Source organism: Thermostichus sp. MS-CIW-41 (assembly GCF_054058915.1).
The window spans coordinates 1-57,671 of sequence record NZ_JBSSBO010000012.1; the positions used below are offsets into that span (position 1 = coordinate 1).

Consider the following 57,671-nt stretch of genomic DNA (forward strand, 5'->3'; position numbering starts at 1 on the left):
GTCAGGACTTGGGTCATGGTTCTATTGTAACCTCGCATTCCTCCCGGCACTGACCCTACGGGTACAGTGCGGGGCTCCTGCGATTTCTAGCTGAACGTCTCGGGGATGCTCAAGAACCACAAGTTAGCTAGTAGTCTAGCCGAGTGTAGTTTCTATGAGTTCAGGCGACAGCTAGAGTATAAAGCTAGGCTCTACAGCTGTCAGGTGGTAGTGGCGGATAGGTTTTATCCGTCCAGCCAGCTGTGTTCTTGTTGCCAGCATAAACAGCAGATGCCGCTGCACCAGCGGGTGTTTCGTTGTGAGAGTTGCGGTTTAGAGAAAGACCGGGATCTCAACGCAGCGATTAACTTGGTGGGGTGGTATTTTGAGGTGTATCTACCCTCAACTACCCCCAGCTTGGGGGGAAGTCACGCCTGTGGAGATCCCGCTGCCGGGGTTGGGTTGCAAGCCCAGCTAGGCAAGGGTCGTAGAAGCAGGAAGAAAGCATCAACGCTGGTCGAAAGTCCACTTTTGTCCAATGTTGTTTAAGTCTTTCGGAGCGGTTAATGGCGTTGAGGATGTAGGCGTGGCGGCTCGTCCACCGGGGATTGATCAACTCGCTATTGGGATCCCCGGGCCTGACATAGGCCATCGTGGCCTCATAACTGTCCAGCAACTGGGTGCGCTGCCGTCCTGCCGGCTGATGGCAACCCACACAACTGGCTTCTAGCAGCGGTTTGACATCCCGTTCGTAGGTAAATTGCGGTTCGGTGCGAAAACTCAGCTGAATGGCCTGCTCGAGGGGCAGCCCCTCTTGGGGAGAAAGCGTGAGGGTGTAACGGGTGCTAAAGCGCAAGGGATCCCGAGGCTTAAGCAACAACTCGTCTCCCTGCACATCAAAAATAACCGCTGCCGGCGGATCCAACTGAACCGCCAGACGTTGTAGATTGGGATCCAGTGGCCGATTGAATTGCAGCCGAATGACTCCATCCACAAAAACATCCTGCTGTTCGGGGGTAGGCTGGGAAGACACCCACTCCAAAAATGCCTGACTTTGAGAAGCATTCGACTGAGGCCAAACTTGCCGATGAGACTCGATGACAAAGAACGCTGCTGCCAACAACAACAGCCCCGCCCAAGTTCGCCACCGCCGCCAATGGCGAAAGACATTTGGCACGGTCGGAGTGTTCATTGCCGCAGACCCAATTTAACTGTTGTCAGAATAGCGAACTTACCCACACTTCAGCCATTGATGAGGTACAAACTGCCAGGGATCCCCAGCGGATCATGAGGATCCCTTGTTCTGAAAAGTAGAAAGACAATGAGCACCGGAGCGAAGGGAAGAGGTCGCTGCTCCCAAGCCCCTAGAGGCCGAAAGGAATACCAAAGGCTTTACCCAAGCTGAGATGAACTCACCAGCAGGGAAAAGCATCCAGGGAGGCAGCAAATCAGTTGACCCGCTCCAGCTTGATGTTGTGGTGGCCCAGCTTGATCTCAAACTCATCTCCGGGCTTGAGGCCCATCTTCTTGGTGTAGGCAGCTCCAATCAGGAGGTTGCCATTCTTATGAACCGAAACCCGGAAGGTAGGAGCGCGGCCACGGGATCCATTTTCGTCACTAGCGCCGAGATCCACGCCAACGGCCTTCAACAGGGCGTTGTTAAACTGCATCAGATTCACTCGCTCCTGACCATTCTTGGTGTAGGTGACATAACCACAGGCGCGAGCTTTTTCCTTGCGATCCGCATTTCCCATTGAAGTTACCTTGTCGAGGAGCTCTTGGCCAGTGAGTGGTTTTGGTTTACTGGTTGTAGCCATATCGAGATGGTTTTAGGGACAACTGTTAGTGTAGCCAGAAACAAACAGGGATTGCAACAGAGTTTGATCCAATTCCTTCTTATTACAGGGAATAAGTCAGCGACCGCAATGGGATCTGAGGGGTGGTTGCGCAAAACAGCAGTGGGGAATTCCCTCTAAAGGCCAGAACCTATGGGGGAGACTTTGGCTGAAATTGGGTAATGACAGATCCTCAGGCCCTATTCTCGACAGGGTCAAAAGTATCTTTGGGCGAGGGATCCCCGCTTCGCCGCCGGAATTGAGCAAAACCAGCGAAACTGGAAACAAGGCTGTTTGCGTGTCACTCGATATGGATCCCTTTTGGTCAGGGCGGCGTCTCCTCATTGGGGTGAGCGGGGGGATTGCTGCTTACAAAACGGCAGCTTTGGTGTCTGCTCTGGTGCAGCAGGGAGCAGAGCTCAAGGTGGTTTTGACAAAAGCTGCGGAACATTTTATTTCTCCTTTGGCTTTTGCCACCTTGTCTCGCCAACCGGCTTTTACGGATGCCGCCTTTTGGCAAGCAACACGAGGACGACCGCTGCACATCGAGTTGGGGGAATCGGCGGAGGCTCTCCTCATTGCACCCTTGTCGGCCAACACCTTGGGCAAGTTGGCTCATGGGCTGGCGGATAACTTGCTCACCAATGTGGTTTTGGCTTCCCGGTGTCCGGTGGCGGTGGCACCGGCTATGAATACGCAGATGTGGAAGGCGGAGAAGGTGGCCGAGAATTGGCAGCGGCTGCAGCAGGATCCCCGTTTTTGGGCCTTGCCGACGGCCAGTGGCCGCTTGGCCTGTGATGCGGTGGGGGAAGGGCGCATGTTGGAGCCGGAGGCGCTGCAGGAGTATGTGCGGGCTTTGCTCTGGACAGGGGGGAAAAAAGATTGGCAGGGCAAGCGGGTGTTGGTGACGGCGGGGGGTACACGGGAGCCCATCGACGCGGTGCGTTTTATCGGCAACCCGGCCAGTGGTCGGATGGGAGTGGCATTGGCGGTGGCGGCGGCCTGCCGAGGAGCGACGGTGACTCTGGTTCATGGGCCGTTGGGGATCCCTTTTGAGCCGGAACCCTTTGGCATTCGGGCCATTCGAGTGGAGACGGCAGCCCAACTGGAGGCGGCTTTGCAGGCGGAATTTCCCCAGGCGGATCTCTTGTGGATGGCTGCTGCTGTGGGGGATGTGCGCCCCTCTCAGGTTTACGCGGGGAAGCTGCCCAAAGCCGATCTACCCCAGATGTTGCCGTTGGAGCCGATCCCTGACCTGCTGGCAGCTCTGGCCCGCCACAAACGCCCTGGCCAACGCCTCATCGGCTTTGCCGCCCAAAGTGGGGATCCCTTGCCACCGGCCAGAGAGAAGCTCCGCCAGAAGGGCCTGGATGCTATTGTGGCCAACCCCATCGACCAACCGGATAGCGGCTTTGGCAGCAGCCACAACCAAGGCTATTGGATCCCCCAGCAGGGAAGTCCAGAGCGGATCCCATTGGCAACCAAGCCAACCCTGGCCCACCGGCTGCTGGATCTGGCCCGGCAATTGGAGTTGGGCTACTTTAGTTAAACTCCCTCTCCCTCTGGAAGAGGGGCCGGGGGTGGGGGCTGTGCGGTACAGAACGCTAAACTTCCCGGAATAGCTGTTCGCGAACTGCCTCAAGAACCTGTGTAAAGCCACAGGGGCAAGCCCGAGGTGCTCGCTTCAAACTGCAGACGGGCCAAGGCTTCTGCTGCCGGCAGAAATCGAGACCAACCTCTGCGCCGCGGGAGCAGGTCGTAGAACTTCGCATCCGTCGGCAAACCCGCCAGCTCTGCCGCCCAAAGGCGGGCATCTTCTTCTGTGCCCAAGCGATCCACCACACCCAAGTGGAGGGCCTGCTCTCCGCTGAAAATGCGGCCATCGGCAAAAGTTTTGACCACATTCAAACTCAACTTGCGGGCAGCAGCAACCGTCTGCACAAACTGGCCGTAGGTGATGTCGATCAACTCTTGCAGGATGTTTCGCTCTTCCGGGGTTAGCTCGCGATCAAACGAGAGAATATCTTTGTAGGGGCCAGACTTAATCACCTTAAATGAAATCCCCACCTTATCCAGGAGGCGTTCGATATTATTGCCTCGAATGATCACGCCAATGCTACCGGTGATCGTTCCTGGGTTGGCGACAATTTTTTCGGCTCCCATGGCAATATAAACCCCCCCAGAGGCGGCAATGTTGCCAAAGCTGGCGACAATACGGGTGCCCTTTTTCTCTCGCAAACGCAAGAGGGCATTGTAGATTTCTTGGGAGTCGGCCACCGTCCCACCTGGACTGTCGATGCGCAGCACCACGGCAGGGATATGGTTTTCTTCCGCCTCTTTCAGGGCCTTGAGAACCCGCTCGCGAGTTTTGCCATCAATAGCCCCTGCCACCTCAATGCGGCCGATTTGCCGGCGCAAGCCACCCAAGAATAACCGCTTCAGCATGGAAAAGAACTGGATAGAGATAAGTGCATATTCTGTATCATGAATGGCGGCTTGTGGCCCGGTCAACCAGTTGCCTAGATGTTGCCATACACCGGGAGCACCACCCCCCGCAGATCCCGCGCTGCTTCTGAGACCAAAAAGGCAATCACCTGCCCGATGGACTCTGGCTTTACCCACAGCTTGGCTCGCTCGGATCCCATGGCAGCTCGGTTGGCCGGCGTGTCGATGATGCTGGGCAGGATGACGTTGGCCGTGATGTCGGTGCCTTGGGTTTCGGCGGCAATGGTACGGGTCAGGGCCACCACCCCCGCTTTGGAAGCGCAGTAGGCGGCCAATTGCGGGCCCGGCTCCACCGCTCCGCGGGATCCCACCGTTACAATCCTCCCATAGCCCTGTTGCCACATTCTGCGCAGGCTGTGCTTGCAGGTCAGGAATGTGGTGGTGAGGTTGAGGTCGAAGTCGCGATACCAGTCCGCCAAGCTGTACTCGTGGGTGGGGCCCATGGCAAAGCCCCCCACCAGGTGGATCAGCCCATCCACGCGGGGTAGGTCGGCAATGACGCGGGCAACCGCTGCCTCATCTGTTAAATCCACTTGCACAAAGCGAACCCGATCCAGAGCATTGGCCGGCAGTCGCTCCCGCAAAATGGTGAGATCTTTCTCTTGTCGATAGGTCAAGGTCAGCTCTGCTCCGCTGGCCAGCACCACGGGAACCACCCCCAAACCCAGCCCGCCTGTGCCACCGGTCAAGAGGATTTGCTTGCCTTGGTTGCTTTGCATGGATGCACCTGCATTGGCGAAGGGGATCCAGAACAAGATCGGGAAGGGACTTCAAAAACCCCAGAGGATGTTTGGGTTCGTCCAACTGAGCTTCCCTCTCTCACCCTACCCCGGTTCCTGCCCCTCTTGAGGAACAACAGCCCTTTTGGGCGCTTTCTCCAGCAACAGATCGCTCAAGGCCAGCCAGTGGGGCAGATCCAGCTCTTCGGCGCGGGCATCGGGGTTGAGGCGGAGCTGAGCCAAAGCTGCTGCGACCACCTCTCGCTCCACCAAGCTTCCCAGGGCATTGACGAGCTTCTTGCGGCGGGTGGAGAACCCCTGTCGAAGGAGGTGGTTAAACCAGCAGGGATCCCGGACGGGGGTGGGGGCGGGGCGGGGGGTGAGGCGAATCACAGCAGATTCCACCTTGGGGGCGGGCTTGAAAGCGGTGGGGGGCACCCTGCAGATCAGCTCGCAATCGGCCAAATACTGCGTCCGCAGGCTCAGAGCACCATAGGCTTTGCTGCCGGGGCCGGCCTGCAAGCGCTCGGCCAGCTCTTTTTGCACCAGAAGGACAATGCGCTCGAACTGCCGAACCGGCTGGGCCGGGGATCCGAGCACCTTTTCCAAAATGGGGCCGGTCAAGTTGTAGGGGATATTGGCCACCAGCAGGCGGGGTTGAGGAGGCAGCGGCAGGCGGAGAAAATCTCCCTCCAGCAGGTGAAAACGGGGTTGGCCGGCGAACCGTTTTTGCAACAGCCGGCACAGATCCCGGTCGATCTCCACCGCCACCACCTGGACACCCTGGGCCAGCAATCGCCGCGTCAGTTGGCCGGTGCCGGGGCCGATCTCCAGCACCCAAGTGGGATCCGCGTCTCCCTCCAGATCATTCAACTGGGCAGCCCGCAAAATCGCCTCGTGAACAGCGGGATCCTTGAGCCAATGCTGACCAAACCGCTTACGAGGATAGGGCAACCGAGAGGTACCCAGAGCGGTTGAAGGAGAAATGGCCGGGTGGGTCATCGCTGGACTGAGTTGGGAACAGAAATCAAGGTGGGATCCGCATCCTCAGGTCTATCTCGGGCGGGTTGAGCAGGGAGCGCCTCTGGGTTCGGATCCCCGCTCAGGAGCGGCTTGCGGTAGAGGGGCACCGTAAAGGTGACGGTGGATCCCAGCCCTTCGCCCAGGCTGTAGAAATTGATTTCCCCTCCCATCGCCTCCACCAGGCGTTGGCTGATGGCCAGGCCCAAGCCCGTCCCCCCATATTGGCGGGTGGTGGAACCATCCACCTGTGTGAAGGCCTGAAACAGTTTTTGCTGCTTTTCCAGCGATACCCCGATCCCGGTGTCGATGACGCGGATGCGGGCCAACCCCGGATTGCCGGGCAGGATATCCGCCCGCACGGTTACCGAGCCTTTGGGGGTAAACTTGATGGCATTCCCCACCAAATTGAGCATCACCTGCAACAGGCGTTGGTAATCGCCCAAGAGCAAAATCTGATCCGAGGTGTTGGGCAGGTGGAAGCTCAGTTGTAGGTCCTTCTGGCTGGCCTGCAAGCTGGTCTTGGCCTCCACATCCTTAAACAAAGCTCGCAGGTCGCAGGGCTGGAACTCCAACTGCATTTTGCCCGCCTCGATCTTGGCAATATCCAGCACATCGTTGATTAGGGCCAACAGGTGCAGGGCAGAGCGATAGGCCTCCTGCAAGAAGTCCAGCTCCTCTTCGCGGTTTTCGGCCATCCCGTCCAGCACCAGCTTGATAAAGCCGATGATCCCGTTTAGGGGGGTGCGCAGCTCGTGGGAGGTGTTGGCCAGGAATTGGCTTTTCAGTTGGTTGGCCGATTCCGCTTGGGCACGGGCCTGCTCCAGCTCCTTATTTTTCTGACGCAGAGTTTGGTTGGCTAACTGCAAGCGGGTTGCCAGTTGGCGACTTTGATCCAGCAAAATGGCGTGGGCAATGGCCGCGCCCAGGTAGGTGGCAATGCTCTGGAGTACCTGAATGTGGCTTGGCTGCCAAACAGGAACCCTATTCGGATCCAGCATTTCCAGCCAGAGCAGGCTGTTGGCGTAGCCCTGGTAAGACATGGCAATGGCCAGATGTCGCCCCGCCTCCACCGGTTCTTCCTGTCTGAGGGCCTGCAACAAATGGGGGTAATCTGCCAGCTTCAGGGTCTGGTGGAGCAGGGAGGGATCCCCAGGATGGCGGCGGTACTCGGCATTGACCGTGAGGGAGTCTTGCCCCACCTCGTAGAGGGCCATCAGGCAGCGATCTACCTCAAACAGTTGCCCCAACTGCTCCACGGTCTGCTGGCACAGTTGCCGGATATCCAGGGAATGCCGGATGTTGCGCACCAACTGCGTCGTGATCCCCTGTACCGGATCGGCCGGGAGAGCATGGGGCTGGCTGTTGGGGCTGCTGGTTCCTCCGGCCAACGCAAAAGGCGTAGCCCCCAGCAACTTGCCCACTGCCGCAACCGCCACCACCTCCCCTTCCATGTCCCGTACAGGGTTGAGAGAAAGATGCAGATGCAACTTGTAGCGGGGCGAGAGCACCTGACATTCGTAGGAGAGGGGATCCCCGCTTGCAAAGACCTGGTTGAGCTTGGCTTCGTACTCTCCAGCGTTGGCCACCTCCCAGATTTGCTGTCCGCTCACGATGTGCTGAGGGTGGATGCCATATTTCTCGGCATCTTCCCAGTAAAAACTCCAGAAGCGCCTCTGGCGATCCTGCGTGTAGAACATCGGAGTGGGTCGGAGGGCGCCCATTTGGGATGAAGCCATCATTGCGCTAGGGGAACGTAGGCCAAAACTTAGGTTTTTCCAGAGGAAGCCGGGCTGGCCGGATCAGAGGCCGGGCGGGTTAGTGGGGCAGAGTCCTTGTTGAGGCGGGCGAAGATCATGCGGCCTGCTGAGGTTTGAATGGCGCTGGTCACAACCACAGAGCGGGTTTTGCCCACAGAGCGCTGCCCTTCTTCCACCACCACCATGGTGCCGTCTTCCAAGTAGCCCACCCCTTGACCTGGCTCTTTTCCTTCGCGGGTGATCTTGATATCAAAGCTGTCGCCGGCAACATAGATGGGCCGCAGCGCCTCGGCCAACTCATTCACATTCAGCACCTTGACCCCCTGCAGAGCCGCCACCTTCTTCAGGTTGTAATCGGTGGTAAGCAGCGTTCCCCCCACGGTTTGGGTGAGGCGCACCAGCTTTTCATCGACAGTGGTCAGATCTGGATAGTTGGCTTCGTGAATAACGAAACGATCGGGGTAGGCCTCTCGCAAAGACTGCAGGGTATCCAAGCCTTTGCGGCCCCGCTCTCGTTTTTGGGCATCGGCTTTGTCGGCAATGGTCTGCAATTCCGTCAGCACAAAGCGAGGAACCACCAGGGTTCCTTCCAAAAAACCTGTCTCGATTAACTGAGCCACTCGGCCATCGATGATGGAGCTGGTGTCCAAAACCTTGGCGCTGGCAGCCACCACATTGCCCTCCGCCCAGAGGGCTGCTTGTAAAGCATAGTTGGGGTTAAACAGCCGCAGCAGCGAGGGGCCGTGGGTATCGGCCAGGCTGACCCCCAGGTAAGCAAAGGCCAAGCTGAAAAAGACCGAAGCCAGCGGCTCGAGGAACCTGTTGAGTTGGGGGGGCAGGGGCAGCAAGTACACAGGAGCCATGGCCAGATTGGCGATCACCAAGCCGATCACCAACCCCACCGAGCGGCTGATCAACACGTCCGGCGGCAAGGAGCGCACATTGGCCTCGAAGCGACGGTAGCTCCAGCGCACCAGGGATCCCAAAGCCAGTCCTGCCAGCACGCCAAAGCCGCTGGTGACGACACGGGCTCCTTCCACATTGGCCCCCTGAATGGCGGCAGGAGGGAGCAAATCCAGGCCGTAAAACCCGAGACCAGCCCCGGCCAACATGAAGATCGCGATCAGTAAAGCGTCTAGCATAAGAAATAAAGACGGCCCTGCTGAGTGGGTGATGCTGCTGGGAATAGGCAAATCTGCTTCCTACTCATTCTAGTCGTCTGGTGTTGGAGGGATCCGGACAACCAAGCCAGCCCTCCCCCAGAAGGATTCAGACTATGCTGAAATCATAGCGATCCCTTGCCAGCTTGAGGGATCTGTGGAGCATGCCTCTAACCCCCAAAACCCTGAACTTTGCTGAATTTACTGAGCTTTAGGCGGTTTGGCAAAAGTCATTGAGAGGGATATAGTAGACCAAGTTTCCCCCTGATCCTTGAGTCCACCGCAACGGTTGCCGGGAAGTGAAGGGGGAAAGCGCTCGGGGGGTATTCCTCAGGGCTTTGCGGGATACCGCCTTCCTGTTTGGACTCCGTCCCGCTGACGCGAACAGAGATAGGCAGGATGCGATCGCTTCTTTCCTGAACCATGTTCAGGAGAGTTCAGCGTGAATGTATCAGAAACCGCTACAATCCAAATCTCAACGAGGCTAAAAGCAACCATGGCACAAGCACTGGAACTCAATACCGAGAACGTCGAGAAAGTCCTGAACGAGCTGCGTCCTTACTTGATGGCCGATGGGGGCAATGTGGAATTGGTGGAAATCGATGGCCCGGTGGTCAAGCTGCGCTTGCAGGGGGCCTGTGGAGCCTGCCCCAGCTCGACCATGACTCTAAAGATGGGCATTGAGCGCAAGTTGCGGGAGAGCATTCCCGATATTTTGGAGGTGGAGCAGGTATTCTGAGGGGCCCTGTAGGTTTTTGTGAGATTCCTTTAGGGTTCTTTATCATGTGTTGGACTATGTGCCTTGATAAATAGCCTCGGGTGGCTCTCTGCTCCCCACTTCTGTGCCTTTTCAGAGCTAGCGCATGTCTGTTCTCCTCTCCATCGCCATTCTCGCCCTGCTGATCCTGGTGCATGAGGCAGGCCATTTTGCGGCAGCCAAACTCCAAGGGATCCACGTCAACCGCTTCTCGCTGGGGTTTGGGCCGGTGTTGTGGCGATACCAGGGCAAGGAGACAGAGTACGCCATTCGCGCCCTGCCGCTGGGGGGCTACGTGGGCTTTCCTGACGAGGATGAACATTCCCCCTACCCGCCCGACGACCCGGATCTGCTGAAAAACCGCCCCGTGTTGGATCGCCTGGTGGTGATGAGTGCGGGGGTGATGGCCAACCTGCTCTTCGCCTATCTGGTGCTGGTGTTGATGTTCGCCTCGGTGGGGATCCCCTCGGTAACGCGCATCCATCCCGGCATTCTCATCCCTCAGGTGATGCCCGATAGCCCGGCGGAGCGGGCCGGCCTGGAGGCAGGGGATGTGGTGTTGCAGGCAGCCGATCGCGATTACAGGGGGATTGCCGACGAGACGGCGGCCTTGGCAGCTCTGAACGATTTTCAGGTGCTGATCCGCAGCAGCGAGAACCGGCCCATTCCCCTGGAGGTGCAGCGTGGGGAAGGGGATCCCCTGCAATTGACGGTGATCCCAGAGATGCGGGGAGAGACGGTGGCCATTGGAGTGACCTTGGCCCCCAATCAAGAGGTGACCTTGCGCCCCGCCCAGAGCGTGGCCGAGATCCTCACGGAGGCGGGAAATGCCTACCAGCGGGTGGTGATGCTCAATCTGAACGGACTGCAGCAGTTGGTTCAGAATTTCCAAAGCACGGCTGCTCAGGTCTCCGGCCCGGTGGGGATCGTCAAGATTGGGGCGGATCTGGCCCGCGATGACGCCGCCAGCCTGTTTAATTTCACCGCTTTGATTAGCATTAACCTGGCCTTTCTCAACCTGTTGCCCCTGCCCGCCTTGGACGGGGGACACATTGCCTTTTTGATCCTGGAGGCGATTCGCGGCAAACGGCTGCCCAAGCATCTGGAGGAGCGGGTGATGCAGACGGGCTTGGTGTTGTTACTGGGATTGGGGGTGGTGCTGATCTTCAAAGACACCCTCGCCATTGTCACCGGGTCGGGCTAGGGGAAGATGGCCAGCAAACGGGCCCTGCGCCAGCGAGCTTTGGAGATCCTGCTCCGGCTGAAGCGCCACTACCCCAACTCCACCTGTGCCCTCCACTACCAGACGCCGCTGCAGCTCTTGGTGGCAACCATCCTCTCGGCTCAGTGTACGGATGAGCGGGTGAATCAGGTGACGCCGGAGCTGTTTCGTCGCTTCCCGGATGCCCAGGCCCTGGCGACAGCGCCGCGAGAGGAGATCGAGGCTCTCATCCATTCCACCGGCTTCTATCGCAACAAGGCCAAGCACATTCAGGAAGCCTGCCGCAAGATCTTGAGCCATTTCGGTGGCCAAGTGCCCCGCACCATGCCGGAGCTGCTCACCCTACCCGGCGTAGCCCGCAAGACGGCCAATGTGGTGTTGGCTCATGCTTTTGGCATCCATGCCGGGGTTACCGTCGATACCCATGTCAAGCGCCTCAGCCGCCGCCTCGGCCTCACTGAGCACGAGGATCCCGTGCGCGTCGAAAAGGATCTGATGCAGTTGTTGCCGCAGGCGGATTGGGAGAACTGGTCTATCCGTCTGATCGACCACGGGCGGGCCGTCTGCACTGCCCGCAAGCCTCTGTGCCAGCAATGTTTTTTGGTGGATCTCTGCCCCAGCGCTCCCCTCCTGAGACCGGCGGCACCGGATGAGAAAATGGATAAAAAAGCTACCAAAGCCTCGCCAACCTGAGAGGATGGTTTCTGGGCGCCCTGTATGGCTGAGCCGGCAGGGATCCCTCCCTTGCAGCACTTGTTTTGGCCGCCCCTCGCCCTAGAATAAGCTCCATGCAGGATAAACCCATGTCAGTCGCGCCCCCCGTTCTGGTCATTGCCGGCCTGACGGGATCCGGGAAAACTTTGGCCATCCAGCAGTTGGAACAACTGGGGTACACCAGCCTAGAAGGGATCCCGCCTGCCCAGGTGATCCCCTTGGTTGAGGCGATGCGGACCCATCACGCTGCTTTGGCCATCAGCTTGAATCTCCACGCCCAGGAGTACCGGGATCAAGTTCCCACCCTGGCTGCTTGGGTGCAATCGCAAGGGATCCCTTTCCTATTCTTGGAGGCCCGCTCCCCAGTGTTGCTCAACCGTCTCAGCGCCCACCGCCGTCCCCATCCCTACGGGGAAGCTGCCGGTTTGTTGGAGGCCATTGAGCAAGAGCGGCTGGCTCTGGCCCCGGTGCGGGAACGCTGCACCCACTGGTTGGATACCTCCGACCTCAATGCCCAGCAACTGCGGCAGCAATTGCAAGCTTTGGTGCAAGGGATCCCCCAGCCCCTCAACCTAAGGTTGGTCAGCTTCGGTTTCAAGTACGGCGTTCCCCCCGATGCCAACTTGCTATTTGATGTGCGCTTTTTGCCCAACCCCTTCTTTCAGCCCCATCTGCGTCGCCTCACTGGGCAGGATCCCCTGCTGCAGGAGTTCTTGTTTGCGGATCCCATCACACAATCCACCTACCAGCACATCTTGTCCCTGATCAAAGCGTTTTGGCCCCACTACCGCGCAGAGCGTCGCCCCCACCTGACTTTGGCTATCGGCTGTACCGGCGGTCAGCACCGCTCGGTGGCCCTGGTGGAGCGCCTGGCCCAGGATTTGCAGCCTTGGACTGTCCCTGCCGGCAACCACGTTCTTCCCGACCTGAATGTTCAGGTTCAGCATCGCCATCTGCTCGACTCTCAGCGGGAGCTGGAAGCCCGCTTTGGCCCGGCGCCCGGCGAAGCCGGCGTTGCCCAGCAACAGGTTAGGATCCCTTTGGCCGGCGTTCCTGCACCTTCCCATGCCTAAGCCTGTGCCCAGCAACAAGTCCGCCGCTTGGGGCATTCGCCGCCGCAAGGCTGCTTGGCCGGGAAGTGGCTGGAAATGGCTCTTTCCCGGTTTAGCCGTTAAACGCTGGCTGAGCCTGGCGGTTGGGGGCGTGCTGCTGATGGTGCTGGGCATTGCCATCTGGACGGAGTTGACCCCCATCTTTCGCCTGAAGCGGCTGATCGACATCACCCTGCGCCTGATCACCACTTGGATCCCGAACAACATCAGTGGCCCCCTGGTGACTGGGATCGGGCTGGTGATGGTGGTGCTGGGGTTTCGCAGCGCCATGCGCTCCATCGAGGATGTGCTGATCCCCGAGGGAGATGAAGCGCTGGTGGATAAGCTGTTGTCGCGGCGGCGTCTCAGCCGTGGTCCCCGCATTGTGGTACTGGGGGGCGGCACCGGCCTCTCCAACCTGCTGCGGGGTCTGAAGCGCTACAGCTCCAACATCACGGCCATTGTCACGGTGGCCGATGACGGGGGATCCTCAGGGCGTCTGCGGCGGGAGATCGGCGTTTTGCCCCCCGGCGATATCCGCAACTGTCTGACTGCTCTGGCCAACGAGGAAAAGCTGCTCACCGAGCTGTTTCAATATCGCTTCCAGTCGGGGGAAGGGTTGAGCGGCCACAGCTTCGGCAACCTGTTCATCACTGCCCTCACCGCGGTAACCGGCGGCGACTTGATTCGGGCCATCACTGCCACCTCACAAGTCTTGGCCATTCAGGGGCGGGTGCTGCCGGCCACCCTGGCGGATGTTACCCTCTGGGCGGAGCTGAGCGATGGCCGCCGCGTGGTGGGAGAGTCCAACATTGCCAAAGCCGGAGGACGCATTTGCCGAATCGGCTGTGACCCCCCCAACCCTCCCGCCCTACCGGAAGTCATCGAGGCTATTGAGGCGGCAGAGTTTGTGGTGCTGGGGCCGGGTAGCCTCTACACCAGCATCATCCCTAACCTGTTGGTACCGGAAATTGTGGAAGCTCTGGCCAAAAATATGGCCCCCCACATCTACGTCTGCAACATCATGACCGAGCCGGGGGAAACCGACGGCTATACCGTTGGGGATCACGTCATGGCTCTGGATCGGGTGGCAGGAGTGCGCCTATTTGACGGCGTGCTGGTGCAGCGGGAGCCACCCTCCCCGCGCGCTTTGGAGCATTACCGCCGCAGCGGTTCTGAGTTTGTGGTGCTGGATCCCGACAAACTGGCTTACCTGGGCTGCCGTGCCGTTTTGGCTAACGTCATGCAAGAGGATCCAGAGACCGGCTTGGTGCGCCACAACCCCGAACGCTTGGCGGCAATGCTGATGCGCTGGTTCGACAGACATCGCCCCCTCTAGGTTGGCCCAGGCTATTCTCCGCTGCTATTGCAGGCGGGAATAGGGACGGGGATAGGGTTTGCCCATCTGTCGAGCCAGGTACACCTGAAAGGTTTGTGCCACCGCCCCTGCCCGCACCAGGGGAACCTCGGCCACAGGCTCGATTTGGGCAAAGTAGTCGCCATAGGTGGCTGGGATCCCTGCCCTCGGCTGGAACAACTTGGAAGTGATGAGCAGCCCATCCTGCCCCAGCCAATCCTGCGGCTGCGACCAAAAGGCAAAGCCCCGCAAATCTGCATCCAGGCAGGTCAGAGGCTTGTCCGTCAGCGGGGCCAGGGCCATGGCGATCTGACCGCCCAAAAAATAGGCATTGGTAAAAACGAACTCTGCCTCCTCAAGGGCCTGAGCCAGGCGGGGATCCGTCCGAAAGCGCTGCCGCAACTGCTCAATTTCAATGAGCTGAGTAGAGGGATCCTGCTCCACGGGCCACAGGCCCAGCCCGCCAGGAGCCTGCAGCAGGCCATAGCGCACATGGGCCAGCCCCACCCCCACCACCAAGCTGACCATCACCGCCGTCCCCACTAAGGTTCGCTTCGCTCCCGGCCACCGTTCCCAGAAGGATCCCAGCAGCAGCGTCAGCACCCAAAACCCCGGCATGGGCCAGGTGGGCAAGATGGGCCGGTAGCCTCCCATCAAGGTAAAGGCCAACACCAGCGGTAATCCACAGGCCAGGATCAAAAGGTGCTTGAGCTCTTCATCCGTCAGCCGCATCCCGCGGAGAATCTGCAGGGCCACCCGACCCGTCCCTGCCAAACTCGCCCACCCCAAAGGGATCCCCAAGCTGGGGAACAGGTAAAAGATTTCAGAAAGGATCGTCAGCCCCAGCGCTTGCAGTTGATACCCTGCCTCCGGCACCGCCCGCCCCGCCTGAAAGCGAAAGGAGACCCAATCCTGCTGGGCGTTCCAGATCAGCACCGGGCTGAAGGCCAGCACAAAACCCAGCACCGCCAGCACCGTCCAGCCCGACCTCAAGGCACAGCGATGAACTGGGCTGAGCAGACAAAAGAGTACCAGGCCGAACCCCAAAGCCAAGCCGTGGTACTTCCCCAAGCAGGCCAGCCCCACCAAGAGACCTATGAGCGCTAGCCTAGGCCCTGGCCGATAGCGAGCCGCCCCATAGACAGCCAATTTCCCCTGCCCCAAAGGCACCGGGAAAAACTCCTGAGCGGCCACCCACAAGGTTGCTGCCGTAAAAAAGACCAGCGGACTATCCGGCAGGGTCAGCACCCCAAACCCAATCCAAAGGATGGGTGCGATGCTGATGGCCGCCAAGCTGATCAGTCCCGCCCGAACAGAGAAAAGGCGCGCTCCGGTGTAGTAGAGGAATAGGGAAGAGCCACAATACAGCAGCAGGGATCCCAGTCGAATAGAAAAAGCCGACACCTGGCCGGTCAAGGCAGGCCCCAAGCCCGTTGTCCAGGCCACCAGCGGCGGATGGTCAAAATAGCTCCAATCCAGATGGCGGGTGTAGAGGTAGTAGTAGGCTTCGTCAAAGCCCGGCGGCAAAAGGGCAGCCACCAGGCCCCGCATGAACAAGCCCAACCCCAGGATTAGCCAAACCGCTCTAGGCAATGGAGGGGATCCCTATGGGCAGATGGACAGATCTAACTTACCTTGAATACCTCTCGGGGCTACGTCCCTCTAGCACTATGACTTTGTTTTCCGAAAAAAAATGCCCGATGACTTTCCCGATGACTTTGTTTCCCGCAAAAAAATGACCGGACGCCCCAAAAGTTGACCTAGCTTCTCGGCCTCTGCCCGCGCCTCTGATTCACTGCTACTGAAGATGGATAGCAAAGGCTTCTGGGATTGCAATGTCACCTCTACCGAAAAGCTAGTATCGCCATCAGAATCTGTCCTGGCCCGAACCGTGACCTGCTGCACATCTCGGAAGGAATAAGTTTTCTGCCCTCGCGATCCAAAAGGAGTGAGGTACTCCTCCTGGATTTGGTACAAGGAGCGGTCAAAGGTTAGGCGGTAGGACCACAAAGCCGATATCAGTGTAAAAATCCCTGGCGAAAGGAAGAGGAGGGAAAAGATTATAATATCCACTGAGGGCTTACTGCTATCTACTAAGAGCTGACTCTCTGTGCCGTTCACAAAAGACTGAATGCGCCTTGCCAGTTCCTGAGCCTCCCTCTCACTGGAAGCTGACCAGGCTACCTGTTCCCCTGCAGGAGTTTTCAGCGTGACATAGTAGTATTTGTAGTGGGTTGTTCCTGTTCCTTTAGCTGGGTTTCTTTTGACTCTTGTGATTCCGGTTTTGGTTCCAGCCCCTCTCACGTCCTTGTAGAGTTTAGTCGTACTTGGCAAAGGCAGCAACGGCTGGAAAAACACTTCGCAGTTAACCGCAGACTGGTCAACTCGAAAGCAGGTGAAGTGGCGATCGCCCAGGGAAAACCACTCTAAAGCCAAGAACGGGAGGAACATGAAGGTAAGAAAAGGGCCCAAACACGAAACTTTTTTCTCTTGGTATACGCGCTTGTTGTGGCTCTCCTCCACGCATTTCATAGACTTAACTCCGAGAAAGCTGGATTTGTTTAGATTATGGCTTGCTAGTCTGCCGGTCGTCTGTTTCCGAGAATACGAAGCGTTTAAAAAATTATGAAAAGCAGTAAGTCCTCCGGTTTTCGCTGTGCTGTATTCAACTTCCCCTCTCTCCAACCAGGAGCGGAAATTGAGTGGCTGACTGCACGAGGCGCCGGGAAGAGGTTTTAAATCAAGCAAGTTAAAGGTTTGAGCTGTTGAATGTACGCAAGTGAGTTGGGTTTTTCATGTCTTCCCAGTTTCTTTTGAATGTGATTTAAAACTGTGGATCCAAGTGCGAAAAGTCTGAGGACTTGCCCGCACCTAATTCATGTTCTGAGGTATTATGTTATCTCCAATACCTCTAAAATGTCCTGGCTGCTTTTCGGGATCCCAAGGTCTTTCCCAGAAGCTGTGGGGTGGCATAACAGTGGGATGAGCGCCAAACTAGCGGTGGTGCTCATGTGAGGATTGCAATGGAAGGCAGACCTAGGGCTAGGGTAGGGCGGCCTGTGCCGAAATCTCTGGAGACAAGGCAAAATGGCCGGCAACTTGCTCAACGGCGCCGACGCAGAGGTTCTTGGATCCCTTCACCGCGAAGCTCTAGGCAGTGGGGAACAGCGCTGGGATGGCTCTTGGGGGAGCGGATCCCGACGGCCCGCCAGCTTGACTTTCGCGCCGGCATGACCGGACTGGCTTTGATCATCGCCCTATTTGTAACAGGAGCACGTCTGGTTTATTTGCAACATCAACAGGCACCCCTATTGCAGCAGCGAGCCGAAGCCCAGCAGCGAGCCCAGCTAAGACCTTTCATTCCTCGTCGCTCAATTGTGGATCGTCATTCTATTGCCAAGCAGCAGGCAGAATTGCTGGCCGTAGATCGCCCCGTCTATACTCTCTGGGCCCATCCCCGCCTCTTTGGCAAACGCACCCCGGAGGAAATGGCCACTGCCCTTGCTCCCCTGTTGCGGCGTCCAGTAGAGCAACTGGCGCAGCGGCTATCGGCCAATCAGGCAGTGCGGGTGGAGCGCTGGGTATCCCAGGAGGTGGCGGATCAAATTCAGGCTCTGCATCTGGATGGCCTGGAGCTGGTGAGCGAGCGGCAACGCATTTACCCCCAAAAAGAGATGGCCGCTGAGGTGGTGGGCTATGTGGATCTGGATCATCAGGGCCAAGCGGGAGTGGAATATTCCCGGCAAGAGCTGCTGGAGCGTACTGTTCAGCCTGTTACTATTCCTCGCGATGGCTACGGACGACTGTTGGCTGCCGAGGTGCCGGAAGGGCTGCTGCAATCTGGCGAGACGGTGCTGCAACTTACCCTAGATATGCGCCTGCAAAGAGCTGCCCGCGCTGCCCTGAAAGTGCAACTGGAGCGGTTTCGAGCCCTGCGGGGCACGGTGATTGTCCTCCAGCCCCAGACAGGGGAAATCCTGGCTCTGGTGAGCGAGCCCACCTATGACCCCAACCGCTACTTTGAGTATGACCCCGGTCTTTTTCGCAACTGGGCCGTAACGGATTTGTATGAGCCGGGATCCACCTTCAAGCCCATCAACATTGCCATTGGGTTGGATGCTGGAGCCTTTACAGCAGATGAACGGGTCTATGACGAGGGTCGGATTCTCATCGGTCAGTGGCCCATTCAAAATTACGACTACCACCAGCGAGGGGCCCATGGCTGGATGAGCGTCACGGATATCCTGCGGCAATCCAGCAATGTGGGTATGGTACACCTGATGCGCAAGCTGGATCCCCGCCAGTACTACAATGCCTTGGTGCGGCTGGGGTTCAACGAGCGCAGTGGCGTGGATTTGCCCTTTGAGCCGGCCAGCCGCTTGAAACCGCTGCGACAGTTTGTTACGGTGCCGGTGGAGCGGGCCACTGTCGCTTTCGGCCAGGGGCTGGCCCTCACTCCTCTACAGTTGGCTGCCATGCACTGCATCATTGCCAATGGCGGACTGAAAGTACAGCCCCATGTGGTGCGAGGCTTGGTGGAAAAGGATACGGATACTCTGGTTTGGGGATCCCCGCAGCCGCAGCCGGTGCGGGTACTATCCGAGCAAGCCACGCTGGCAGTGCGTATCCAAATGCGGGATGTGGTGGACTTTGGCACGGGGCAATCGGCCAAGATCGAGGGGTATGAGATCGCTGGCAAAACCGGCACTGCCCAGAAAGCCGGGCCACGGGGGGGCTATTTGCCCGGCAAGCGCATCACCAGTTTTGTGGGCTACTTCCCGGCCATTCGCCCCAATTACGTGATCTTGGCGGTGATCGACGAGCCCCAGGGGGAAGATGCCTTCGGCTCGACGACGGCTGCTCCCGTTGTTCGCTCGGTGATCCAGGAGATCATCGCCCTAGAGGGGATCCGCCCCAACTCTACTTAGCGCAGCCATAGGAACAAGGGGCGAAGGTGGATGCCAAAGGGGGCCCAGACAGTGAGGAAATGAGCGAAATGCCCATACCTCCGGATTGGCTCTTCCTGGAAAAAGCCATACTCAAGACTGGCCACCCGTAGAGTCCGACTTAACCTCCGCACTCCTCCAGCTCAGCTTGGAGTTGAGGTAGAAGTTCCAGAATACGACAACACCGATGGCAATTAAGTTGGCCAACAAATAATGAATGCCCAAGCGCTCGCTCAGCAAGGTCACCAGTGAAGTGTTGAGAACCAAGCCAATTAAGCAGATAACGTTAAACTTCGCCAACCGCTGCAGGCGATTCCAGGGCCCCGGCTGCAAGCGGGTCACATGGCGAAAAGTCCACAGGTCGTTCCAGAGGAAGTTATTGAGAATGGCCACCTCCGAAGCAACCAGCTTACTGGTTATGAGATCCCATCCTAAGTTGGTGGGATCGTGCAAAACATAGAGCAAAGCCATGTCCACCAAGGTGCCGGATAGGCCAACCGTGCTGAAGCGCAAAAAGGATCCCACCTGCCCTAGCGAAAAGCGCAGCACCATCAGGTGGTGGAGATATTGGAGACAAGTTTGCAGTTGGATTTTGCTCTCCCCGTTTTGGCGCTCCTGAAAGATGTAGCCGACTTCAGCAATGGTTTTCACCCGGCCCCGCGCCAGCACCTCGATCAGCAGCTTGTAACCCTTGGGGTTGAGCGGGATCCCGGCAATAGACTGGCGTCTGACCAGGAACAGTCCGCTCAACGGATCGGAAACACGGCTGAAGATCCCTGGCAGCAGAGCCAACCCGATCCATTGGGCCCCACGGGAGACGATGCGTCGGCCCAAGCTCCAGTGGCTCACCCCCCCCGACTCCGCATAGCGGCTGCCCACCGCCAGATCTGCCCCCTTCTGGATGAGCAGCCACAATTTGAGGACAATCTCCGGCGGATGCTGCAAATCCCCATCCATAACCCCCAACACCTCGCCGCGGGCAGCTTGCCATCCCCGCAGCACGGCAGTGGCCAGGCCTCGTTCGTGGTGGCGACAAATGACTTGCAGTTGAGGGAATTCTTTTTGCAATCCTTGGGCCACTTTGGCAGTGTAATCGGGGCTATTGTCATCCACCACAATCAACTCATAGCTTCCAGGCAGAATCGTGTCTAGGTGGGCACACAACTGCCGGATCAGGCTGCAGATACTGGAGGCTTCGTTGTAGGTGGGAATGACCAGCGACAGTTGGACAGGGCTGGACTGAGACAGAGGTGGAATCTGAAAAGGAGCTGCAGAAGCTTTGGGATCGGCAGAGGAAGTAGGAGCTCCATGAAACATTCAGCAGGCCATCCAAAAACAATAAAACAAAAATCCTCCGCCTAGGGCTGCAAATCCTAGGACTGCCCTGGTTCATACTGGGTCCACAGAACGATCCCCTATCGTACTGATCGATGAGCCGCAGGGCTAGACCTTTCTCTACCTACCCAGCTTCTGAGGACTCCGTCTCGCTGACGCGAACGGGAGAGGTTACTTGGCTAAGGGGATCCCGTAGAGGGGCTCATCAACACCGGGATCTGGGCCTGAGCAGAGGCAGTCTCAGGCAGCGAGGGGGCAGGGGTGAAACTGGGGTAGGGGATGCGCTCGTGGTTGGATTCCCGCCAGACCTCCACGAAAGCGTCTGCCACCACCTCCAAATCCTCCAGCGTCAGCCCACTGTCAACCAACTGGCCATCTTGCCAACGGGCCTGGGCAATTTTGCGGACAACAGCTTTTGCCCGCTCGACCACATCGGGGCCGAAGCCATCGCTCAGAGTCATGCTGCGCAGGGCGGCTTCACAGGCATCGGCCATCATCACCACCCCCGTCTCCTTGCTCTGGGGGATCGGGCCATCGTAGCGGAACGGCTCTTCGGGTACGGGCTGACCCCCGGCTTTCATCTGGGCTTGATGGTAGAAATAGGCAATCAGGATCGTCCCCTGGTGCTCAGGGATAAACGCCTGGACGGCGGTAGGCAGATTATATTGCTTGGCCAGGCGCAAGCCATCGCTGACGTGGGCCTTGATAATCTGAGCACTGCGATAGGGATCGTCCAGTTGGGTGTGGGGGTTGAGGCTGCCCATCTGGTTCTCGATGAAGTAGCGGGCCTGCAGCATCTTGCCGATGTCGTGGTAAAGAGTGCCGGTGCGCACCAGCTCCACGTTGAGGTTCAGCTTCTGGGCAGCCCGTTCTGCCAAAGTGGCCACAAGCAGAGTGTGCTGAAAGGTGCCGGGGGCCTCTGCAGCCAGTCGCCGCAACAGGGTGCGATTGGGATTGCTCAACTCGATCAGACGAATGGGGGTGGCTAAGTCAAATAGGCGCTCCAGGTAGGGGCTGGCTCCCAGGGCAACAATGCTCCATCCCAAGCTGGTTCCCCCTGCCAAAGCCATGGCCAACAGGTCGATGCCACCGGTGGTGGCCAAGCTAACCGCCCCGTAGGCCAGCATCTGCACCGCTGCCGCTCCTCCTCCCAACAAGGCCAGCTCTTCGCGGGAACGGGAACGCCCGGCCAGGGCAGAGGCCACCACGCTGCCGGAGAGCAAGGGTACAAGGGTGAGCAGGTTGACAGGGGAGACCAAGGGCAAAAACAGCGCCTGGCCTACCACCACCACCAAGCCCAGCCCTGCCCCGTAAAAACTGCCCAGCAACAGCCCCACTGCCGGCAGGGAGCTGAACTCCAGCTTGAACAAGGCCGCCAAAAGGGGAGCGGTCAGGGAAACTATGAGGATCAACACCCGATCCCGGCGGCGCAATCCCGGCCTCAAGCGTTGTTGCAGAGGCACAAAGACAGCCAGGCCCATGCCCATCACTCCGGCCACTCCCACCAAGCCCCAGATGTTGATCCCGCGCTGGGTAAGCCCAAAGTGATCCAAGATGAGAAAAATTTCGGGAGTGATGACCTGATCTGCTCGCACGATCACCTGGTTCTCGGCAACCGAGATCAGAACCGGCTCGACTTTTTCCAGCTCGGCGCGGATGCGCTGCTCGGTGCGCTGGGGATCCACCTCCACGTTGGGAATGAGCACCTGCTGCAGCCACTGATAGACCAGGGCCTGCAGCTCCTGTCGTTGGGCGGCGCTGCCCGGAAAAATCAAATCGTCCAGTTGGGCTTGGATCCCTTCGGCGCGAACTTCGCGGGGCAGGCCATCCACAATCCCTATCTTCTGCAGGCGCTCCAAGACCCGCCGGCTCAAGGTTTGCAAATGCTGCCAATCCGCATCTGCCAAGTTGAGAACGGTGGCCGGAACAGGGGGGGTGAGCTGCTCCAGAGCCGGCAAAGCTGCCCGATAGCGCTGCTGCGCCGCTTCCACCTGGGCAATCAACTGGGTATAGGGATCCGTCGCCGCCATCTGGGTGGCCGATCCGTCCAACCAGACCCGCTGCCAAACCTCGACAAGCTCTTGCTTAGCCCGCTGCTCCGGAGGAAGCTGCTCCGGTCGCCCAGAAGAGGGCTCTTCTGAAGGAGATGGGGTGGCTCCGCGGATGGCCTCTTGTCGGGCGCGAGCCTGGAAGGGTTCCCACTCCTCCGGGGAAAGCTGGCGCAGGTAGATCTGCGTTGGCAGAGACAGCAACTGGACAGAAACATAGGGCAGAGGCCCTGCCTCTTGTCGGATGGCTTCCACCTCAGCCAGGAGACCCTCCAGGTTTTGCCGCATGCTGTCGTTGGCGGTGCTGTTGATTTTGAGGGCCTGAACCACCCGCCGTCGCGCCTCAGCTTGTCGGGCCTGGGTAGCCTCCACATCTTCAATCTCCGCCGCAGCAGGGGCGAGAAACGTCTGCGGAGAACGGCTGCCGACGGTCAGTTGTGGTTCGTTGTAGTAGCGGATCCCGTGGACGGCAGTGAGGGAGAGAAGCGCTATGGCATAGCCGGCAACCCGTTCCGAAAGGGAGAGCCTGCTCTTTCGAGGGGGGGCTGCCTGGCATCCCCGAGTCCAGTGTTCCGCGTTCGCGTCGGTGGCGCGAAGGGCTTTGGGCGTGAGCGGGTTTTTCATGGATTGGCCTGGCAGCGTCTTTCTCTTTTCTATCCCCTTTTGGCCGGGTAGCCCAGGAAGAGGATCTCAATCGCCGATGGTAATCTGCCCCACCATACCTGCTTCTGCATGGCCGGGAATAGTGCAAACCAGAGAATAGACCCCAGATTTCAGAGGAATAAATTGCCACTCCACCGAAGCGCCTAGCTTCAGCTCCAGTTCTCGGATCTGGCCCTTAATTTCCACGCCGGCCACGTCCAACTTACGGGTCCAAACGGCATCGGCAAAATCTTTGGCGCTGAAATAATGTTTCAATTGGCTGGGGTTGCTCAGGCAAAGACGGTAGAGGCTGCCGTTGCGAAAAGACAGTTCCTTGGGCGCAAACACCAACTGATTGTCGGCAGTGCCCAACTCAACCACCTTCTCCTGCGGCGTTTGTCTGGAGAGATCCCGCGCCCATACCGGATGCGGGATCCCAATCATGAGGGCCGATAGCCAGATTCCCAGCACCAGGAAATGACAGAACCTGTTTAACATTGCAACAACGAGGAGAGAGGAAAGAGCAAAGAGAAAAGAGCAAAGAGAAGAGATTCCTCCTTCTCACTTCTCACTCCTCCCTTCTCACTCCTCTGCGAGTAGCCTGGAAACTCAAGATAGCATCTCTAGGCGGAGAGGTTTTGATTCCCTTCTGCCCTGTCTAGCCATCCACATCCTCGTAGAGCCGCACGGCTGGGGCTTCCTCTCCGTCTTTCCTTATTTCAAGGGCTACCGCAGCGACGTAGCCACCGGCAACCTGAAGGGGTAGGGTTACCCAGCAAGAGTCCCCGTCCAAAGCTGCAGAGCCGGCCAGACCCCTGCCTGTTCCCTTCAGGAGCGCCTCCTTTTGTGTCCACATTTGAAAGAAAAGGGCATCCCGCTCTGGAGCTGGACAGCTGGCCAAACGGCCCTGCTCAGCAGCCGAAAAATAGCGTTGGGCGATGCGCTGCCAGCGGAGCACAGGTCGAACCCATTCCAGATCCACTCCAATGCGGTATTGCCATCTCAGGCCGATCAGGACGCGCTCGTGGGAGTGGCTGAGGTTAAACTGCAGCGGCAGGGGTGGATCCCGCCAGTAGGGTTTGCCGGTAGAACTGTGGTCGAGGGGGATCGCCTGGGGTGGAATGCCGCTGTAGCGGCTGAGCAAGCTCCGCAACCCAAGACGACCGGCCAGAAAGCGGCGCCGATCCGCCGGCAGTTGTAAACGCTCTGCCCGCCGACATTCTTCAGGGGAAAGAAGGCCGAGCTGGGGGAGCAACTTCTCCAACGGGGGGACTGTCTGCAGCCAAAGATGCACCTCTGACTTTCCCAACAACGGCTGCAGGGATCCCCCTGTGAAGTTGGGTCTAGACAACTCTAAGGAATAAGGATGGGATAACATGGCCTTGAATTGGTGGAGTTGGCAACACCACCCAGACAGTACACCCTTTCCTGTACGCGCTCGCGAGGCCTGGTCTGACCTGATGCCCTCCTTCCACTATCCCCCCCGTCCTGACCGTGTCCGCGCAGCTCGTCAGCAGGCCATTCGTCAGGGGATCCTCTGGCTGTTGTTGGGGTTCACGGCTGTGTTGGCGGGTTCTGCCGGTGCCCTCTTGGCCGTGATGTTGCCCCGTCAGGTGATCCCAACTTCCCTCACACCTGCAGAACAAGAAGCCTTCCGTCCCGATGCCTTACGGGCTGCGGCTCTGGATCGCTCGTTGCATATCCTCATTCTCGGCACGGACAACCCGGATCCCACCCTGCCCTTGCCCACAGAGCGAGATCGCTTCCACACCCGCAGCGACACCATTCTCTTGGCCCGCTTTGATCCCCAGGCGCGGCGGATTACCGTTTTGTCCATCCCCCGCGACACTCGTGTGCGCTTGCCTGGCTTTGGTGTGGCCAAGATCAATGCTGCCAACTTGGCAGGGGGCCCGGCGCTGACGGCTCAGGTGGTCAGCCACTTGATGGGTGGGATCCCGATTGACCGCTACATTCGCCTCAATACCGATGCTCTGGAAGAGCTGATCGATGCGGTGGGCGGCGTGGAAATCTACGTGCCGGAACCGATGCAGTACGCAGATCACACCCAGCAGTTGTTCATCCACCTGGAGCCCGGCTGGCAACGCCTCAATGGAGAACAAGCCCACCACTTTGCCCGCTTTCGCCGCGATCACCTGGGATTGGGGGATATCGGTCGGGTGCAACGGCAACAGGAATTGCTGCGGGCCCTGAGCCGGGAACTGCTCTCTCCTGCCGTCTGGCCGCGGATCCCAAAGATTTTGCAGGTCGTCCGCACCAACCTCGATACCAACCTCACCTGGGAAGAGGTTCTGAGCTTGGCCAAGTTTGTCCTCACCTCTGGGGGCGATCGCATCGACCTGGTGCTGCTGCCGGGCCGCTTCAGTCAGCCGGGAGAATTCTCCACCAGCTACTGGCTGCCGGATCCAGCCGGGATCCGACGGGTGGCCGTCTCCCACTTTGGCCTGGAGGCAGAGGTAGCCCGCATTCCTCCACACCGCCTGCGCATAGCCGTGCAAAACGCGACCGGAGAGCCGGGGATGGCCCGCCGTATGGTGCAAGAATTGGTGAGACAAGGATACGTCCATGCTTTTGCCGTGGAAGACAGCACCCAGGTGCTGCAGCAAACGGAGATCCTCGCCCAGAGCGGGGATCGGGAGGGGGCTAAACAGATCCGCGCCGCCATTGGCCTGGGAGAAGTGCGGGTAGAATCTACTGGCGTTCTCAACTCCGATGTCACCATTCGAGTCGGCCAAGATTGGGCTCAACAGTTGGCTTTGGATGAAGCACTCCGCGCCGCTGACGCCAACGGCCAAACCCAAGCTCCGCCCGGAGCAGCTCAGCTCTAGAGAGCCGGTTCGGTTGCGAGTGCGGATTTCCGAAAAAGAGCCTGCTTGTCGGGGACTTTTCGGTCTCTGTAGATTAGCACTGAGCTTGTTTGAGTGCTGAGCCACCTATGACCGTGCTGGAACAGGGATCCATCACCATCCACACCGAGAACATCTTTCCCATCATCAAGCAGTCTCTCTACTCGGATCGAGAGATCTTCTTGCGGGAGCTGATCTCCAATGCTGCTGATGCCATCACCAAGCTGAAGATGGCCAGCCTTGCCGGCGAAGTGGCAGATCTCCCAGAGCCGGAGATTACGATTGCCCTCAACAAGGAGGCCAAGACCTTAGCGGTGGCCGATAACGGCATTGGCATGACTGCCGAGGAAGTGAAAAAATACATCAACCAGGTGGCTTTTTCCAGCGCTGAAGAGTTCATTCAAAAGTACAAGGGCAAAGACGCAGAGCAAGCAATCATTGGCCACTTTGGTCTAGGATTCTACTCCTCTTTTATGGTGTCGCAGCGGGTGGAGATCGACACCCTCTCCTATCGGCCCGGCAGCACGCCGGTGAAGTGGGCTTGTGACGGCACCACTACTTTTACCCTCTCCGATTCTGAGCGCTCCAGCATCGGCACCACCGTTACCCTTTACATCACCCCCGAAAACGAAGAATACCTGGAGCCAAGCCGCATTCGGGAATTGGTTCGTAAATACTGCGATTTCATCCCCGTTCCCATCAAGTTAAACGGGGAAGTGATCAACAAGCAAAAGCCCCTGTGGAGAACCTCACCTTCCGAACTCAAAGATGAGGATTACCTAGAGTTTTATCGCTACCTCTATCCCTTTCAAGAGGATCCCCATTTCTGGGTGCACATCAACACCGACTATCCCTTCATCGTGCAAGGGATCCTCTATTTTCCCAAGTTGCGCCCAGATATTGATCCCACCAAGGGTCAAGTCAAGCTGTTCTGCAATCAAGTCTTTGTCCAAGATAACTGTGAGGAAGTTATCCCCAAGTTCCTCCTACCTCTGCGGGGGGCCATCGACAGTCCGGATATTCCCCTCAACGTCTCTCGCAGCTTCTTGCAAAATGACCGCACCGTAAGACGCATTGGGGATCACGTTGCCAAAAAGGTGGCGGATCGTCTCAATGAACTATACAGGGAAGATTACGAAAAATACGTCAAGGTCTGGCCCGACATCAGCCTCTTTATGAAGTTTGGGGCGATGAACAATGACAAGTTCTTTGCCCAGATCAAGGATATTCTCATTTTCCGAGTGGCCGGATCCCCTGCTGACAAACCCGAATATGTGACCCTGAAAGCGTACCTGGAGCGCACCCGCGACAAGCAAAACAAGCGAGTTTACTACGCCACCGATGAGGCGGCCCAGAGCGCCTACATTGATCTCCACCGCTCCCAGGGGCTGGAAGTGATCATGTTGGATAGCTGGATCGACAGCCACTTCAGCAGCTTTTTGGAGCGGGAATACAAAGAAGAAGGGATCCAATTTAAGCGGGTGGACTCTGAGCTGGATGAAACGCTGGTGGATAAAGACAAAGCCGCCGAAATTGTGGATCCGGTAACGCAAAAAACCCGCAGCCAAAAGTTGATCGATCTCTTCCGACAAGCCCTGGGCAAAGACAAGTTGCAGATCAAAGCAGAAGCTCTTAAATCAGAGTCGGTTCCGGCCATGATCTTGCTGCCGGAGACGCTGCGGCGCCTGCAGGAGCTCAACGCCGTCATCCAGCAGAAGCCGCTGGAGTTTCTGGAGGAGCACACGCTGGTTCTGAACACGGCCCATCCCCTCATCCAAAACCTGCAATCTCTTGCCGATCAGGGTCGGGATCCCGACTTGGTTCACCTCATCTGCAATCACATCTACGATTTGGCTTTGATTACCCAGAAAAGCTTTGACCCGGCAGCCGTGCGGGCCTTTGTGCAGCGTTCCAACGAAGTGCTGACTCGCCTCACCCGTCGTCAATAAGCAGCGCTGTCCAGGGTAGACTGCAGGGCTTCCGCTCCACCGGGCAGAGACGGACGGGATCCGGCCCCGTTGCCGCTGTGGCCGTAGCTGCCTTGGAGCACGGGGGCAACTTGGCGCATCAGAGTAGCCATCTCCAGGGCACTCATGGCGTATTCCCAACCTTTGTTGCTCTTGACCCCGGCTCGCTCCAGAGCCTGCTGCAGGGTATCGGCGGTGATGATCCCGAAAATGACCGGCACGCCGGTACGAAATCCTGCCGCCGCAATGCCCTTGGAGACCTCCGCTGCCACATAGTCGAAGTGGGGAGTTTGCCCGCGAATCACTGCCCCCAGACAGATGATGGCATCATAACGGCGAGATTGGGCCAGTTGGTGAGCCAGCAAAGGCACCTCAAAACTGCCGGGCACCCAGTAGTAGTCCACTTGCTTGCTCTCCGGGCCGACATCCACACCATGCCGCTTCAGCGCGTCTTGGCACCCTTCTAACAATTTGCCGGTGATTAGGTCGTTAAACCGACCGATGACGATGGCTAGACGCAGATCCTCCGTCTGAACAAAATTGCCCTCGTAAACTGCCATCTGCGCTGCTCCAGACCTACCCAAGAGAAGAATAAGCGGGCCGACACGGCAAAACCACGCTTTCCCATCCTAATTCACTTTCACTGAGGGAGCCACGGCGCAGACGCCCCGGCCTTCATGCCCAGAGGTACTGCTCGAAACGATGGCTTGCTGGCCCTCTTGGCATTCAACTTCCACCCCGCCTTGGCAACCATCTGGGCTGACTCAAAAGCGGGAAGGAACATCAACGGGTAATTGTTGGCCAGGGGAGAATTTTCCCATTGCTGCGCAACCCTGGGCGAATACAAATGGCGGTGTTTGTCTTCCTGGCCGTTTCTTTTGATAAAGATCTATTTTTGTGCGGAAAGACACATCTCTACCTGAGGCCAAGACCTAGCTTGGGTACATGACACAGCCGCTTTCTGAAATTGCCCGCGCCCAAGGGATCAACTACTTTCTGCTCTCTTTTACCGACCTGTTTGGGATCCAACGGGCCAAGCTGGTGCCTGCCTCAGCTATCGACTTCATGGCAGAGGGTCAGGCTGGATTTGCCGGGTTTGCTGCCTGGTTGGACTTGACGCCTGCAGACCCCGATGTGTTTGCCCAGCCGGAGCGCGAGCGCTTGTTTCAACTGCCCTGGCAGCCGGAAGTGGCCTGGATGCCTGCCGATCTAATTCAGGTCAACGGGGATCCCTTGCCACAAACCCCCCGCTGGGTATTGAAGAAGGTGTTGTCCCAAGCAGAAGCCATGGGCTTTCAAGTCAAGACGGGGATCGAATGCGAGTTCATGCTTCTGTCGCCAGAAGAGTGGGCCATTTCCGATGAGCGCGACCGGCAGGCCAAGCCCTGCTATGACCAGCAAAGTTTGATGCGGCGTTTCTCGGTGATCCGGGACATCTGCGATGGCATGCAGAAGCTGGGCTGGGATCCCTATCAAAACGATCACGAAGATGCCAACGGCCAATTTGAAATGAACTGGCGGTTTGACGATGCCCTAGTTACGGCTGATCGCCACGCCTTTTTCAAATACATGGTGAAAAGCATTGCCGAAAAGCATGGCTACCGGGCCACCTTTATGCCCAAACCCTTTGCCCATCTGACGGGCAACGGCTGCCACACCCATATTTCTCTTTGGCAGGGGGAGCAAAACCTATTCGCCGATCCCCAAGGGGAATTGGGGCTTTCTCAACTGGCCTATCACTTCATCGGCGGGGTGCTACACCATGCACCTGCTTTGTGTGCCCTCACCAACCCGACGGTCAATTCTTATCGTCGCCTCAATGCCCCCGTCACGCTCTCTGGGGCCACCTGGTCTCCCAATACGATCAGCTACAGCGGCAATAATCGCACCCACGCCATTCGGATCCCGGATGCCGGGCGGTTTGAACTGCGTTTGGCCGATGCTGCCGCCAATCCCTATCTTTTGGCTGCTGGTCTCATTGCCGCCGGTCTGGACGGGATCCAACACCAACGGGATCCTGGCCCCCGCTGCGACAACAACACCTACACGGATCCCCTCCCCAATGCCCCAACGTTGCCCGGCTCTCTGGTCGAAGCCCTCAACCATTTAGACCAAAACACCCTGTTCCGCAGCAGGCTTGGGGATCCCTTTGTGAATGCCTACCTCAAGCTCAAACGCCAACAGTGGCAGGAATACAACCGTCAGATCACGCCCTGGGAGCGGGAAACAACCTTGGATTGCTAGCCCGGTAGTTGTTGTTATCTCATTACACCTTGAGAGAGGGCTTCCAACTGGCCTGGAGTGACCCTAAACCTGGGCCAACTGGTGTTGAGCTGCCTGCCGCATCACCTCCACCGGCACAGGCCTGCCTCCCAGCCAAAGCGACAGGGCCTTGGCCCCCTGCTGAACCAGCATCTCCAGCCCACTGATGGGGGTATGTCCCAACTCGGCGGCCATCCGCAGCAGAGGAGTGGGATCCGGCACATAGATCAGGTCGTAGACGATGGCACCCGGAGACAGCAGGCCCAGTTGCTCCCGGCTCAGGGGAGAGAGCTCCTGACCGCCAGGGGATCCCGGCTTGTGCATGCCCACGGGGGTGGTGTTGACCAAAAGCCGCGTCTGAGACAGGTAGCAATTCAACTCCGCCCAGTTCACCGTCTCCACCTGAGGCCAGGTCTGTTGCAAGGCCAGCAATGAGTTGGGGGATCGCCCCGCCACCCGCACCGGCCCCAGCCCCAACTCCAAACAGCCTTGGATGGCCGCCCGCGCTGCCCCCCCGGATCCCAGAATGAGAGTAGGGATCCCTTTTTCCAGACCCAGCAAAGGCTGCACAAAGCCATCGATATCGGTATTGGTGCCCGCCCACCCGCCCTCTGGCAAGGGGTAAACCGTATTCACCGCCCCTACCGCTGCTGCCCGCGCCTCAATTTGGCTCAGGAGCGGGAGAATGGCCTGTTTGTGGGGGATCGTGACGTTAAATCCCCGCACCCCGATGGCCGCCAGCCCTGCCACCGCCGTCGCCAAGTGTTCTGGAGCCACCGGAAACGGCACATAGCAGTAGTTTTCCCCCATAGCCGCCAAAGCAGCGTTGTGCATGGCCGGGGATAAGCTGTGGGCCACCGGATCCCCAACCAGACCAAGCAATTGGGTGCTTCCCGAAATCCGACCGTCCACCGGCTCAGCCAACTCCTCAAGGGATCCCTGAAGTCACTTTAAAGACTACTGAGACTCCGACTCAACCCGCTGTAGAGTTTGCCGGTAGCGATGGCGCCAGCCGGCCAGAGATTCTTCCGAAATGTGGTCGATCAAGGTGCTCATCTCCGCCAGGATCTGATAAACGCGGTCAAAGCTTTGTCGGGTTCGCTCTTCCTGTTCCGGTTGACGCGCCTGCACCATGTACAAGCTCATCTTGATGGTTTGCAGGCGGTTTTTGCCCAAATCTTCTAGCATTTCCCGAATTTGCCCGATTGCCTCCCGCCTCACCTGTCTCTGCCGCCGTCGCAACAGCCAAAAGAGGATCCCGTGGATAACCCCCACCAAAGTGGCGCTGACCGCCGTTGCCGTTTCTAGCGAAAAAGCGCTGCGGCTGGCCACAAAACCACTCAGCAGGATTACCCCTATTCCCACCGCCGTCAAGATGAGCTCAATGTTGTTCAGGAACCATCTTCCTGCTGGTCTCCAGCTCCCAGATCCGGCCATTTGACCCTGAAGAATGCTCGCCATGGCCTTTGGCACCTCCTTTGTGTCTCTCCCGTCGTTCGCTCAGCCCATCACTACCTGCTCAGCCGCCCCAAGGCCAGGCGCGGTCTTCTACGGCTCAGTTGACGCTTCAGACAAAGCTGCCGGAGTTTTCGCCGCCGCAAGCGGAAGGGTCTATGGGCCAGGGATCCCGCTGTGGTTGACTCCGGTGCAGGAGCCTGCATCTTTCGACTCAGCTCTTGATGGTGTTGGCGGAGATCCTCAATCTGCCTGAGGCGAGTCTCCAGCTCTCGGCGCAGTTCGGCGTTTTCTTTTTCCAGACGCTGCAGGCGTTTCAGCAGCTCTGAGGACTCCGTTCCGCTGACGCGGTCGGAAACTGGGATGGGATGGGGAGCAGTCACCACCGAGCTGTGCACATTCCTGCTATCTCGCATAGCCTGGGCAGCCCGACGCAACAGAGCCACCCCCTTGGGATCATCGCTGTCCATGAGGCTGGCCGCTCCAAACTGGAGCTGCACCGGCAGCGCCCGCCCATTCACCACAAAGGGATCCTGAATCATCCGCTGACAGCAGCGTTCGGCAGCCATTTGCGCAGCAGCCAAGGTGCTCCCCGGCAGCAGAATGATAAACTGCCCCTCGTCGTAGCAAAACAGGTCGTCTCCATCGCGCAGGTTATTGGCCAGGCGCTCTCTAAACAGCTTGAGAAGAGCACCCCGACCGTCAGCTTCCAGCTCTTGTGCCAGAGAACCGAGGTTGGCCAAGCGCAGCACAAACAAGCTGAGGGGTTCCGATTGGGCACGGGCCTGGGCCACCCGCAGCGGCAAACGAGCCACCAAATCCTGACGGTTACCCACCTCCAAACCAATCGACTTGGGGGGAGAGGGAGGAGATTTTTGCCCAGTTTTGAGCAGATATTGCTGGCGGCGACTTTCTACAATGCGCAGCCCTGCCCGCACCCGCGTCAGCAGCTCTGCAGCCTGAAAGGGTTTGGAAAGAAACTCATCGGCGCCTGCCTCCAAAGCCCGCTCCATGCTATCGTTGCCCTCGCGGGCAGTCATAATGATGTAGTACACCCAAGCATATTCCGGCAGTTGCCGCAGTTGACGGCACAGGTCTAGGCCGTTCAGGGAGGGCATGACCCAATCGGCAATGATCAGATCTGGGGGTTGGCGGCGAATTTGCTCCAGCGCGGAGAGGCCATCCAAAGCATAAGAAATACTGCAGCCCTGCTTGCCCAAAAAGTTGGACAGCATCTCTGCCACCATGTAGCTATCATCCACAATCAGTACACGGGCTTGCAGACTGCCGTCTTGACTTCTGCCAGAGACGAGTTTCGCCTTCTCAGGCGCAGGAGCTGCACTAGCGCTCTCCGGTCTGGGATCCATAGACAAACTGAGGCAGGATGGCGAGAAAATCCGGGAAAGCAAACTACCCGCAACTTTCCATCGTTATTCTAATGCGGTAGCAAACAGCAGCCGCTTCAACTTTGCCGAGTTGGTTAAATTATAGTCATTTAAATAAACAGGAATGAAACATTTCTGTTGCATCGCTTCCCAACTCCCCTCTCCCAGAGGGAGAGGGGTTGGGGGTGAGGGCTGACTCCTTCTGGGGGAGGGGTTGGATGTGAGGGTGGTTTCCAGAAGCAGCGCGGAGCGCTTGGGCAGCAGTGCGGAACGCCTGGGGAGTGTCTCAATCTAGTTTGGAATGACCATAACCAAGTAATTGGATTATTGACAGATCATTGCGGAGCCGGTGTCTGTTGCTGTCCAAGGCTTGCCCTGAGTAGGAATCTTTTGGCGGGAGAGCTGAAATCCATGCGGTGAACATTTGTGAATCATTCCAGCAACAGAGCAGAGGCTTAGTAACGGAGCTCGAGGGTGACTTGGGCGCGCACGGTTTGCTGTCCCCCCTCCACCGGTGTGGATGCCGTTTCTAGACGGGCATAGTCGGCGCGGGCAAAGGGGATCGGCGGCGGGATCATGTAGCCATCGCTCTGAATCTGGATGCGCTCGACGGAACGGATGCTCAGGTTCAAGGCCCCCAGCACATCCTGGGCTTGACGTTGGGCATCTTGCACGGCTTGGGTTAGGGCGCGGCTGCGCGCCTCCAACAGGGTGGCTTCATCGGCCCGGAAACTGACCGATTCCACCTGGGTGGCTCCGGCGGCCACGGCTTCATCCAGCACTTGCCCGGCTCTGGCCACGGGCACCTCGAATTGCAGACTGTTTTGCCCCTGCACACCCGTTAGGCGAGGCTGGCCATCCCGGTAGTCGTATTGCGGGTAGAGGGAAATGCCGGTGGTTTGCAGAGCGCTTACTTGCAGCTCCTTGAGGCGATTGACCAGCCGCTCTGAGCGTTCTGCCACCTGTTGTTGTACCGATTGCGCCGTCTCCCCTTGAATGACTACCCCTAAGCGAATGAGGGCAATGGAGTTCTCCACCGAGACCGATCCCTGTCCTGTAACCGTCAACATTCGGGATCCCTCAGCGGGACTGGCCATCGCTCCGCCTCCGGCGATTATGTTCCAACCCAACAGGGCCACCGCCAGTACCAGGCCCAGCCACGCCACCCCCTTCAGCTTTTTCCACCCCTTGATCCCGTTCATCGCTTTCCCTTTCCATGGTTCAACCCCAGCCTACTCCCACCGCTCCTCAGCCTGATCCGACAAAAGCCCCAGCCACCAGTTCCCTAACCTCACCCAGCCGGTGCGTTCTTGCCCCACGGATCCCGTATCCGCACACGGAATACCCGTTGATACTTGGAAGTGCTCCCGGAAAAAGGCCCCAGCCGCCAATACCGCGCCTCCTGGCTCAAAATGGAGTAGCCATGCTTTGCCGCCCACCGCTGCAGCAATTCTTGGCTGCGTCTTTGTTCCCAGACAAAAATTCCCATGAAAAGGGCAACAGCAACCGCCGCCCCTACTAGGGCCAATGCCAGCTCAGACATGGGGTTAGACAGCAAGGCTACTGCCCATCCTATGGGAGTTGCTCCAATGCTGGGATCCCCGGCTGCAAAAGTTAACCTTCGCCGCTTACCCGCTCTTAGACCCTAGATAGAGGGATCCCTGCTTCAACCCATCAGACCGTATGATTGAGGCAGGGTGGTCAAAACTCAATCGGTTCTCAAGTCGTTAAGGTCTCTTTACAGAATGGCCGAATCGAAACTGCGACAACTGCTGCACGATCTGGATGTTGAGCTGCAAAAAACCCCTGGCCTGGACGAAAAGCAGCGACAGCAAATTGCCACCATTCGCCAGGAAGTGGAAGCGGTGCTGGCCGAGCTGGGATCCCGAACCGAGAGCAAACAGAGCCAAGGGCATAGAGATCGCATTGGAGAGGCGCTGGGCCTGTTCGAGACCTCCCATCCCAACCTTACCCTGATCCTGGAGCAGGTGATCGACACACTGGCGGGAATGGGTTTGTAGTTTCATGGTCGGTAAAAGGGCTCACCAGAAAGCTCCCTTGCTTGCTAGCCTTGGTAATGCGTTGAAAGCTCCTTATGCTCTATGACCAGCACTCTCCACTCCACCTCGTTTAACACCACCCGCTCCAAACAGATTTTTGCCCGGGCACAAAGTCTCATGCCGGGGGGAGTGAGTTCTCCGGTGCGCGCCTTCAAGTCGGTGGGCGGGGATCCCGTCGTGTTCGACCGCGTCTCAGGGGCCTACGCCTGGGATGTGGACGGCAACCAATACATCGACTACATCGGCAGTTGGGGGCCGGCGATTGTTGGCCACGCTCACCCCGAGGTCATTGAGGCTCTGCGCCGAGCTTTGGAGAAAGGCACCAGCTTCGGCGCCCCATGCGTTCTGGAAAATGAGCTGGCGGAGCGGGTCATTGAGGCGGTGCCCAGTGTGGAGATGGTGCGCTTTGTCAATTCCGGCACCGAAGCTTGCATGGCGGTGCTGCGCTTGATGCGGGCCTATACCGGTCGGGAAAAGGTGATCAAGTTTGAGGGCTGCTACCACGGCCATGCGGACATGTTTTTGGTGAAAGCCGGTTCGGGGGTGGCCACGCTGGGCTTGCCAGACTCGCCGGGGGTGCCCAAGGCAGCTACCAGCGCTACGCTGACGGCTCCCTACAACGACCTGGAGGCAGTCAAGGCCCTGTTTGAACAGCACCCCGACTCCATTGCCGGAGTCATCCTAGAGCCGGTGGTGGGCAATGCCGGCTTTATTCCCCCCCAGCCGGGCTTCTTGGAAGGCTTGCGAGATCTCACCCAAAAGTACGGGGCCCTGCTGGTATTTGACGAGGTGATGACCGGCTTTCGCATCAGCTATGGCGGTGTACAGGCCAAGTTTGGGGTCATCCCCGATTTAACGACCCTGGGCAAGGTCATCGGCGGCGGCCTGCCGGTGGGGGCCTACGGCGGTCGGCGAGAAATTATGGAAATGGTGGCTCCAGCGGGGCCGATGTATCAGGCAGGGACTCTTTCCGGCAACCCCCTGGCCATGACAGCAGGGATCCAGACGCTGGATATTTTGCGTCGTCCGGGCACCTACGAGTACCTGGAGCGGATTACCGAGAAGTTGGCGACGGGGCTATTGCAGATCGCGCGGGAAACGGGGCATGAGATGTGCGGGGGCTATCTGCCCGGCATGTTTGGCTTCTTTTTTACTGCCGGCCCGGTGCGCAACTACGAAGAGGCCAAGACTTCCGATCTGCAGAAATTTGCCCGCTTCCATCGCGGCATGTTGGAGCGGGGAGTCTATCTGGCGCCCTCGCAATTTGAGGCCGGCTTCACCTCCCTGGCCCACACAGAGGCCGATGTGGAGAAAACTCTAGCCGCCGCGCGAGAGGTGTTGAGCACCCTCTGAGTTGACAATTACCCCCTCGCGAGCCGGGATCCCTGCCATGGCCGAGCACATCCACCGCAACTGGAGCATGACTCTAGTCAATAATAAGCTCAACTATACTGAAAATAATGTATAATATGTTCAGTACGGATTACTACCAGTTGATCTTTCTGTTTACTTTCGAGTCTGCCAACATGGTAGCCAAAGCAAAGCAGAAAATTGGTAGTAAGACGACACGGAAACTGCGCTTTGGGTATTCTACTCAAAGCTTTGCGGGATACCGCCATTCTGTTTGGACTCCGTCCCGCTAACGCGAATGGAAACAAACAGAATGCTATCGCTGCATAGTTGAACAGTGATGTTCAGCAGTGTTCAGCGTAAATGTATCAGCATCACCACCCAAGCTACAGAGAAGGGGTTTATCTTTCGCTGCCGGCTGCTCCAGCAAGATGGCTCTTGCGAGTCGGAGATTGGCACCAAAGCCTACGGCTACTTTCAAAACGAGGCCGAAGCTATTCTGGCGGGCATGGTCTGGATCGACCGGCAGCAACTGCCAGATCACCTAGACGGTCTACTGTTTGACAATGAGGAGCCGGAGAATTAGACAGGGGCTTCTTCTCGCACCAGCCGCTCCCAACCCAAGCCTTTGAGGGCAGCATTGCGCCGCAGCGGTCGGGTCACCAGCTCCAGCAGAGCCTGGGTGTTGCCGAAGCCGTGGATCTGGGCGAAGGTAAACTCCACCGACCACTTGGTGGTTATCCCGCGCGCCTCTAGGGGGTTGGCGTGGGCCATACCTGTGATCACCAGATCCGGCTGCAGGGCCTTGATGCGCTGGATTTGGTTGTAGTTATCCGGCTTCTCTACGATGGTGGGCTTGGGCACTCCCATCTCTTCGCAGGTGCGCTCCAAGAGGGCCAGCTCAGCCGCCTGGTAGCGTTTGTCCATGTAAGGGATCCCAATTTCCTGCACCGTCATGCCACAGCGCACCAGGAAACGGGCCAGCGAGATCTCCAGCAGGTTATCGCCCATGAAGAAAACACTCTTGCCCCGCAGCAGCTCCCGATAATCCCGAACCTGGGGATGGTTCCACACTTCCGCTTCCCGCTCTGCCAAGCCTGGCGTCGGGATCCCCAGCTCGCGGGCAATGGCTTCTATCCAGGCGCGGGTGCCATCCGGCCCGATGGGAAAAGGAGCGGTGATGAGCTTAGCCTTTTTGCGGCGTACCAGCGTGGTGGCCGTGCGGCTGAGGAAAGGATTCACCCCCACCACGTAGGTGCCCGGCTCGATGGCCGGCAGCTCTCCATAGCGTTTGGCCGGCAACCAGCCGGAGACGCGGATCCCGTGTTTTTTCAGCTCCAGGGTGAGTTGGGTCACCACCGGATCGGGCACCGAGCCGAAGATCACCAAGGGGGGATGCTTGTGGAAGCCTTCCTCCTCTTTCTTTTTTCCGGAGCGGAGCCCGTAGAAAAGGGCCTGGAGACCCCCGCGGGTTTCCTGCTCCTCTGCCCGCACCTGCTCTGGGCAGCGCTGAGCCATCGAGGCCAAAACCGTATCTTCCCCTTGGGTAAAGGCGTAGTCGAGGCCATTGGCCCGTGCCACCACAATCGGGATCCCGATCTCCCCTTCCAGCTTCTGGGCTAGGCCCTCCAGATCCATTTTGATGATCTCGGTGGTGCAGGTGCCGATCCAGACAATCACGCTGGGATTGCGATCTCGTTGAATTTGCAGGCACAGCCGCTTCAGCTCCTCATAGTCGTTGAGCTTGGCGCTAATATCCCCCTCTTCCAGCTCCGCCATGGCATAGCGGGGCTCGGCAAAGATCATCACCCCCATGGCGTTTTGCAGAAAGTAGCCACAGGTTTTGGTGCCGATGACCAAAAAGAAGCTGTCTTCAATTTTTTGATAAAGCCAAGCTACACAACTAATCGGGCAAAAGGTATGGTAGTTGCCGGTTTCGCACTGAAAGTTAAGGGCATTGGCACTATCCAAAGCAGCATTCATGCTCGTCTCCTAACAACATATAAAGAGGGGAACATTTCGGGCTAAAGGGCCGCCAACTGGGGCACACCCACCAATTTTTCGCTGAGATCCCAAAGCAGTTTGGCCTTGGCATCGTCTGCCGCCTCGTCAGAGACTTCTTGGTTAAAGGGCTTGGCATTCTTGCGTTGCCGGTTGCCCCAGCTCCAGTAGAACCCCGACCGACGAAACTCGGGATCGGCCACCACTTGGGCCACCCGCTCTCCGGCTAATTCCTGAGAAACAAATCCGCCCGTGATGTTTTTTTGAAACCAGGGGAAAAGTTTTTGAAACAGGGGATAGTGATGGCGGAACAGAGCCGTGGTGGCTACACACCCCGGATAGAGGGAGAGGAAGGTGATGCCAGTGCTTTCGTGGAAGCGACGGTGTAGCTCGCGCATGGTGAGGATATTGCAGACTTTGCTGTCTTTGTAGGCTTTCACCGGTTCAAATTTGCCGCCGTCCGCCATGCTGATGGGATCCTTAAAGCCCTGGGCAAACCCCCGCAGATCCCCCAGGTGGGGTTGGGGTGGGATCTTACCCCCCAGCTCTTTGGGATTGTGGGTAACCGTGCCCAAGATCACCAGCCGCCGATCTGGATAGGTGGAGCGTTTCAGATCCTCCAACATCAAATGGCAGAGCAAGAAATGCCCCAGATGGTTGGTGGCCATGGTCAGCTCATATCCTTCCGGGCTGCGCAGGGGCTGCTTGAGCAGGGGCATGTAGATGGCGGCATTGCAGACCAAGGCGTCCAAGGAACGGCCCCAGTTGCGGAACTGCTCGACAAACCGCCGCACGCTGGCCAAGCTGGCCAGATCGATCTGCATCAGGGTATAGCTGCCCTGGGGGATCCCCACTTGTTGGGCCACCCGGTAGGCTTTGTCCAGATCCCGACAGGCCATCACCACGTGCCAGCCGCGCTTGGCCAAGGCCAAAGCTGAGTACAGGCCAACACCCGAGGAAGCTCCGGTAATCACGACGGTGGGTTGCTCTTGTCCTTGCATATCCAACTCCTGTGCCATTTCCTTCCCAAAGCGGGATCCCTACAGGATCCATCTTGGGGGGGAAAGCGGATCGGACAACAAATTGATAAGGTTTGCGACAGTCTTCCGAAACAGTGGCTTCATTTTTGGACACACTGCCCCCGCTGGCAGGGGATCCCTTACACCAAGGCCAGTTGGCGGGCTGGAGTGTTGTAAAAGTCGGAGAGCAAAGCAAACAGCTCCCGATCCTCGGCAGGTTGGGGCACGATCCCTTCCGGACGGGCCAGCAGCTCATCGGCGATGTTCAGGTAGTACTGGCAGACAGGCTCCAGGCTGGGATCGGTTTCCGCCATCTCGAAGAGGGTCTTGCCCTTGACCCGCGAGACGCGAATATCTTCGATGAGGGGAAGCACCTCGATAACGGGCATGGGAACTGCCGAGACGTATTTGTCAATCAGATCCCGCTTACTGGTGCGATTGCCGATCAGCCCGGCCAACCGCAGCTTGCGGGTTTTGGCCTTTTCTCGCACCGAGGCAGCAATCCGATTGGCGGCAAACAGGGCATCAAAGCCGTTGTCGGTTACGATCAGGCAGTAGTCGGCGTAGTTGAGGGGAGCCGCAAAACCGCCGCACACCACATCCCCCAACACATCGAAGAGGATGACATCGTACTCATCGAAGGCGTTCAGCTCCTTCAGGAGTTTGACGGTTTCCCCCACCACATAGCCGCCACAGCCGGCCCCTGCCGGGGGCCCACCCGCTTCCACACAGTCCACGCCGCCGTAGCCGCGGTAGATCACATCTTCTGGGTAGATGTCTTCGTGGTGATAGCCCTTGGCTTCCAGAGTGTCGATGATGGTGGGGATGAGAAAGCCGGTCAGGGTAAAGGTGCTATCGTGCTTGGGATCACAGCCAATCTGCAAGACCTTTTTGCCCCGCCTGGCCAAGGCCACCGAGATGTTGCAACTGGTGGTGGATTTGCCGATCCCACCTTTTCCGTAAACTGCCAACTTCACAGCGCGTTCCTCCATGGGGCAGACAAGGGACATTATCGGCAGCCGATCCGCCCCCTGAGAACTGTTGCGAAGGATAAAGGTGGATCCCTCAAAAAGCTAGAAGTTCCCAGATCTTGCAAATGGTCCTAAGAAAGTTCCCAGGGCTTCTCAAGTCGATTTTTGATGTTTTCCCGATTTTAGTTTTAGATATACTTTCATCAGTGATCAAAAGAAAACAATTCCAGATGACAATTCACCCAAATCGGGAAGGATTCAGCTATGCCATGGCGCTGATCCCGTCCTCTTGGCTTGGCGCTGAGGCAGGTCTGGGCTGAGAAAGAATCAAGAATGGTCTCAATTCTGGGGGGAAGGTGGGGAGAACCCTTCACTCTCAGGGATCAAAGGCAAACGTAACTCGCACCGCTCCTGCAGAATCCACCTCGATCCTGCGCAGGAATTCCCGCAGGTAGGCACGCCGTTCGGTCTCGCTGAGGTCTTGCCAGAAGGGCGGGATGGAGAGGGTTTGGATGGTCTGGGTGAGGTTGGCGGGGGGGAGTTGCTCCAGCTTTTGGGCCAAGCGGGCCGTCTCTGCTCGCAACTGGTAGCGACGCTGGGCCAGAGAGGCTTCGTCCATCAGTCCAGATTGCTGTAGCTCTTCCAATTGCCGCAGCCGCTCGGTATTGGCCTGGATTTGGGCTTGCAGCTCTTGGCGGGCTTGAGTGAGGGCTTGTCGATCCAGCGTCTGGGCGCGTTGGGGCAGTTGTTCGCACACCTGCCGGATCACCTCTTGCAGGACTTCGGTGTAGTGGAGGCTGTAGCGACAGGTTTGGCAGCGCAGATAGAGGTAGAGGGATCCGTTCTTTTTCGCCTTGCGAGGGGTGGTTTGCACAATGCGCAGAAGGCTGCCACAAGCGCAGCAATGAACCAGGCCGGCCAAAGCGCGGGGAGCACTGGCGCTGCGGCGAGGGATCCCTTGGTTGCGTTTGAGCCAGCGATCGATCTGGGCGGCTTCCGTGCGGCTGAGAAGGGCCGGGTGAGTGTCCCGCAAGGTGGTGCCGTCGGCATAGGCCAGATCCCCGCGGTATACCGGGTTGAGCAGCCAGTTGCGTCCGGTGGCCACAGAAATCCGCTTGTGGTGTTTTTCCTCCAAGAAGCGCACCGCCTGCCGCAGGGATCCGTAGAGGAGAAAGTGCTGGAAAAAATCCTGAACGATGCTGGCCTGCCGGCGATCCAGCACGTAGCGTTCCCCTTCGCGGCGGTAGCCAAAGGGGGCAGGGCCGGGGGGAGGCTTGCCCGCCAGGCGGTTTTGGGCTTGGCTGCAGCAGAGGCGGCGGCTTTGCAACTGATGGGGGATCTCGGCCAGCAGCGGGATCCAATCGGCAGCCTCGGTGGGGGTTTGCAGACCGGATTCGGTGACCAAGCTGAGGCGGATCCCGGAGTGTTGGATTTGCAGCAGCCGCTCGTGAATTTCATCCGCCCGATCCCCCAGATCCGCCAGGCGCAAGAGCAGCACTTCCTGCACCCAGCCGGCTGTGATGCGTCGGAACAGCTCCTCCAAATGAGTTCGGGATCCCCAATCGTGCAGGATGGGATCGGCCCCTCGCAACTTGAGCCAGGCCAACTCCTGTTCCGGCAAAGGGGCATGGGAAGGCGTGTAGAGGTAGCCGCAAACGCTCATGGACAAGCCATTCAACTATTGTCACCGCCGCTGCGCCAGAACGGAATCAAGCACCTGGCGAATGTTGCCCTGGGCCTGTTGCAAGTGCTGACGAGCTTCCTGAGCAGAGCACCCCATCAAGGCCACAAGGATCGCGGTTTTGACCTCTCCATCACAAGCCTGCAGCAATTGGGCAGCCGTAGTGGGATCCAGATCGCAGGCTAGGGCCACCATTCGCTCCGCCCGTTGCTTGAGCTTGGCATTGCTGGCCTGGAGATCCACCATTAGGTTGCCATAGGTCTTGCCCAAGCGGATCATCACTCCAGTGGAGATCGTATTCAACACCAGCTTTTGGGCTGTGCCGGCTTTCATGCGGGTGGATCCGAGGATCACCTCCGGCCCCACCAAAGGGGCAATGGCAATGTCCACCTGCTCGGTTAGCGGGGAAGGGTGGTTACAGGCCAGGCCAATCGTGAGCGCCCCCATGCTCCTAGCGGCTTGGATCCCACCCAGCACATAGGGGGTACGACCGCTGGCGGCAATTCCCACAACACTATCTTGAGCTTGGAGGTGAAGACCCTCCAGCGCGCGGGCAGCCGCTTCTGCGTCGTCCTCTGCACCCTCTACCGCCTGGGTCAGGGCTTTTTCCCCCCCGGCGATCAAAGCCACCACCTGTGCGGGGGAAGTGCCAAAAGTGGGCGGGCACTCAGCCGCATCCAGCACCCCCAGCCGACCTGAGGTTCCTGCCCCGATATAGATCAGCCGCCCGCCGCGACTCATCCGCTCGGCAATGGCATCGATGGCTTGGGCAATCGGCTCCGCCTGAGCAGCCACCGCTTCCGGCACCCGCCGATCCTCAGCGTTGATCCGTTTCACCAGTTCCCAGGTGCTGAGACGGTCGATCTCGGCTGTAGCCGGGTTGGGGCTTTCGGTCAGGGATCCGGGATCCCAAGCCAATTGTGGAGAAACCATGGCAGCGCTTGTCCAGGCAAGAGGGATCCGCCTTCAGGGATCCTACACTTTGTCTTCTCGGATTCTATCGGTGGCAGGGGGCTCTCCTGAGGGAGCAGTGGAGGGAAAAACTGCGCCAACAGCGTCGCCAGCATCCATTCCCGCCAAAACCCCTGCCAACGGGAACGCAGCACGGCCACGGTAGTCCTTCTCCCAGGATGCCCTCATCACCGGCGGCAACCAGCCCAAGCACCCCTCAGTCCGCAGCCCAACCGGTGAATTGACGAAGGCGAGCGCCGCCCAGTGGCGGTACTCTAGAAGGTGTTCTAAGGACTCCGTCCCGCTACTGCGATGAGTAAGTCCATGCAAGCGATGGCAAGGACTCCGTCCCGCTACCGCGACCAGCCTGCCCTGCGCATCTTGATCGTGCGCCATGGTGAGAGCACCTTCAACCTGGAAAATCGCATTCAAGGCCGCTCCGATCTCTCCCGGCTCACCCCCACTGGAGAAGTGCAGGCGCAGCGTGTAGCCGAGGCCCTGGCCGGGATCTCGTTGGATTGCGCCTATTGCAGCCCCCTGTCTCGCGCCCTCGAGACAGCTCGCATCCTTTTGAAAGACCGAGAAGGGATCCCTCTGCACATCACCGAGCAACTGCGGGAGATCGACCTGACGGCCTGGGAAGGGCTGACCTTTGCCGAGGTGCAGGAGAAATACCCCGAAGATTACCACCTGTGGCGGCACCATCCCGACACCCTGGAGCTAGAGGGCCGCTTTCCGGTGCGGGATCTCTGGCAGCAGGCGCAGGGGTTTTGGGAAATGCTGGCTTTCCATCTGCAATCGGCTTCGGGCCCCTGGAACCATGGAGCGGATCCCTCCCAGAGACAGACCCTCAATATCCTCATCGTGGGCCACAGCGGCATCAATCGCGCCCTGGTCAGCACCGCCATCGGCCTGGGGCCACACCACTATCACCGCCTTGGGCAGGATAACTGCGCCATCAGCGTTCTCAATTTTCCCGAGGGCCTGCAGGGGCCGCCACAACTGGAATCTCTGAACATCACCGCTCACCTCGGCCAAGCCCTGCCCAAGCGCAAGCAGGGGATGCGCATCTTGCTGGTGCGGCATGGGGAAACCCAATGGAACCGAGAGCGCCGTTTTCAAGGGCAGCGGGATATCCCCCTCAATGCCACCGGGGAGGAACAGGCAGCCAAGGTGGCAGAATTTTTGGCCACTCAACCTCTGCAACTGGCCTTCTCCAGCCCCCTGAAGCGCCCTTGGGCCACAGCCGATGCCATCTGCAGCAACCACAGCAACCTCATTTTGCGCCCAATGCCCGACTTGCAAGAGATCTGCCACGGCGACTGGGAGGGCAAGCTGCAAAGCGAAGTCGAAGCCGAATACCCCGGCGAGCTGGAGCGCTGGCAACGGGATCCCGCCAGTGTGCAGATGCCCAATGGGGAAAACCTTCACCAGGTGTGGGAGCGCACTCGCTCCGCTTGGCAGGAGCTTTTGGCCATCACCGCAGCCCAGTTTCCTCAGGGCACGGCGGTTGTTGTTGCCCACGATGCCATCAACAAGGCGATCATCTGTCAGTTGTTCGACCTTTCCCCCCAAGCCTTTTGGATCTTCAAGCAGGGGAATGGTGCCATTACGGTGATCGACTATCCAGAAGGCAAGGAGGGTGCCCCGGTTTTGAAGGTGTTGAACCTCACCACCCATCTGTCGGGCCAGATCTTGGACTGCACCACCGCTGGAGCTTTGTAAAGATGGGCTCATCCCCTCTCCGCGAGCTAACAGGACGACTAACAGGACAAAATGTGCATCTCCAGGGAGTGCGCCTGTTGGATCCTTGGCGTCAGCGGGATGAAGTAACCGATGTGTGGTTGCAAGAGGGTCGCCTGCGGGCCACCGAGCCGGCAGGGATCCCTGCCGATATCCCCACCATCGATGGCTCAGGTTGGGTGGTGGGGCCGGGTTTGCTGGATCTGTATGCCCACAGCGGCGAGATGGTTGGCAGCGGTCGCGTAAGCGGTGCGGAGCACTTTCTGGCCCACAGTCGGGAAACCCTGACCTCTTTGGCTGCAGCGGCTTTGGCGGGAGGCTTTACCCAGGTGGGGCTTCTGCCCACCCCCCTTCCCGGAAGCGGCCTATTTCCGGTGCTGGATCGCCCGGAACACCTGAACCGCTACCCCCGCCAACGTGGGGATCCCCGCTGGCTGCCCTGGGCTGCCCTGAGCGTGGGTGGCCAGGGAGAAACCCCAACCCCCTGGGGAGAACTGGCGCAAGCGGGAGCAGTTGGCTTTGCAGAGGTTCAGCCGCTGCGCTCCTTGGCTTTGGTGCGGCGGGCTCTGGAGTATTTGCGGCTGGAGAATAAACCCCTGCTGCTCTGGGCCTGGGATCCCACCTTGGCCGGGCAAGGTAGCCTCTACGAAGGGATCTGGGCGCTGCGCCTAGGGCTGAAAGGGATCCCTGCCAGTGCCGAAACTGCCGCTCTGGCCCGTCTCTTGGAGGTGATCAGGAGCGTTCCTTCCCCTCCGCCTGTGCATATTATGCGCCTGAGCCAAGCCCGCAGCCTGGAGCTGATCCAACAGGCCCAAGCAGAAGGACTGCCGGTTACCGCCAGCACCACTTGGATGCACCTGATCTTGTCCGAAGAGGCCGTCCTTGAGCATCGCTACGATCCCCACCTTCGTCTCCTGCCCCCTCTTCCCAGCGCCGGCGACCGGGAGGCTCTGATCGCCGGGATCCGTTCCGGCAGCCTGGGGATCGCGACGGATCACCACCCCTACACCCATGAAGAGAAAACCCTGCCCTTTGCCGATGCCCCGCCGGGGGCGATGGGCCTGGAGCTGGCTCTGCCGCTGCTGTGGCAACATTTGGTGGCAACGGGATCCCTGACGGCGCTGCAACTGTGGTCTGCCCTCAGCCTGTACCCGGCCCGCTGCCTAAACCTAGATCCGCCCACCCTCACCCCCCACAGCGACTGGGTGCTGTTTGATCCCACCCACCCTTGGACGGTTTCTGCGGCCACCCTCCACTCCCGATCGCCAGCGACTCCCTGGCTGGAGAAAACCCTGTGCGGCAAGGTGTTGCACACCCATGTCGAGGGGATCCCCTCCGGCAGCTCCACCCCTCGATCCTGAAGAAGGCCGACAAGACCTGTCCGGAGAAAGAGCCAATTCACCGGAGAAAGAGCCAATTCAAAATAAAAAATAATGATCAAGACCGAGATCCGCTTGCCTCAGTGGGACAGAGTCCTTAATTCAAAAATTCAAAACTCCCCCGCCAGAGCGGCTACGCAACGCTCACACAGCTCTGGATGTTCGGCAAATTCCCCCACACGGGTGGAATAGTTCCAGCAGCGCACGCACTTTTGGCCGTCAGCCGGAAAAACAGAGACCTCCAAGCCTTGACCTGAGGTTTTCTCCAGTTCCACCTGTGAGGTGATGAACAAGTAGCGCAACTCGGCAGACCGCTCCTGCAAAAGAGCGTACAGGCTGGGATCCGCTACCTTCAGGATTACCTTGGCCTCGGTGGAAGCGCCGATGGGCTTAAAGGACTCCGTCCCGCTAACGCGACCGGTACGGGCTTGCTCCAGAGCCTTGTTCACCTCTTGGCGCACCTCTCGCAGCTGCTCCCAAATGGCTGCCAACTGGGGATCCCGCCAGTGCTCCGGCAGCTTCATCCACCCCCCCTCAAACACCGAACGGGTGGGCTTGGGATAGGGCAGATGGCTCCAAATCTCTTCGGCCAGGTGGGAGAGAACGGGGGCGATGGCCTTGGCCAAGTTCTCCAGCAACAGGGAGAGCACCGTTTGGCATTGTCGCCGCCGCAGACTTTGGGCATGGCTGATGTAGAGGCGATCCTTGCCAATATCCAGGTAAAAGTTGGAGAGATCCACCACACAGAAGTTCTGAATCGCCTGGAAAAAGCGGTAGAACTGATAGCTGGCAAAAGATTCGCCGATCTCGGATCCCACCTCGTGCAGGCGGTGCAAAATGTAGCGGTCTAGCTCCGTCAAGGCTTCAAAAGGAACGGCATCCTGAGTTGGATTGAAGTCGTAGAGGTTGCTCAGCAAAAAGCGAGCTGTGTTGCGGATTTTGCGATATACATCCGCCATTTGCCCAAGAATGGTCTTACCCAGCGGCACATCCCCGGAGTAGTCCACACTGGAGACCCATAGGCGCAGCACATCCGCCCCGTAGGCGGGATCCGTCTGGGGATCTTTGCCGCCGTTGATTAACACCAGCGGATCGATGACATTGCCCAGGGACTTGCTCATTTTCTGGCCTTTCTCGTCCAGCACAAACCCATGGGTGAGCACCGCCTTGTAGGGGGCATGGCCGTTGACGGCCACGGAGGTAAGCAAACTGGATTGGAACCAGCCTCGGTGTTGGTCGGAGCCTTCCAAATACAGATCCACCGGGTAGCCCAGCCCTTGGGCCTTGGCCACTGCCGCCCAGGAGGAGCCGGAGTCAAACCACACGTCCATGGTGTCCATCCCTTTGCGGTAGGTGCGGCCATTGTGGCGGTACTTCTCCGGCAGCAACTCCTCCACCGGGCGCTTCCACCAGGCGTCGGATCCCTCTTGGGCAAAAATGGCCTTGATGTGGTCGAGGGTCTCGGCGGTGAGCAGAACCTCGCCGGTTTCTTCGTCGTAAAAGACGGGGATGGGCACGCCCCAAGCCCGCTGGCGGGAAATACACCAATCCGAGCGCTCCGACACCATAGCAGTGATGCGGTTCTCCCCGATGGCCGGGATCCATTTCACGGTTTTAATGGCCTGCAGGGCCAGCTCCCGGAAGCCAGCTACAGACGCAAACCACTGCTCGGTGGCCCGGAAAATCGTTGGCTCTTTCGTGCGCCAGTCGTAGGGATATTTGTGGTTGTAGGGCTCTTCCTTGAGCAAAGCCCCCGCAGCCTGCAGAGCCTGGATCACGGCAGCATTGCCGCTGGTCTCCGGCTTCTTGGAGAGCACATCCAACCCGACGAACTGGGATCCGGCCTCGGCGGTAAATCTCCCCTGATCGTCCACAGGGCTGAGAATGGGCAGACCGTACTTTTGGCCGGTTTTGAAGTCATCTTCCCCATGCCCCGGAGCTGTGTGCACAATGCCGGTGCCGGACTCGGTGGTGACATAGTCCCCCAGCACGCAGAGGCTGGTGCGGTCGAAGAGGGGGTGCCGTCCTTGACTGTATTCCAGAGCGGATCCCGGCAGGGTAGCCTTGATCTCCAAAGGGGTCTCCAGAACCTTCTCCAGCCGCTCCCGCAGATCGGCGGCGATCAACAGCAGGCCGAAGCGGGGAGACTCCACCACTGCATAGGTGAGCTTGGGGTTAAAGCAGAGAGCCAGGTTGGCCGGGATCGTCCAAGGGGTGGTGGTCCAGATGGCTGCCCGCAGGCCCGGCATGAAAGGCTCCAAAACCGGCTGCGCCGCCGGACTCAGGCTCTGCAGGGGAAAGGCCACGTAGATGCTGGGGGAGATGTGGTTGTCAGGGTACTCCAGCTCCGCTTCCGCCAGAGCCGTCTGGGAGCTGGGGCTCCAGTGGACGGGTTTGAGGCCGCGGTAGATGTAGCCCTTGAGGGCCATTTGTCCAAACACCTCAATCTGTGCGGCTTCGTACTCCGGCGACAGCGTCAGGTAGGGCCGATCCCAGGATCCCCATACCCCCAGGCGCTGAAAACTGGCCCGCTGCACATCAACGTAGTGCAGGGCGTACTCCTTGGCTTTTTGTCGCAGCTGCAGAGGGGTGAGGTTTTCCCGCTCCTGCGGAGTGAGGCTTTGCAACACTTTCAGTTCGATGGGCAGGCCGTGGCAATCCCAGCCGGGCACATAGCGCACCTTGCGCCCTTGCAAGATGTGGTACTTGTTCACAATGTCCTTGAGGATCTTGTTGAGGGTGGTGCCCATGTGGATATCGCCATTGGCGTAGGGCGGTCCATCGTGCAGGACAAAGGGATCCCCAGGATTGTGGTCGGCAAGGCGCTGGTAGATTTGCTCTTCCTGCCAAAAGGCTTGAATGGCGGGTTCTCTCTTGGCGGCCTCTGCCCGCATGGGAAACTGAGTTTGGGGCAGGTTGAGGGTACTTTTGTAGTCCACGGCAACTCGAGCAACCTAAAGGGCGTCTCTCTATCCTACGCTGTCGCCTCATCCTCAGCAGTCCATCCCTCACCCCTCTTGTGGGACAGGGGATCCGAAGCCCACGGTCACCCAGAGCGCCTGGAGCTCTCAAACGGCTCCAACAAACCACCGCATGAACTCCCTGATCGAGAAAACAAGAAAAGATTTGTGCTAGTCTCAGGGTGTCGTTGAGTAAGGGAGGTTCCTGCGGATGCCAGATAGTAGTAGTTGTAAGGGTCGTCAAGTTGGGTTCAGCCGGCTGTGCGCCGGGGCTGTTCTCTAACGGTCTGAACTTAGATCCTTCAGTCTGCTGAAGAGTCTTCGCGTTCTGGCTCGCTTGGAGTTCCTCCCGGCAGTCAGGTTCCAGTTGAAGGCCCGCTAGACCGCTCTTTCCCTGACCGCCTGTTGTTGCCTTGGGGGTGGGAGAGAGCGGATAGTTTTGCAGATAGCTGTAGCGGGGCTTGGAATGGACGGGCGTCTGAAGATGCCAATGTTTCTTGAGGTTGGGTCCTTTCAAGACACCTCGACCCAACCTTTCGAGACCCCTCGGGATTGTTCGGTCAATTGCTGGCAGGAGTGGGGCGATCCACCACCGGAGCACCAAGGGAGTCGCCGCTATCGCAACCGCTCAAAAATAGGGCCAGCACCAGAAAGCAAACAAGCTGAGGGGCGCATAGTTTCCCATCTTAACAAGCTCAACTGCCTGTCCAGATTACCCCAGAGCCATTCCTCATCATCCTGAAGATTTCCTAAGGGACGGTGGGGATGGCCAGGGATCCCTCCAGAGCCAAGCGATCGCTGACGATAAGACGCCGACTCTCCAGCGTGATGCCGGTTTGGTTAACCAACATCACAGAAATCCACTCAGAACGGGGTTCTTGCGGAGCATCTGCCTGTAGGAAGATCCCTCCGGCCTGTAGAGGTTCGAGAGCAAACGAGGTCACCTCTGGGTAGCCCGCCCCGGCAACGGGTTGTTCGGCAACGGCGCCCAACAGCAAAGAGTGGGTGAGAGGCTCTGCCACAATTGCCTGCAGCGAATAGGTGGATCCCGGTTTGACCACCTCCGGCAGGTTCAAGGTGACGGTGGGAGGGGCAGATCCAGAGGTGAGGGTGCTGGCCTCCCGCAGCACTTCTTGGTCAATCAACAGCAGTTGTCCGGGATTGGCTGGATCCGGGCGATAGCGATTGCGCACCAGGGCAGAGGCTTCTACCTGAAAGTCCCCCCGCACCGAGGATTGGGATCCCTCTACTTGGCTGAGAATATCCGCAACAATCTCAGGGCCCACCTGCCGCCAGGAGAGGATCTGGGCCGAATAGGTGAGCTTGGGATGAGAGCTCCACAGCTTGCGGATGGCACCTTCCACCTCTTCCCGGTCCAGCCCATCTCGGTGGCGGAAGTCGGGGCTGTAGCCGGCCATCACCCCTGGCAAATCCCGCCGGTTGGCGGCGGCCACCTGCTGGCTTAGCCACTCCACCAGGGCGGCTGGCGGTGGGCTGGAAACTTGCCGTTGGATCCCGCTTTCTAGGGGCATCGGGGCAGCTTGGGCCCAGGCCGAGGACTCCGTCCGGCTGACGTGACCGGCTGTCAATCCAAGGGGGATGCTCCAGCTCACGGCCAGAGCAAGGGGCCAAAGCAGTTGCGGAAAGTTAGATCGGGATTTCAAGCCATGGGCCTCCAGCCAGCAAATCTGGATCCCAGTCTAGCCTTAGGGCAGTTGGGATCCCAAAGTCCAGACCAGATAAGATCGATTGGAATAAGCTTTGGCTCATAGCGCCTGTTCTCCATGGCTCCCCAGCACTCTCCAGCTTTCTTGGCCCTGGTCAACGAGGCCAAAAGCCGCATCCAAGAACTGACAGTCGAGCAGGTCAGGCAAAAACAACTGCAAGGGGATCCCTTCTATTTTGTGGATGTGCGGGAAGAGTCGGAGTGGCAAGCCGGCCACGCTGCCGGAGCCATCCACTTGAGCAAAGGGATCATTGAGCGGGACATCGAGAGGGTGATCCCCGACAAAGAAGCGGAGATCGTCCTGTACTGCGGCGGCGGGTTTCGTTCGGCGTTGGCAGCCGATAATCTACAGAAAATGGGCTATCGTCGGGTGATCTCGATGGATGGGGGCATGCGGGCTTGGCGAGAAGCGGGCTTTCCTGAGGAGCGCTAAACCCAGGGGCGCTCTTGTTCTGATTGCAGCATTGGAAGCTTCCCTCTCCCCTTGGGACAAGGGCTAGGGGCAAGGGAAAACTTCTAACCTTGTCTAGAATGACAACAGCTTTGCCCTACTCCTGCCATGCTCCAAACCCTGCCCCGCCTGGATGTTGCTGCCCGTTTGCAGCAGTTGCGCCAGCTTCTGCGAGAACAAGATCTGGATGGCTTTTGGGTTCCCTCTGCTGATGAGCATCTCAATGAGTATTTGCCGGAACATCGCAAGCGGCGCCAGTGGATCACAGGCTTTACCGGCTCGGTGGGGGATGCCTTGATCACCCGGGACAGGGCTTGGCTGTGGGTAGATCCCCGCTATCACGAACAGGCGGAGCGGGAGGTGGATCCCAACCTATTCACAGTGATCAAAGGAGGTCTGCCGAATCAGCCCAGCCTGATGGAGATTGTGGAGGAGCTGGGATCCGGCTTTCGCCTGGGGGTGGATCCCTTTACGGTGGCAGTGGCCACCTATCGCCAGTTGCAGGCCCATGCCCAAGCGGGAGGGGTGCTCTTGATCCCGGTCATGGAAAACTTGGTGGATAAGCTGGCTCAGGGATCCGCTCCTGTCGCTCCCTTTGACCGGCCCATTGACTCGGTACCCACCCACCTAAGCGGGGCCACCCCTGCAGAAAAGCTGGCCCAAGTCCGGCAGGAGATGCGCCGCAAGCGGGTGGGACTGTTGCCCCTGACCAAATTGGATCAGGTGGCCTGGCTGTTTAACCTGCGGGGATCCGACATCCCCTACAACCCAGTGTTTTGGGCCTATGCTTTGGTCAGCCCAGATAGAGCGGCTCTATTCACAGATCTGGAGCGGCTCAGCCCCCCATCTCGGCAATTTCTGGCAGAAGCCGGGGTGGAACTCTGGCCCTACGAGACCTACAGCCAACAACTGCCCCAATGGGCCAAGAGCTACGCGCCGGTGGGCTTGGATCCCAAGCAGACCACCCAGGGCACTCAAGAGCTGCTGCAGGATGCGAGCTGCCGCGAGCTGGAGCACCCAGTAGAAGCCCTCAAGGCCGTGAAAAACCCCACCGAGCTGGAACAGATGCGCCTGGCCAACCGCAAAGCCAGCCGGGCCAAGATCCGTACCCTGGCCTGGATCGACCGGCAAATCCAACAGGGGATCCCCATCAGCGAAGCCGACGTGGCCGCGATCATGGAGGCCCACTACCGGGAGGAAGGGGAGTGGGTGGGTCTGAGCTTTAACACCATTGCCGGCGCCGGCGCCAACAGCTCCATCATCCACTACAGCACTCCAGATCCCCAAAAGCTGCTGCAGCCGGGCGAACTGTTTTTGTTGGACTCCGGATCCCACTACTTGGGGGGCACCACCGACGATACCCGCACCGTTTGGATTGGCCCGCAACCCGCGGATCCCTTGTGCAAGCGGCGCTATACCGAGGTGCTCAAGGCCCACATTCAATGCGCCCGCCAGATCTTCCCCCCCGACACCTATGGAGTCTCGTTGGATGGGATCGCCCGCTCTACCCTTTGGCAGGCCGGGCTGGACTATGGCCATGGCACCGGCCACGGTGTCGGCGCCTTTTTGAATGTCCACGAGGGGCCCAACGGGATCCACCGCCGCGCCAGCACCCCTCTCAAAGTGGGCATGATCAACAGCATTGAGCCGGGCTACTACCAGCCGGGATGGGGTGGGATCCGCCTGGAGAATCTCTACGAGGTGATTGCCATTCCCGAGCCGGAGGGCTGGATGGGCTTTCGCTCCCTAACTTGGATCCCTTTTGATGGGCGCTTAATCGATTGGGAACTGTTGAACGAGGTGCAGCGAGCCTGGCTGGACGAGTATCACCGGCAGGTTTACGCCATGCACCACGCCACCTTGCCAGAACAGGATGCCGCCTGGTTACGACGCGCCTGCGGACTGAGCTGATGTACTCGCGCAAGCGTTGCGCGGCGATTACAAATCCCCTGGCAAAGAACGCAGGAAGGATCCCCGCAGTTGACCACATGCGGCATTGCCATCCAAACCACGGGTTTGGCGCACAGTGGCCCGCACTTGGTGCTGTTCGAGCTGGCGGACGAACTCTCTGACCCGTGTCGGGTGGGGGCGTTGATAGTCAGCTTCAGAGATGGGGTTGTAAGGGATCAGGTTCACGTGCAGTTGCACCCCTGACCGGCTGGCCTGCTGCAGCAATTGCGCCAGTTGGCGGGCATGAATGGGCAGATCGTTGACCCCCGACAGCAGGGTATATTCAAAACTGACTCGCCGCCCGGTGCGCAGCATGTAGTCGCGGCAATCCTGGATCAGAGTGTCCAGAGGGTAGTGGGCTGCCGAAGGGATCAGCTGTTGCCGCAGGTCTTGATTGGGGGCATGCAAGCTGACGGCCAGGGTAACTTGCAGATCCTGCTGCGCCAGCCAGGCAATTTGCCGGGGTACCCCCACCGTCGAGAGGGTGATATGCCGTTGGCCGATGCCGATATCTTGATTCAGGCTGCGGATGGCTTGTACCACCGTATCGCGGTTGAGCAGGGGTTCCCCCATGCCCATAAAGACCACATGGCTGACGCGACGGCCAAAATCTTCCTGCACCGTCAACACCTGATCCAGAATCTCGTGCAGCTCTAGGTTGCGCCGGTAGCCCATCTTGCCGGTGGCACAGAAATCGCAGGCCATCGGGCAGCCCACCTGAGAAGAGACGCAGACCGTCAGACGCTTGGCCGTTGGGATCCCTACCGTTTCGATCAACTGCCCATCCGCCAACCCCAGCAGAAACTTCACAGTACCATCGCGGGCCTCTGTCCGCTGCACAATGCGCGAGCGTCCCACTGGGTAGCTTTGCACCGCCTCTCGCCAAGCCCTAGGAAACACCGTCACCTGTTCCAGGGAGCGGATCCCTTTTTGGTAGATCCAAGCATGCAGTTGTTGCCCGCGATAGGCCGGCTGTCCTTGGGCAACCGCCCAGTCTTTCAGAGCAGACAAGGACTGCCCCAGCAGGGGAATGGGTAGGGCCGACATCAATACCATCTTAGACGAGATCTCAAGAGCATGACTCTAGTCAATAATAAGCTCAACTATACTGAAAATAATGTATAATATGTTCAGTACGGATTACTACCAGTTGATCTTTCTGTTTACTTTCGAGTCTGCCAACATGGTAGCCAAAGCAAAGCAGAAAATTGGTAGTAAGACGACACGGAAACTGCGCTTTGGGTATTCTACTCAAAGCTTTGCGGGATACCGCCATTCTGTTTGGACTCCGTCCCGCTAACGCGAATGGAAACAAGCAGAATGCTATCGCTGCATAGTTGAACAGTGATGTTCAGCAGTGTTCAGCGTAAATGTATCAGGCACAGGAGTCCGGCTCCTCTACTCTAGCCTGTCCCTGCAACCCAATCCCCTTCAAGAACTCCGTCCGAGTGGCGCGAACGGCCTCGTCGCCACAGGGTTGCGGTTCCCCTGCCCATGGCAACAACTCCGCCAGAGACAGGGCGGGTGACGGTAAGCAACAATGCTCTCTTAAATCCCTTAAATTCCCTTAAATTTAAATCAAGTTGCCCAAGGGCTTTTCCACCCCGCACTCAAGTACAGGGCTACCAAGCTATTCCCTGGTGTAGTTTTGTAGAGTGTGTTATGGAGTGCGCCATCGGGACGGAGTCCCTGACAGTTGGACAAAGTCTGCAGGATCAGGAGCGCTTGATCTGAATCTTCTCGATTTCAATCCATTGAATCCATCTGAACCTATGTCTGTTTCCCCCCAACTGGCCCAACTGGCCACCTGGATGGCAGGGCACTTCAACAACCTGCAGCAGGCGCTCGCAGAGCCCGTCTGGTTTGCCAACATTCATGTGTACCAATGCCCCTTGCCTTGGTCGGTGTTGCAGGGGGTGGGGTTTTACGTGGAGCAACTGTACGACATTTATCCTGAGCAGCCCTACCGGCAGCGGGTGATCCACCTCTTCGATACTCCAGATGGGATCCGGATTCAAAACTATGCTCTGACAGCTCCTGACTCCTACAGGTGCGCCGGTCGGGAGTTGTTGCTAAGCAACGCTTACGCGAAGGGGAAATTGGCCGGTCTGACAGCAGCGGAGTTGGAACTCTTGCCCGGCTGTGTCACCCAGGTGGAATGGACGGGATCCTGCTATCGGGGCCGCAGCCTGCCCGGCAAAGGCTGTATTGTTGAACGCAAAGGCAGAACCACCTATTTGTACAGCGAGTTTGAGATCGGAGCCGACTACTTTCACAGCTTGGATCAAGGTCGGGATCCGGAGACCGATCAAGTGATCTGGGGATCCCTATCCGGGCCTTTTCGGTTTGTCAAAAAACAGGATTTTTCCCAGTACCTACCCCGGTGGGCTGAAGTGCTGAACCATGAGGCTGCTGGAGCGACTGGTTGAGCAGCTGCGGGCGCTGGGGATCCCGTTCGCGTCGTCAGGACGGACTTCCCGGCGAGAGTTGGTCTGGCTAACCCTGCGGTTGGCCTGGGAAAACGCGATGCGCTACCGGCTGTAAGGACTCCGTCCCGCTTACGCGATTGGCCTGGCCTCTGAAATGGCCTATAGCTCGATGTTGGCGCTGTTCCCCTTCATCCTCACGCTCCTGACCGGGGTTGGGCTGTTTGTCGGCTCCTCTGAGCAAGCCTTCGAGCGCTTGATGGAGCAGTTGAGCCAAATTGCTCCCCAAGAGGCTCTGGCGCTTTTGGATCGGTATGTGCGCGAGCTCCGCTTCGGGCAAAAAAGTGCTCCGCACCGCTGACGCGAACGGGGGCTGTTGTCCCTCAGCTTTTTGGGCACCCTGTGGGCTGCTTCTGGAGCCATGGGGGCGGTGATGACAGCTTTGGATCTCAGCCATGAGATCCCTCAAGATAGGCGCCGTCCCTTCTGGAGACACAAGCTGATCTCGCTGGTTTGGATGCTCGCCACCCTGGGGTTGACCGGACTGGCCAGCTTGATCTTTTTGTTCAGTGCCAGCTTTTTGCGCTTCTTGGCCATGAAAGCGAGATCCTTAGCCCAGGAAGTTGGCGGGCCGACTCAGTTGGATCCCTTGCGAGAGCTGGGGTTGAACTTGTGGGGGATCCTCACTTGGCCAATTTCCTTGGGGCTGGTCGTCTTCTCCTGCTGGGTGCTGTATCGATTTGGCCCCAGCTTGCGCCGACCCCAAATGCCGATTTGGCTGGGGGCCATCGTGGCCAGCCTACTGTGGGTTGGGGTGTCTTGGGGGCTGCGGATTTACGTGGAGCACTTTGGGCAGTTCAACCAAGTCTACGGGGCGGTGGGGGCAGTTATTGTGCTGCTGCTCTGGGTTTGGCTCACTTCCTTGGCGCTGCTGTTTGGGGATCAGATCAACATCGCCCTCTACCAGGCGCAAAAATGGATTGCAGAACGGGATCCCTAGCCCCACCCCAAATCCGAGTCATGGATGCAGACGGAAATTCTTTCGCCCACTCCTGAGCACATTGCCGTAGCGGCTGCGGCCTTGCTGCGGGGCCAGTTGGTGGCCATCCCCACGGAGACGGTTTACGGCCTGGCGGGCCATGGCTTGGATGAGCAGGCAGTGGCGAACATTTTTGCCGCCAAGGAGCGCCCCCGCTTCGATCCCCTGATCCTGCATCTGCCGGCTGGGGTGACCCTAGAGCAATTGCAGGGGTGGCTGGTGGACGTGTCGGCTTTTACTCCCGCCGCCCGTGCTCTGCTGGGATCCCTGATCGACACCTTCTGGCCGGGGCCCCTGACTTTGGTGCTGCCCAAGTGTCCCACCGTGCCGGATCTGGTGAGCAGCGGGTTGCCTACTGTTGCCCTGCGGGTGCCTGCTCACCCGGTGGCTCAAGCTTTGTTGCAGGCAGTGCAAACCCCTTTGGCTGCCCCCAGTGCCAATCGCTTTGGCCGCATCAGCCCCACCTCAGCCCAGGCCGTCTATGCAGAGTTGGGAGGGCGGATCCCCTACATCTTGGACGGGGGAGAGTGTGCCGTGGGCCTAGAATCCACCGTGCTGAAGCTCAGCCCCGAAGGGATCCCGACGCTGCTGCGCCCAGGAGGGATCCCACCGGAAGCCCTGGAGGCCCACCTGGGGTTGCCCATCCGGTTGCCCCCAGAACAGGCCCCCAAGGATGGCACAACGGGCCCGCCAGAAGCGCCGGGACGACTGAGCAGCCACTATGCCCCCAGTAAGCCCCTCCGGCTTTTGCCCACCCCTTTTGCCCAGCTTCAGCCCGGCGATTGGCAACAGGTGCAGCACCTGACAACCGGTCATTCCCACCTGGGCATCCTCAGCTTTGCCACGGATCCGCAGGCTCTGCTGAACACCCTCTCCCGCCATTGGCCGGGGATCACTTTCAGTTTGGAGTGTTTGGGTTTGGATCCCAAGGCAGCCGCCCG

Annotated in this window: 47 protein-coding genes and 2 pseudogenes (1 of these 49 running past the window's edge); 22 read left to right on the forward strand and 27 right to left on the reverse strand. The window is 58.7% G+C overall.

Annotated elements, in window-relative coordinates:
• Window positions 1–90: 90 nt before the first annotated feature.
• Window positions 91–351: pseudogene (locus ACVWXE_RS05455) on the forward strand (RNA-guided endonuclease InsQ/TnpB family protein); the annotation flags it as partial.
• A gap of 34 nt (window positions 352–385) precedes the next feature.
• Here ACVWXE_RS05455 and ACVWXE_RS05460 read toward each other — a convergent pair.
• Both ACVWXE_RS05460 and ACVWXE_RS05465 read right to left on the reverse strand, forming a co-directional pair.
• Window positions 386–1,171: an Ig-like domain-containing protein gene (locus ACVWXE_RS05460; RefSeq protein WP_414406645.1), complete on the reverse strand. Its 786-nt coding sequence runs from the start codon at window positions 1,169–1,171 to the stop codon at window positions 386–388.
• A 256-nt stretch (window positions 1,172–1,427) separates the two neighbouring features.
• A complete protein-coding gene (locus tag ACVWXE_RS05465; RefSeq protein ID WP_011432615.1) occupies window positions 1,428–1,796 on the reverse strand; it encodes an AbrB family transcriptional regulator in 369 nt (122 codons plus the stop codon).
• A gap of 328 nt (window positions 1,797–2,124) precedes the next feature.
• Between ACVWXE_RS05465 and coaBC the strand changes: the two genes are divergently transcribed.
• A complete protein-coding gene (coaBC, locus tag ACVWXE_RS05470; protein WP_457489807.1) occupies window positions 2,125–3,363 on the forward strand; it encodes a bifunctional phosphopantothenoylcysteine decarboxylase/phosphopantothenate--cysteine ligase CoaBC in 1,239 nt (412 codons plus the stop codon).
• Window positions 3,364–3,452: 89 nt separating this feature from the next.
• On the opposite strand, the gene sppA is transcribed toward coaBC, so the two are convergent.
• The 5 genes from sppA to ACVWXE_RS05495 form a co-directional block, all read right to left on the reverse strand.
• On the reverse strand, window positions 3,453–4,259 hold the full coding sequence (gene sppA / locus ACVWXE_RS05475; RefSeq protein ID WP_414330880.1) for a signal peptide peptidase SppA: 807 nt from the start codon (window positions 4,257–4,259) through the stop codon (window positions 3,453–3,455).
• Between the two features lie 74 nt (window positions 4,260–4,333).
• Window positions 4,334–5,038 carry a 3-oxoacyl-ACP reductase FabG gene (gene fabG, locus ACVWXE_RS05480; RefSeq protein ID WP_457489773.1) on the reverse strand — a complete coding sequence of 235 codons (705 nt, stop codon included), beginning with the start codon at window positions 5,036–5,038 and terminating at the stop codon, window positions 4,334–4,336.
• A 105-nt stretch (window positions 5,039–5,143) separates the two neighbouring features.
• A complete protein-coding gene (gene rsmA / locus ACVWXE_RS05485; RefSeq protein ID WP_457489774.1) occupies window positions 5,144–5,992 on the reverse strand; it encodes a 16S rRNA (adenine(1518)-N(6)/adenine(1519)-N(6))-dimethyltransferase RsmA in 849 nt (282 codons plus the stop codon).
• Window positions 5,993–6,036: 44 nt separating this feature from the next.
• Window positions 6,037–7,782: a sensor histidine kinase gene (locus tag ACVWXE_RS05490; RefSeq protein ID WP_457489775.1), complete on the reverse strand. Its 1,746-nt coding sequence runs from the start codon at window positions 7,780–7,782 to the stop codon at window positions 6,037–6,039.
• A 44-nt stretch (window positions 7,783–7,826) separates the two neighbouring features.
• On the reverse strand, window positions 7,827–8,960 hold the full coding sequence (locus ACVWXE_RS05495; RefSeq protein WP_414406649.1) for a PIN/TRAM domain-containing protein: 1,134 nt from the start codon (window positions 8,958–8,960) through the stop codon (window positions 7,827–7,829).
• Between the two features lie 514 nt (window positions 8,961–9,474).
• Between ACVWXE_RS05495 and ACVWXE_RS05500 the strand changes: the two genes are divergently transcribed.
• The 5 genes from ACVWXE_RS05500 to ACVWXE_RS05520 all read left to right on the forward strand — a co-directional run bounded on the left by ACVWXE_RS05500 (window position 9,475) and on the right by ACVWXE_RS05520 (window position 14,101).
• Entirely contained in the window at window positions 9,475–9,717 is a 243-nt protein-coding gene (locus ACVWXE_RS05500; protein ID WP_011432622.1) for a NifU family protein, read from the forward strand.
• 124 nt (window positions 9,718–9,841) lie between these two features.
• On the forward strand, window positions 9,842–10,939 hold the full coding sequence (gene rseP, locus ACVWXE_RS05505) for an RIP metalloprotease RseP (protein ID WP_457489776.1): 1,098 nt from the start codon (window positions 9,842–9,844) through the stop codon (window positions 10,937–10,939).
• 6 nt (window positions 10,940–10,945) lie between these two features.
• Window positions 10,946–11,650, forward strand: a complete 705-nt coding sequence (gene nth / locus ACVWXE_RS05510) for an endonuclease III (RefSeq protein WP_457489777.1) — start codon at window positions 10,946–10,948, stop codon at window positions 11,648–11,650.
• A 110-nt stretch (window positions 11,651–11,760) separates the two neighbouring features.
• On the forward strand, window positions 11,761–12,744 hold the full coding sequence (gene rapZ / locus ACVWXE_RS05515; protein WP_414349764.1) for an RNase adapter RapZ: 984 nt from the start codon (window positions 11,761–11,763) through the stop codon (window positions 12,742–12,744).
• Window positions 12,737–14,101 (forward strand): gluconeogenesis factor YvcK family protein, encoded by a 1,365-nt coding sequence (locus tag ACVWXE_RS05520; RefSeq protein WP_011432626.1) that lies wholly within the window; start codon window positions 12,737–12,739, stop codon window positions 14,099–14,101. Before rapZ ends, ACVWXE_RS05520 begins: the two co-directional genes overlap by 8 nt.
• 24 nt (window positions 14,102–14,125) lie before the next feature.
• On the opposite strand, the gene ACVWXE_RS05525 is transcribed toward ACVWXE_RS05520, so the two are convergent.
• Together ACVWXE_RS05525 and ACVWXE_RS05530 are read right to left on the reverse strand one after the other, a co-directional pair.
• Entirely contained in the window at window positions 14,126–15,712 is a 1,587-nt protein-coding gene (locus ACVWXE_RS05525; protein WP_457489778.1) for an ArnT family glycosyltransferase, read from the reverse strand.
• 75 nt (window positions 15,713–15,787) lie between these two features.
• Window positions 15,788–16,651: a hypothetical protein gene (locus ACVWXE_RS05530; RefSeq protein WP_457489779.1), complete on the reverse strand. Its 864-nt coding sequence runs from the start codon at window positions 16,649–16,651 to the stop codon at window positions 15,788–15,790.
• Between the two features lie 527 nt (window positions 16,652–17,178).
• Here ACVWXE_RS05530 and ACVWXE_RS05535 point away from each other — a divergent pair.
• Window positions 17,179–19,047, forward strand: coding sequence for a peptidoglycan D,D-transpeptidase FtsI family protein (locus ACVWXE_RS05535; RefSeq protein ID WP_457489780.1), 1,869 nt, complete (start codon window positions 17,179–17,181; stop codon window positions 19,045–19,047).
• Between the two features lie 111 nt (window positions 19,048–19,158).
• Here ACVWXE_RS05535 and ACVWXE_RS05540 read toward each other — a convergent pair whose 3' ends face one another.
• From ACVWXE_RS05540 to ACVWXE_RS05555, 4 genes are all read right to left on the reverse strand, one after another.
• Window positions 19,159–20,382, reverse strand: a complete 1,224-nt coding sequence (locus ACVWXE_RS05540) for a glycosyltransferase (protein ID WP_457489781.1) — start codon at window positions 20,380–20,382, stop codon at window positions 19,159–19,161.
• Between the two features lie 197 nt (window positions 20,383–20,579).
• Window positions 20,580–23,072, reverse strand: coding sequence for an HD family phosphohydrolase (locus ACVWXE_RS05545; protein ID WP_457489782.1), 2,493 nt, complete (start codon window positions 23,070–23,072; stop codon window positions 20,580–20,582).
• 66 nt (window positions 23,073–23,138) lie between these two features.
• Complete coding sequence (locus tag ACVWXE_RS05550; protein ID WP_457489783.1) at window positions 23,139–23,561, reverse strand: plastocyanin/azurin family copper-binding protein; 423 nt, start codon at window positions 23,559–23,561, stop codon at window positions 23,139–23,141.
• Window positions 23,562–23,748: 187 nt separating this feature from the next.
• Window positions 23,749–24,345, reverse strand: a complete 597-nt coding sequence (locus tag ACVWXE_RS05555; RefSeq protein WP_457489784.1) for a 4'-phosphopantetheinyl transferase family protein — start codon at window positions 24,343–24,345, stop codon at window positions 23,749–23,751.
• A gap of 121 nt (window positions 24,346–24,466) precedes the next feature.
• Here ACVWXE_RS05555 and ACVWXE_RS05560 point away from each other — a divergent pair, with 121 nt between their 5' ends.
• Window positions 24,467–25,936, forward strand: coding sequence for an LCP family protein (locus ACVWXE_RS05560; protein ID WP_457489785.1), 1,470 nt, complete (start codon window positions 24,467–24,469; stop codon window positions 25,934–25,936).
• A 107-nt stretch (window positions 25,937–26,043) separates the two neighbouring features.
• Window positions 26,044–27,903 carry a molecular chaperone HtpG gene (htpG, locus tag ACVWXE_RS05565; RefSeq protein ID WP_457489786.1) on the forward strand — a complete coding sequence of 620 codons (1,860 nt, stop codon included), beginning with the start codon at window positions 26,044–26,046 and terminating at the stop codon, window positions 27,901–27,903.
• Here htpG and ribH read toward each other — a convergent pair.
• Entirely contained in the window at window positions 27,897–28,481 is a 585-nt protein-coding gene (ribH, locus tag ACVWXE_RS05570) for a 6,7-dimethyl-8-ribityllumazine synthase (protein ID WP_414330323.1), read from the reverse strand. The two genes, htpG and ribH, sit on opposite strands and share 7 nt — an antisense overlap.
• Before the next feature lie 385 nt (window positions 28,482–28,866).
• Here ribH and glnT point away from each other — a divergent pair, with 385 nt between their 5' ends.
• A complete protein-coding gene (glnT, locus tag ACVWXE_RS05575) occupies window positions 28,867–30,165 on the forward strand; it encodes a type III glutamate--ammonia ligase (RefSeq protein ID WP_457489787.1) in 1,299 nt (432 codons plus the stop codon).
• Window positions 30,166–30,228: 63 nt separating this feature from the next.
• Here the strand turns inward: glnT and ACVWXE_RS05580 are convergent, their stop codons facing one another.
• The 5 genes from ACVWXE_RS05580 to ACVWXE_RS05600 all read right to left on the reverse strand — a co-directional run bounded on the left by ACVWXE_RS05580 (window position 30,229) and on the right by ACVWXE_RS05600 (window position 34,566).
• Window positions 30,229–31,095: a shikimate dehydrogenase gene (locus tag ACVWXE_RS05580; protein WP_457489808.1), complete on the reverse strand. Its 867-nt coding sequence runs from the start codon at window positions 31,093–31,095 to the stop codon at window positions 30,229–30,231.
• 45 nt (window positions 31,096–31,140) lie between these two features.
• Window positions 31,141–31,644, reverse strand: coding sequence for a hypothetical protein (locus ACVWXE_RS05585; protein ID WP_457489788.1), 504 nt, complete (start codon window positions 31,642–31,644; stop codon window positions 31,141–31,143).
• A gap of 50 nt (window positions 31,645–31,694) precedes the next feature.
• Window positions 31,695–32,885: a GGDEF domain-containing response regulator gene (locus ACVWXE_RS05590; RefSeq protein ID WP_457489789.1), complete on the reverse strand. Its 1,191-nt coding sequence runs from the start codon at window positions 32,883–32,885 to the stop codon at window positions 31,695–31,697.
• A gap of 593 nt (window positions 32,886–33,478) precedes the next feature.
• Window positions 33,479–34,225 carry an SIMPL domain-containing protein gene (locus tag ACVWXE_RS05595; RefSeq protein ID WP_457489790.1) on the reverse strand — a complete coding sequence of 249 codons (747 nt, stop codon included), beginning with the start codon at window positions 34,223–34,225 and terminating at the stop codon, window positions 33,479–33,481.
• An 89-nt stretch (window positions 34,226–34,314) separates the two neighbouring features.
• A complete protein-coding gene (locus ACVWXE_RS05600; protein WP_457489791.1) occupies window positions 34,315–34,566 on the reverse strand; it encodes a hypothetical protein in 252 nt (83 codons plus the stop codon).
• A gap of 202 nt (window positions 34,567–34,768) precedes the next feature.
• Between ACVWXE_RS05600 and ACVWXE_RS05605 the strand changes: the two genes are divergently transcribed.
• The 3 genes from ACVWXE_RS05605 (at window position 34,769) to ACVWXE_RS05615 (ending at window position 37,019) form a co-directional block, all read left to right on the forward strand.
• Window positions 34,769–35,044, forward strand: a complete 276-nt coding sequence (locus tag ACVWXE_RS05605; RefSeq protein WP_457489792.1) for a DUF4404 family protein — start codon at window positions 34,769–34,771, stop codon at window positions 35,042–35,044.
• Window positions 35,045–35,125: 81 nt separating this feature from the next.
• The gene (hemL, locus tag ACVWXE_RS05610) at window positions 35,126–36,436 is read left to right on the forward strand and encodes a glutamate-1-semialdehyde 2,1-aminomutase (protein WP_457388202.1); all 1,311 of its coding nucleotides are present in this window, start codon (window positions 35,126–35,128) and stop codon (window positions 36,434–36,436) included.
• Between the two features lie 337 nt (window positions 36,437–36,773).
• Window positions 36,774–37,019 carry a hypothetical protein gene (locus tag ACVWXE_RS05615; protein ID WP_457439166.1) on the forward strand — a complete coding sequence of 82 codons (246 nt, stop codon included), beginning with the start codon at window positions 36,774–36,776 and terminating at the stop codon, window positions 37,017–37,019.
• Here ACVWXE_RS05615 and ACVWXE_RS05620 read toward each other — a convergent pair.
• The 5 genes from ACVWXE_RS05620 to murQ all read right to left on the reverse strand — a co-directional run bounded on the left by ACVWXE_RS05620 (window position 37,016) and on the right by murQ (window position 43,038).
• Window positions 37,016–38,416 carry a ferredoxin:protochlorophyllide reductase (ATP-dependent) subunit N gene (locus tag ACVWXE_RS05620; RefSeq protein WP_457489793.1) on the reverse strand — a complete coding sequence of 467 codons (1,401 nt, stop codon included), beginning with the start codon at window positions 38,414–38,416 and terminating at the stop codon, window positions 37,016–37,018. The genes ACVWXE_RS05615 and ACVWXE_RS05620 overlap by 4 nt on opposite strands.
• 41 nt (window positions 38,417–38,457) lie before the next feature.
• Window positions 38,458–39,435, reverse strand: coding sequence for a protochlorophyllide reductase (locus ACVWXE_RS05625; protein ID WP_457443190.1), 978 nt, complete (start codon window positions 39,433–39,435; stop codon window positions 38,458–38,460).
• 158 nt (window positions 39,436–39,593) lie between these two features.
• Window positions 39,594–40,430: a ferredoxin:protochlorophyllide reductase (ATP-dependent) iron-sulfur ATP-binding protein gene (bchL, locus tag ACVWXE_RS05630; RefSeq protein ID WP_041437180.1), complete on the reverse strand. Its 837-nt coding sequence runs from the start codon at window positions 40,428–40,430 to the stop codon at window positions 39,594–39,596.
• Between the two features lie 370 nt (window positions 40,431–40,800).
• On the reverse strand, window positions 40,801–42,087 hold the full coding sequence (locus ACVWXE_RS05635; RefSeq protein WP_457489794.1) for a recombinase family protein: 1,287 nt from the start codon (window positions 42,085–42,087) through the stop codon (window positions 40,801–40,803).
• A gap of 21 nt (window positions 42,088–42,108) precedes the next feature.
• Window positions 42,109–43,038 (reverse strand): N-acetylmuramic acid 6-phosphate etherase, encoded by a 930-nt coding sequence (gene murQ, locus ACVWXE_RS05640; RefSeq protein ID WP_457489795.1) that lies wholly within the window; start codon window positions 43,036–43,038, stop codon window positions 42,109–42,111.
• A 342-nt stretch (window positions 43,039–43,380) separates the two neighbouring features.
• On the opposite strand from murQ, the gene ACVWXE_RS05645 reads away from it, so the two are divergent.
• Together ACVWXE_RS05645 and ACVWXE_RS05650 are read left to right on the forward strand one after the other, a co-directional pair.
• Window positions 43,381–44,781: a histidine phosphatase family protein gene (locus tag ACVWXE_RS05645; protein ID WP_457489796.1), complete on the forward strand. Its 1,401-nt coding sequence runs from the start codon at window positions 43,381–43,383 to the stop codon at window positions 44,779–44,781.
• Between the two features lie 2 nt (window positions 44,782–44,783).
• Window positions 44,784–46,160 carry a dihydroorotase gene (locus tag ACVWXE_RS05650; RefSeq protein WP_457489797.1) on the forward strand — a complete coding sequence of 459 codons (1,377 nt, stop codon included), beginning with the start codon at window positions 44,784–44,786 and terminating at the stop codon, window positions 46,158–46,160.
• 128 nt (window positions 46,161–46,288) lie between these two features.
• Here the strand turns inward: ACVWXE_RS05650 and ileS are convergent, their stop codons facing one another.
• On the reverse strand, window positions 46,289–49,072 hold the full coding sequence (gene ileS / locus ACVWXE_RS05655) for an isoleucine--tRNA ligase (RefSeq protein WP_457489809.1): 2,784 nt from the start codon (window positions 49,070–49,072) through the stop codon (window positions 46,289–46,291).
• A gap of 815 nt (window positions 49,073–49,887) precedes the next feature.
• Window positions 49,888–50,802, reverse strand: a complete 915-nt coding sequence (locus tag ACVWXE_RS05660) for a Cif family virulence factor (protein WP_414330578.1) — start codon at window positions 50,800–50,802, stop codon at window positions 49,888–49,890.
• 120 nt (window positions 50,803–50,922) lie between these two features.
• Between ACVWXE_RS05660 and ACVWXE_RS05665 the strand changes: the two genes are divergently transcribed.
• On the forward strand, window positions 50,923–51,297 hold the full coding sequence (locus ACVWXE_RS05665; protein WP_011432658.1) for a rhodanese-like domain-containing protein: 375 nt from the start codon (window positions 50,923–50,925) through the stop codon (window positions 51,295–51,297).
• A 126-nt stretch (window positions 51,298–51,423) separates the two neighbouring features.
• Window positions 51,424–53,226 carry an aminopeptidase P family protein gene (locus tag ACVWXE_RS05670; protein ID WP_457489798.1) on the forward strand — a complete coding sequence of 601 codons (1,803 nt, stop codon included), beginning with the start codon at window positions 51,424–51,426 and terminating at the stop codon, window positions 53,224–53,226.
• Between the two features lie 27 nt (window positions 53,227–53,253).
• Here ACVWXE_RS05670 and rlmN read toward each other — a convergent pair whose 3' ends face one another.
• A complete protein-coding gene (rlmN, locus tag ACVWXE_RS05675) occupies window positions 53,254–54,312 on the reverse strand; it encodes a 23S rRNA (adenine(2503)-C(2))-methyltransferase RlmN (protein ID WP_414330582.1) in 1,059 nt (352 codons plus the stop codon).
• Window positions 54,313–55,037: 725 nt separating this feature from the next.
• Between rlmN and ACVWXE_RS05680 the strand changes: the two genes are divergently transcribed.
• The 4 genes and pseudogenes from ACVWXE_RS05680 to ACVWXE_RS05695 form a co-directional block, all read left to right on the forward strand.
• The gene (locus ACVWXE_RS05680; protein WP_414384413.1) at window positions 55,038–55,694 is read left to right on the forward strand and encodes a chromophore lyase CpcT/CpeT; all 657 of its coding nucleotides are present in this window, start codon (window positions 55,038–55,040) and stop codon (window positions 55,692–55,694) included.
• Complete coding sequence (locus ACVWXE_RS05685; protein WP_457489799.1) at window positions 55,669–55,809, forward strand: hypothetical protein; 141 nt, start codon at window positions 55,669–55,671, stop codon at window positions 55,807–55,809. The genes ACVWXE_RS05680 and ACVWXE_RS05685 overlap by 26 nt, the downstream gene beginning before the upstream one ends.
• A 39-nt stretch (window positions 55,810–55,848) precedes the next feature.
• Window positions 55,849–56,691 (forward strand): annotated as a pseudogene (locus tag ACVWXE_RS05690) (YihY/virulence factor BrkB family protein).
• 24 nt (window positions 56,692–56,715) lie between these two features.
• Window positions 56,716–57,671 carry the 5' portion of an L-threonylcarbamoyladenylate synthase gene (locus ACVWXE_RS05695; RefSeq protein ID WP_457489800.1) on the forward strand. It continues 136 nt past the right edge of the window, so the window shows 956 of its 1,092 coding nt (coding positions 1–956); its start codon is at window positions 56,716–56,718; its stop codon lies beyond the right edge, outside the window.

Bases quoted from the DNA above. Each gene is read 5' to 3' on its own strand.
- ACVWXE_RS05465 (WP_011432615.1), bottom strand. From the start codon at position 1,796: ATGGCTACAACCAGTAAACCAAAACCACTCACTGGCCAAGAGCTCCTC.
- ACVWXE_RS05545 (WP_457489782.1), bottom strand. From the start codon at position 23,072: ATGAAAAACCCGCTCACGCCCAAAGCCCTTCGCGCCACCGACGCGAAC.
- htpG (WP_457489786.1), top strand. From the start codon at position 26,044: ATGACCGTGCTGGAACAGGGATCCATCACCATCCACACCGAGAACATC.
- fabG (WP_457489773.1), bottom strand. From the start codon at position 5,038: ATGCAAAGCAACCAAGGCAAGCAAATCCTCTTGACCGGTGGCACAGGC.
- ACVWXE_RS05615 (WP_457439166.1), top strand. From the start codon at position 36,774: ATGTTCAGCAGTGTTCAGCGTAAATGTATCAGCATCACCACCCAAGCT.
- ACVWXE_RS05635 (WP_457489794.1), bottom strand. From the start codon at position 42,087: ATGAGCGTTTGCGGCTACCTCTACACGCCTTCCCATGCCCCTTTGCCG.
- ACVWXE_RS05495 (WP_414406649.1), bottom strand. From the start codon at position 8,960: ATGCTAGACGCTTTACTGATCGCGATCTTCATGTTGGCCGGGGCTGGT.
- ACVWXE_RS05650 (WP_457489797.1), top strand. From the start codon at position 44,784: ATGGGCTCATCCCCTCTCCGCGAGCTAACAGGACGACTAACAGGACAA.
- rseP (WP_457489776.1), top strand. From the start codon at position 9,842: ATGTCTGTTCTCCTCTCCATCGCCATTCTCGCCCTGCTGATCCTGGTG.
- ACVWXE_RS05460 (WP_414406645.1), bottom strand. From the start codon at position 1,171: ATGAACACTCCGACCGTGCCAAATGTCTTTCGCCATTGGCGGCGGTGG.
- ACVWXE_RS05670 (WP_457489798.1), top strand. From the start codon at position 51,424: ATGCTCCAAACCCTGCCCCGCCTGGATGTTGCTGCCCGTTTGCAGCAG.
- ACVWXE_RS05680 (WP_414384413.1), top strand. From the start codon at position 55,038: ATGTCTGTTTCCCCCCAACTGGCCCAACTGGCCACCTGGATGGCAGGG.
- ACVWXE_RS05625 (WP_457443190.1), bottom strand. From the start codon at position 39,435: ATGCAAGGACAAGAGCAACCCACCGTCGTGATTACCGGAGCTTCCTCG.
- ACVWXE_RS05620 (WP_457489793.1), bottom strand. From the start codon at position 38,416: ATGAATGCTGCTTTGGATAGTGCCAATGCCCTTAACTTTCAGTGCGAA.
- murQ (WP_457489795.1), bottom strand. From the start codon at position 43,038: ATGGTTTCTCCACAATTGGCTTGGGATCCCGGATCCCTGACCGAAAGC.
- ACVWXE_RS05645 (WP_457489796.1), top strand. From the start codon at position 43,381: ATGCAAGCGATGGCAAGGACTCCGTCCCGCTACCGCGACCAGCCTGCC.
- ACVWXE_RS05600 (WP_457489791.1), bottom strand. From the start codon at position 34,566: ATGTCTGAGCTGGCATTGGCCCTAGTAGGGGCGGCGGTTGCTGTTGCC.
- ACVWXE_RS05560 (WP_457489785.1), top strand. From the start codon at position 24,467: ATGGCCTTGAATTGGTGGAGTTGGCAACACCACCCAGACAGTACACCC.
- sppA (WP_414330880.1), bottom strand. From the start codon at position 4,259: ATGCTGAAGCGGTTATTCTTGGGTGGCTTGCGCCGGCAAATCGGCCGC.
- ACVWXE_RS05685 (WP_457489799.1), top strand. From the start codon at position 55,669: ATGAGGCTGCTGGAGCGACTGGTTGAGCAGCTGCGGGCGCTGGGGATC.
- ACVWXE_RS05605 (WP_457489792.1), top strand. From the start codon at position 34,769: ATGGCCGAATCGAAACTGCGACAACTGCTGCACGATCTGGATGTTGAG.
- ACVWXE_RS05490 (WP_457489775.1), bottom strand. From the start codon at position 7,782: ATGGGCGCCCTCCGACCCACTCCGATGTTCTACACGCAGGATCGCCAG.
- ACVWXE_RS05540 (WP_457489781.1), bottom strand. From the start codon at position 20,382: ATGTTTCATGGAGCTCCTACTTCCTCTGCCGATCCCAAAGCTTCTGCA.
- ACVWXE_RS05500 (WP_011432622.1), top strand. From the start codon at position 9,475: ATGGCACAAGCACTGGAACTCAATACCGAGAACGTCGAGAAAGTCCTG.
- glnT (WP_457489787.1), top strand. From the start codon at position 28,867: ATGACACAGCCGCTTTCTGAAATTGCCCGCGCCCAAGGGATCAACTAC.
- rapZ (WP_414349764.1), top strand. From the start codon at position 11,761: ATGTCAGTCGCGCCCCCCGTTCTGGTCATTGCCGGCCTGACGGGATCC.
- ACVWXE_RS05590 (WP_457489789.1), bottom strand. From the start codon at position 32,885: ATGGTGGCAGAGATGCTGTCCAACTTTTTGGGCAAGCAGGGCTGCAGT.
- nth (WP_457489777.1), top strand. From the start codon at position 10,946: ATGGCCAGCAAACGGGCCCTGCGCCAGCGAGCTTTGGAGATCCTGCTC.
- ileS (WP_457489809.1), bottom strand. From the start codon at position 49,072: ATGCGGGCAGAGGCCGCCAAGAGAGAACCCGCCATTCAAGCCTTTTGG.
- ACVWXE_RS05520 (WP_011432626.1), top strand. From the start codon at position 12,737: ATGCCTAAGCCTGTGCCCAGCAACAAGTCCGCCGCTTGGGGCATTCGC.
- ACVWXE_RS05665 (WP_011432658.1), top strand. From the start codon at position 50,923: ATGGCTCCCCAGCACTCTCCAGCTTTCTTGGCCCTGGTCAACGAGGCC.
- hemL (WP_457388202.1), top strand. From the start codon at position 35,126: ATGACCAGCACTCTCCACTCCACCTCGTTTAACACCACCCGCTCCAAA.
- ACVWXE_RS05595 (WP_457489790.1), bottom strand. From the start codon at position 34,225: ATGAACGGGATCAAGGGGTGGAAAAAGCTGAAGGGGGTGGCGTGGCTG.
- coaBC (WP_457489807.1), top strand. From the start codon at position 2,125: ATGGATCCCTTTTGGTCAGGGCGGCGTCTCCTCATTGGGGTGAGCGGG.
- ACVWXE_RS05530 (WP_457489779.1), bottom strand. From the start codon at position 16,651: ATGAAATGCGTGGAGGAGAGCCACAACAAGCGCGTATACCAAGAGAAA.
- ACVWXE_RS05585 (WP_457489788.1), bottom strand. From the start codon at position 31,644: ATGGCGAGCATTCTTCAGGGTCAAATGGCCGGATCTGGGAGCTGGAGA.
- ribH (WP_414330323.1), bottom strand. From the start codon at position 28,481: ATGGCAGTTTACGAGGGCAATTTTGTTCAGACGGAGGATCTGCGTCTA.
- rlmN (WP_414330582.1), bottom strand. From the start codon at position 54,312: ATGTCGGCCCTACCCATTCCCCTGCTGGGGCAGTCCTTGTCTGCTCTG.